Origin of the sequence: Paenibacillus sp. FSL H3-0321, from assembly GCF_038002865.1 — a bacterium.
Classification (GTDB): Bacteria; Bacillota; Bacilli; order Paenibacillales; family Paenibacillaceae; genus Paenibacillus_AQ.
The window spans coordinates 1,845,100-1,902,770 of record NZ_JBBODH010000001.1 but is presented as its reverse complement, the minus strand read 5'-3'; the positions used below and the strand labels follow the sequence as shown (position 1 = coordinate 1,902,770).

Annotated in this window: 54 protein-coding genes and 1 pseudogene (2 of these 55 only partly in view); 38 read left to right on the top strand and 17 right to left on the bottom strand. The window is 46.3% G+C overall.

The window, feature by feature from the left end; genetic code table 11:
• From MHI45_RS08470 to MHI45_RS08415, 12 genes are all read right to left on the bottom strand, one after another.
• Positions 1–169, bottom strand: the beginning of a protein-coding gene (locus MHI45_RS08470) for an SMI1/KNR4 family protein (RefSeq protein WP_076114646.1). The gene continues 521 nt to the left of window position 1, outside the view; the window shows 169 of its 690 coding nt (coding positions 1–169); it begins with the start codon at positions 167–169; the stop codon falls past the left edge of the window.
• Positions 156–878: a hypothetical protein gene (locus tag MHI45_RS08465; protein WP_144024524.1), complete on the bottom strand. Its 723-nt coding sequence runs from the start codon at positions 876–878 to the stop codon at positions 156–158. The genes MHI45_RS08470 and MHI45_RS08465 overlap by 14 nt, the downstream gene beginning before the upstream one ends.
• A gap of 553 nt (positions 879–1,431) precedes the next feature.
• Positions 1,432–1,908 carry an antitoxin YezG family protein gene (locus MHI45_RS08460; RefSeq protein ID WP_341118966.1) on the bottom strand — a complete coding sequence of 159 codons (477 nt, stop codon included), beginning with the start codon at positions 1,906–1,908 and terminating at the stop codon, positions 1,432–1,434.
• A 91-nt stretch (positions 1,909–1,999) separates the two neighbouring features.
• Positions 2,000–2,143 (bottom strand): DNA/RNA non-specific endonuclease, encoded by a 144-nt coding sequence (locus MHI45_RS35110; protein WP_445667498.1) that lies wholly within the window; start codon positions 2,141–2,143, stop codon positions 2,000–2,002.
• Between the two features lie 316 nt (positions 2,144–2,459).
• Positions 2,460–3,035, bottom strand: coding sequence for a pentapeptide repeat-containing protein (locus MHI45_RS08450; RefSeq protein WP_341118965.1), 576 nt, complete (start codon positions 3,033–3,035; stop codon positions 2,460–2,462).
• Between the two features lie 53 nt (positions 3,036–3,088).
• Complete coding sequence (locus MHI45_RS08445; RefSeq protein WP_341118964.1) at positions 3,089–3,865, bottom strand: hypothetical protein; 777 nt, start codon at positions 3,863–3,865, stop codon at positions 3,089–3,091.
• A gap of 35 nt (positions 3,866–3,900) precedes the next feature.
• Positions 3,901–6,996 carry a contractile injection system protein, VgrG/Pvc8 family gene (locus tag MHI45_RS08440; protein WP_341118963.1) on the bottom strand — a complete coding sequence of 1,032 codons (3,096 nt, stop codon included), beginning with the start codon at positions 6,994–6,996 and terminating at the stop codon, positions 3,901–3,903.
• Between the two features lie 24 nt (positions 6,997–7,020).
• Positions 7,021–7,473, bottom strand: coding sequence for a DUF4280 domain-containing protein (locus MHI45_RS08435; protein WP_076113408.1), 453 nt, complete (start codon positions 7,471–7,473; stop codon positions 7,021–7,023).
• Between the two features lie 27 nt (positions 7,474–7,500).
• The gene (locus MHI45_RS08430) at positions 7,501–8,136 is read right to left on the bottom strand and encodes a hypothetical protein (protein ID WP_076113407.1); all 636 of its coding nucleotides are present in this window, start codon (positions 8,134–8,136) and stop codon (positions 7,501–7,503) included.
• Positions 8,133–8,663, bottom strand: a complete 531-nt coding sequence (locus MHI45_RS08425) for a hypothetical protein (RefSeq protein WP_076113406.1) — start codon at positions 8,661–8,663, stop codon at positions 8,133–8,135. Before MHI45_RS08425 ends, MHI45_RS08430 begins: the two co-directional genes overlap by 4 nt.
• 13 nt (positions 8,664–8,676) lie before the next feature.
• Positions 8,677–9,780 (bottom strand): pentapeptide repeat-containing protein, encoded by a 1,104-nt coding sequence (locus MHI45_RS08420; RefSeq protein WP_076113405.1) that lies wholly within the window; start codon positions 9,778–9,780, stop codon positions 8,677–8,679.
• 21 nt (positions 9,781–9,801) lie between these two features.
• Entirely contained in the window at positions 9,802–11,292 is a 1,491-nt protein-coding gene (locus MHI45_RS08415; protein WP_076113404.1) for a hypothetical protein, read from the bottom strand.
• Positions 11,293–11,563: 271 nt separating this feature from the next.
• Between MHI45_RS08415 and MHI45_RS08410 the strand changes: the two genes are divergently transcribed.
• Both MHI45_RS08410 and MHI45_RS08405 read left to right on the top strand, forming a co-directional pair.
• Positions 11,564–11,875, top strand: a complete 312-nt coding sequence (locus MHI45_RS08410; RefSeq protein WP_076113403.1) for a hypothetical protein — start codon at positions 11,564–11,566, stop codon at positions 11,873–11,875.
• 215 nt (positions 11,876–12,090) lie between these two features.
• Positions 12,091–12,522, top strand: coding sequence for a hypothetical protein (locus MHI45_RS08405; RefSeq protein ID WP_076113402.1), 432 nt, complete (start codon positions 12,091–12,093; stop codon positions 12,520–12,522).
• A gap of 135 nt (positions 12,523–12,657) precedes the next feature.
• Here the strand turns inward: MHI45_RS08405 and MHI45_RS08400 are convergent, their stop codons facing one another.
• From MHI45_RS08400 to MHI45_RS08390, 3 genes are all read right to left on the bottom strand, one after another.
• On the bottom strand, positions 12,658–14,235 hold the full coding sequence (locus MHI45_RS08400; RefSeq protein ID WP_076113401.1) for a cellulase family glycosylhydrolase: 1,578 nt from the start codon (positions 14,233–14,235) through the stop codon (positions 12,658–12,660).
• A 183-nt stretch (positions 14,236–14,418) separates the two neighbouring features.
• The gene (locus MHI45_RS08395; protein WP_340897166.1) at positions 14,419–14,856 is read right to left on the bottom strand and encodes a flavodoxin domain-containing protein; all 438 of its coding nucleotides are present in this window, start codon (positions 14,854–14,856) and stop codon (positions 14,419–14,421) included.
• A 182-nt stretch (positions 14,857–15,038) separates the two neighbouring features.
• On the bottom strand, positions 15,039–15,875 hold the full coding sequence (locus MHI45_RS08390; RefSeq protein WP_179091842.1) for an AraC family transcriptional regulator: 837 nt from the start codon (positions 15,873–15,875) through the stop codon (positions 15,039–15,041).
• Between the two features lie 164 nt (positions 15,876–16,039).
• Here MHI45_RS08390 and MHI45_RS08385 point away from each other — a divergent pair, with 164 nt between their 5' ends.
• From MHI45_RS08385 to fabZ, 3 genes are all read left to right on the top strand, one after another.
• On the top strand, positions 16,040–17,881 hold the full coding sequence (locus tag MHI45_RS08385) for a heparinase II/III family protein (protein ID WP_341118962.1): 1,842 nt from the start codon (positions 16,040–16,042) through the stop codon (positions 17,879–17,881).
• A gap of 59 nt (positions 17,882–17,940) precedes the next feature.
• Positions 17,941–19,083 (top strand): glycoside hydrolase family 88 protein, encoded by a 1,143-nt coding sequence (locus MHI45_RS08380; protein WP_341118961.1) that lies wholly within the window; start codon positions 17,941–17,943, stop codon positions 19,081–19,083.
• Between the two features lie 120 nt (positions 19,084–19,203).
• The gene (gene fabZ / locus MHI45_RS08375; RefSeq protein WP_076113398.1) at positions 19,204–19,632 is read left to right on the top strand and encodes a 3-hydroxyacyl-ACP dehydratase FabZ; all 429 of its coding nucleotides are present in this window, start codon (positions 19,204–19,206) and stop codon (positions 19,630–19,632) included.
• A 249-nt stretch (positions 19,633–19,881) separates the two neighbouring features.
• On the opposite strand, the gene MHI45_RS08370 is transcribed toward fabZ, so the two are convergent.
• Both MHI45_RS08370 and MHI45_RS08365 read right to left on the bottom strand, forming a co-directional pair.
• The gene (locus MHI45_RS08370; RefSeq protein WP_341118960.1) at positions 19,882–21,510 is read right to left on the bottom strand and encodes a response regulator transcription factor; all 1,629 of its coding nucleotides are present in this window, start codon (positions 21,508–21,510) and stop codon (positions 19,882–19,884) included.
• The gene (locus tag MHI45_RS08365; protein ID WP_076113416.1) at positions 21,507–23,258 is read right to left on the bottom strand and encodes a sensor histidine kinase; all 1,752 of its coding nucleotides are present in this window, start codon (positions 23,256–23,258) and stop codon (positions 21,507–21,509) included. The genes MHI45_RS08370 and MHI45_RS08365 overlap by 4 nt, the downstream gene beginning before the upstream one ends.
• Positions 23,259–23,575: 317 nt before the next feature.
• On the opposite strand from MHI45_RS08365, the gene MHI45_RS08360 reads away from it, so the two are divergent.
• The 33 genes and pseudogenes from MHI45_RS08360 to MHI45_RS08205 all read left to right on the top strand — a co-directional run.
• Positions 23,576–25,183 (top strand): extracellular solute-binding protein, encoded by a 1,608-nt coding sequence (locus MHI45_RS08360; RefSeq protein WP_076113415.1) that lies wholly within the window; start codon positions 23,576–23,578, stop codon positions 25,181–25,183.
• Between the two features lie 111 nt (positions 25,184–25,294).
• Positions 25,295–25,756, top strand: a complete 462-nt coding sequence (locus MHI45_RS08355) for a LacI family DNA-binding transcriptional regulator (RefSeq protein ID WP_052092232.1) — start codon at positions 25,295–25,297, stop codon at positions 25,754–25,756.
• A gap of 437 nt (positions 25,757–26,193) precedes the next feature.
• Positions 26,194–27,117 (top strand): ABC transporter permease, encoded by a 924-nt coding sequence (locus tag MHI45_RS08350; RefSeq protein WP_083675864.1) that lies wholly within the window; start codon positions 26,194–26,196, stop codon positions 27,115–27,117.
• A gap of 17 nt (positions 27,118–27,134) precedes the next feature.
• The gene (locus MHI45_RS08345) at positions 27,135–28,058 is read left to right on the top strand and encodes a carbohydrate ABC transporter permease (RefSeq protein ID WP_083675863.1); all 924 of its coding nucleotides are present in this window, start codon (positions 27,135–27,137) and stop codon (positions 28,056–28,058) included.
• 13 nt (positions 28,059–28,071) lie between these two features.
• Positions 28,072–28,338 (top strand): annotated as a pseudogene (locus MHI45_RS35105) (hypothetical protein); the annotation flags it as partial.
• Positions 28,339–28,605: 267 nt separating this feature from the next.
• Entirely contained in the window at positions 28,606–29,007 is a 402-nt protein-coding gene (locus MHI45_RS08340; protein WP_076113395.1) for an Rrf2 family transcriptional regulator, read from the top strand.
• A gap of 94 nt (positions 29,008–29,101) precedes the next feature.
• Positions 29,102–29,998 carry a class I SAM-dependent methyltransferase gene (locus MHI45_RS08335; RefSeq protein WP_076113394.1) on the top strand — a complete coding sequence of 299 codons (897 nt, stop codon included), beginning with the start codon at positions 29,102–29,104 and terminating at the stop codon, positions 29,996–29,998.
• A 161-nt stretch (positions 29,999–30,159) separates the two neighbouring features.
• Entirely contained in the window at positions 30,160–30,681 is a 522-nt protein-coding gene (locus MHI45_RS08330) for a hypothetical protein (protein ID WP_076113393.1), read from the top strand.
• 517 nt (positions 30,682–31,198) lie between these two features.
• Positions 31,199–32,062 (top strand): aminodeoxychorismate lyase, encoded by an 864-nt coding sequence (gene pabC, locus MHI45_RS08325; protein WP_340897178.1) that lies wholly within the window; start codon positions 31,199–31,201, stop codon positions 32,060–32,062.
• Positions 32,063–32,121: 59 nt separating this feature from the next.
• The gene (locus tag MHI45_RS08320; RefSeq protein ID WP_076113391.1) at positions 32,122–33,405 is read left to right on the top strand and encodes a coproporphyrinogen-III oxidase family protein; all 1,284 of its coding nucleotides are present in this window, start codon (positions 32,122–32,124) and stop codon (positions 33,403–33,405) included.
• A 23-nt stretch (positions 33,406–33,428) separates the two neighbouring features.
• Entirely contained in the window at positions 33,429–33,674 is a 246-nt protein-coding gene (locus MHI45_RS08315) for an acyl carrier protein (RefSeq protein WP_179091841.1), read from the top strand.
• Between the two features lie 6 nt (positions 33,675–33,680).
• Positions 33,681–34,010, top strand: coding sequence for a PEP-utilizing enzyme (locus tag MHI45_RS08310; protein WP_076113389.1), 330 nt, complete (start codon positions 33,681–33,683; stop codon positions 34,008–34,010).
• A complete protein-coding gene (locus MHI45_RS08305; protein ID WP_076113388.1) occupies positions 34,003–35,010 on the top strand; it encodes a hypothetical protein in 1,008 nt (335 codons plus the stop codon). Before MHI45_RS08310 ends, MHI45_RS08305 begins: the two co-directional genes overlap by 8 nt.
• A gap of 27 nt (positions 35,011–35,037) precedes the next feature.
• Positions 35,038–35,880: a PEP/pyruvate-binding domain-containing protein gene (locus MHI45_RS08300; RefSeq protein WP_076113387.1), complete on the top strand. Its 843-nt coding sequence runs from the start codon at positions 35,038–35,040 to the stop codon at positions 35,878–35,880.
• A 59-nt stretch (positions 35,881–35,939) separates the two neighbouring features.
• Positions 35,940–37,589 (top strand): carbamoyltransferase family protein, encoded by a 1,650-nt coding sequence (locus tag MHI45_RS08295; protein ID WP_076113386.1) that lies wholly within the window; start codon positions 35,940–35,942, stop codon positions 37,587–37,589.
• Positions 37,574–38,581: an aldo/keto reductase family protein gene (locus MHI45_RS08290; protein ID WP_083675860.1), complete on the top strand. Its 1,008-nt coding sequence runs from the start codon at positions 37,574–37,576 to the stop codon at positions 38,579–38,581. Before MHI45_RS08295 ends, MHI45_RS08290 begins: the two co-directional genes overlap by 16 nt.
• Positions 38,582–38,593: 12 nt before the next feature.
• Positions 38,594–39,982 (top strand): class I adenylate-forming enzyme family protein, encoded by a 1,389-nt coding sequence (locus MHI45_RS08285; RefSeq protein ID WP_076113385.1) that lies wholly within the window; start codon positions 38,594–38,596, stop codon positions 39,980–39,982.
• Positions 39,983–40,006: 24 nt separating this feature from the next.
• The gene (locus tag MHI45_RS08280; protein ID WP_341118959.1) at positions 40,007–41,176 is read left to right on the top strand and encodes an aminoacyl--tRNA ligase-related protein; all 1,170 of its coding nucleotides are present in this window, start codon (positions 40,007–40,009) and stop codon (positions 41,174–41,176) included.
• Between the two features lie 35 nt (positions 41,177–41,211).
• Positions 41,212–41,928, top strand: a complete 717-nt coding sequence (locus MHI45_RS08275) for a DUF2461 domain-containing protein (RefSeq protein WP_340897183.1) — start codon at positions 41,212–41,214, stop codon at positions 41,926–41,928.
• Between the two features lie 20 nt (positions 41,929–41,948).
• The gene (locus tag MHI45_RS08270) at positions 41,949–42,821 is read left to right on the top strand and encodes a phosphatase PAP2 family protein (RefSeq protein WP_076113382.1); all 873 of its coding nucleotides are present in this window, start codon (positions 41,949–41,951) and stop codon (positions 42,819–42,821) included.
• On the top strand, positions 42,818–44,215 hold the full coding sequence (gene pabB, locus MHI45_RS08265) for an aminodeoxychorismate synthase component I (protein ID WP_341118958.1): 1,398 nt from the start codon (positions 42,818–42,820) through the stop codon (positions 44,213–44,215). Before MHI45_RS08270 ends, pabB begins: the two co-directional genes overlap by 4 nt.
• A 6-nt stretch (positions 44,216–44,221) precedes the next feature.
• Entirely contained in the window at positions 44,222–44,818 is a 597-nt protein-coding gene (locus MHI45_RS08260; RefSeq protein ID WP_076113380.1) for an anthranilate synthase component II, read from the top strand.
• 13 nt (positions 44,819–44,831) lie between these two features.
• A complete protein-coding gene (locus MHI45_RS08255; protein ID WP_076113379.1) occupies positions 44,832–45,830 on the top strand; it encodes an ABC transporter ATP-binding protein in 999 nt (332 codons plus the stop codon).
• Positions 45,814–46,602 (top strand): ABC transporter permease, encoded by a 789-nt coding sequence (locus MHI45_RS08250; RefSeq protein WP_076113378.1) that lies wholly within the window; start codon positions 45,814–45,816, stop codon positions 46,600–46,602. The genes MHI45_RS08255 and MHI45_RS08250 overlap by 17 nt, the downstream gene beginning before the upstream one ends.
• A 4-nt stretch (positions 46,603–46,606) precedes the next feature.
• On the top strand, positions 46,607–47,449 hold the full coding sequence (locus tag MHI45_RS08245) for an ABC transporter permease (protein ID WP_340897191.1): 843 nt from the start codon (positions 46,607–46,609) through the stop codon (positions 47,447–47,449).
• 35 nt (positions 47,450–47,484) lie between these two features.
• Positions 47,485–49,056 carry a bifunctional metallophosphatase/5'-nucleotidase gene (locus MHI45_RS08240; RefSeq protein WP_076113376.1) on the top strand — a complete coding sequence of 524 codons (1,572 nt, stop codon included), beginning with the start codon at positions 47,485–47,487 and terminating at the stop codon, positions 49,054–49,056.
• A 32-nt stretch (positions 49,057–49,088) separates the two neighbouring features.
• Positions 49,089–50,267 (top strand): nucleotidyltransferase domain-containing protein, encoded by a 1,179-nt coding sequence (locus MHI45_RS08235; RefSeq protein WP_341118956.1) that lies wholly within the window; start codon positions 49,089–49,091, stop codon positions 50,265–50,267.
• A gap of 27 nt (positions 50,268–50,294) precedes the next feature.
• Complete coding sequence (locus MHI45_RS08230; protein WP_341119147.1) at positions 50,295–50,930, top strand: dTMP kinase; 636 nt, start codon at positions 50,295–50,297, stop codon at positions 50,928–50,930.
• A gap of 461 nt (positions 50,931–51,391) precedes the next feature.
• On the top strand, positions 51,392–53,581 hold the full coding sequence (locus MHI45_RS08225) for a hypothetical protein (protein WP_341118955.1): 2,190 nt from the start codon (positions 51,392–51,394) through the stop codon (positions 53,579–53,581).
• The gene (locus MHI45_RS08220; protein WP_076113373.1) at positions 53,566–53,832 is read left to right on the top strand and encodes an acyl carrier protein; all 267 of its coding nucleotides are present in this window, start codon (positions 53,566–53,568) and stop codon (positions 53,830–53,832) included. The genes MHI45_RS08225 and MHI45_RS08220 overlap by 16 nt, the downstream gene beginning before the upstream one ends.
• Positions 53,832–55,583: a carbamoyltransferase family protein gene (locus tag MHI45_RS08215; protein WP_340897194.1), complete on the top strand. Its 1,752-nt coding sequence runs from the start codon at positions 53,832–53,834 to the stop codon at positions 55,581–55,583. The genes MHI45_RS08220 and MHI45_RS08215 overlap by 1 nt, the downstream gene beginning before the upstream one ends.
• A 17-nt stretch (positions 55,584–55,600) precedes the next feature.
• Positions 55,601–57,565, top strand: a complete 1,965-nt coding sequence (locus MHI45_RS08210) for a tetratricopeptide repeat protein (protein ID WP_340897195.1) — start codon at positions 55,601–55,603, stop codon at positions 57,563–57,565.
• Between the two features lie 99 nt (positions 57,566–57,664).
• On the top strand, positions 57,665–57,671 hold the 5' end (the start) of the coding sequence (locus MHI45_RS08205) for a hypothetical protein (RefSeq protein ID WP_340897196.1). It continues 1,010 nt past the right edge of the window; only the first 7 of its 1,017 coding nucleotides appear in the window; its start codon is at positions 57,665–57,667; its stop codon lies beyond the right edge, outside the window.

The following is a 57,671-nucleotide window of genomic DNA, read 5'->3' as shown; positions in this document are numbered from 1 at the left end:
AATTTCCATATTTAAATACAAATATCTTGTAAATCTCTAAAAAATCAATTTCGTATTTTTCCTCAAGTCTTATAAGTTCCTCTTCAGAATAGCTGTCAGCACCACTTGATATACCAAGTTCAATTAAATACTTTTCAATTTCATTAAACGAATCATTAGTCATCGTCATCGGTTGGTGGACCTCCTTTATTTCTCTTTTTTGATGGGTCTTCTGATTTTTCTGGAATGATTTTTTCAGTTTCTATTTCAATTATTTCACTTGCCTTGTTTCTCATATCAGAAGCAGATCCCTTATGTGGTATATTTCCATGTAGTTTGGTCGGGATCATTTCTATTACCGTCTCACTAAGATGGTGGGGAGTCAATCCCACTTGTTTTAATAAGGCTTTAGCTTGCGTCTTGTTTTTAGCTAAACCAAGTTCAGCCATCCGCTTATAAACTTGATCAAAGTCTTGGTCTGTTCCATTTAACACTCCTGGTTTAAACTCTAATTCATAAGCTGACCAAGGTGAAAAGTCTGGTCGTCCATCTTTAAATACGATTGGTTTGCCATTTGTTATTTCAATAACATCAGGATCATCAGAATACCATTTACCGTTACCTGGTTCTCCCTCCCATTTACCACCAGTCCTAGGTAGTCTTCCTTCAGGTTTCTTATTAGTTTTTGGAGGGATTCCTCCCCCACCATCACCCGTCCCCTTAGTTCCCCGGCCCGAGTACTCTCCTGATTCTAACGCATCTTTCTGTCTTTGTCTCTCCGGGGTGAGCGGCGTATCCGGACCTTTGGAGCGGGAAGAGTAGGGCTCCAGATCATGAAATTGCCAACGGCCTGCTGCGGTGGCAGGGTCGGGGGAGAGGAGCTTTACACTGATATTCATTTTTCGGGCAACGCTTTGCATGAAGCCTTTGAGAGAATCCAAATTCTTTGGCAGGCGGAGGGCATGAGTCTTGAGTTTGCCGTCGCCGAGTTTGGCTATCGCATCTTTAATATTTCCGAGCCCTCTGAACAGGGGAGAGCGGACGTGGGCACCAGGCCTGGGTATTTTGGGATCAGGCAGGCCCATTTTACGGGTGACGGAAAGGGGGCTTTTCGAATTCTATGCTGTTCCCAGAGCGGGAGAGAAGTTGTTGGCAATATTCATCTTATAAAGCTGGTGTTAAGACTAGCGGTGTGAAAATATAAAAACAGGTCAATCATGGTAGCTTTTGACCATAATCGACCTGTATTATGTAACGATTTAGTGTTAATTAGGTTATGCTTTTCGAGCATTACTTTGCGTACAAGCAAAGTGAAGAAATTTTGATACGGGTATTACATAGGTTGAATGTGTCATTGGTTATATGATGGGTTCATCCAGCACTGAGTAGTCCCAACTTATGGCTCAAATTCTTCTTATAGTTTGTCATAGTTAAGTTAGCTCGACAGAGCTATTAATCTTGACTATTTAAATAATTCTCTACAAACAGTTTATTCTTTTCATTCTCAGGAAGTAAACCTAAATATCGATATTCAAAAATCATTTGTCTTTGAGTTGGGGTTAGTGTTGAAGCTATTATATCTTCATAATTATAATGAATCTTCAACTTACCAGGATACATCAATCTTAAGGTTAAATTTGTCCACGCATCTTGATCATTGTCTATAAATATTTGTTTTAATTCTTTAAATTTTGTTTGCAACTCTAATAATAATTTGTCGTACTTTTTTTCATTCACACCATATTTTTCAGGAATATCATGGGAGTATATAAAAGCCCCATTCTCAGAAGTATTGAAATAAAAATATACCTCTCTAGATCCATCGAGTATTTCGGCATATAAGTAAATCTCGTTCCAGTTGTCGTCAGGTATCATACTTAAAACATGCTCTGCTATCAAGGGATATAGCTGATCCATCTGTTGCTCCATGATTCTCACAACCTCCAAATTGATTCTCTATTGTAATTTTCTTTGGTCCCACCGCCATCTATCGAATACTCTACTATAAAGCTATCAGGTCTCATTTCCCACCAGCTTCATTTATTTGGGAATTCATTGGAACTAAGTTATCAATGTTCCCAGAACCTTTAAATTGACTATCTATTAAATGAACACCATCATCTCTCTCTAGATAATCACCTCGGATTCTGTCTGTTTCTCCCACATTACTTTGATCTTTTGCCTAGTTGTAAGTCTGCCTCGACACTATCAATACGACCAGATTCATTTGTCTCATAAGTATATCCTTCTCTGGTGTGGTGTACTTTGCATTCGGTTTTAGTGTTTTTTTGTTACCGACTTTATCAATTTGTGTTCCATAAGGAATTCCAACCATTCCAACATCACCCGTCCCCTAAGTTTAATCCTTTATTGTGGAATAAAAAGATGATAGTCGGTTTCACCAACTATCATCTTACTATTCAATCATTATGGTGTTTTATGAGAGCAGACATGTAGTGATATTTGTTCAGCAGGCATATCTAAAGTTTACTTTTGACTATTTCCATGACTCCTTCATCAAATATAGCCCCATCTATTAAAGCCCCAGTCCAAACTACGCCATCAAGCATGGTATTTCTAAAATCTGCTTCTTCGAAATTCCCCTCTGTGAGGGTTGCACCTGTAAGATCTGCATTAGAAAAACTAGCTTGTTGAGCATTTATTCTGGATAAATTCGCGTTTTTAAATGATGAGTTACTAAACGCTGATCCAATTACTTCTCCACCAGAAAAGTCAACTTCATCAAAGCAAGTTCCTCTGCACATACTTATATTAATCTTGGCTCCTTTTAAAATAGCTTTATAAAGGTTCGCTCCATTTAGAACACAATCTCCCATATCTATCTTCTCTAAGTTACTGTTACTGAAATCAGTTTGTTCAAAATCACAATCAAGAAAGGAAGCTCTTATTAATGATGATGCTCTAAGATTTACTCTTACCGCCTGAATACAGTCTCCCATTACCTCAGATAAGTCAGTATAAGCTAAATCTACACCGCTCATCTCTAGTCCATAAATAACTTCCTTGTTTATTTTATAACTATTCAATATTTTCAAGACATTACTTCGATCCTGTTGCCCTGTTATTTCAACCACATCCCATCTGCACTTTATCTATTGAGATAGTTTTGCCAAGCGGCGCTTGGACTAAACGTTGCGCCCATCCGGTTATTGGAAAACTTCGGAACAGCTATTGCACCAGAGGTTTCTAAATACTTCATTACTTGCAACCACTTGTTAAGTAATTCACTAGAATCAGCTTCCCATGGCTTCTCAATTACATCAATACAAATTCCTTCCCAATCAAATTCAGATACATGACCAGGTGAATTTATCAAATACTCTCTTCCAAACAGCTCAAGAACATTATTACTAAAATAAGTTCGAGATCCTACTCCCAAAGGACCGTTCTGCAGAAACTCCACTGGTACTGGTTGTGAACACAAATTCATCCATATTTGATTACGTTCATTTTCAGTATTCCAAGGATATGCTGTTGGCCAAAATATATTAGTAATTCCGTAACGAGGTTTTGCAATATTTGATATTTTGTCAGATATCTCAAAAAACATCGACCAATGTTTTTTAGAAAGGGATTTATGGAAATTAAAATATAAAAATGATCGATTACTGAGATTTACATGAAAATAACCAGAATATTTGATAGACATATCTCGATGAAGATGAATTTCTGATACTCTTCGTTCTGTAACTTTCTCAATAATTTCATTTCGATTATACTCGACCTTAATCCGTTCATCATTTCCCCAATGGGTAGGAACAAGCTTTTCATCTGACTCAAAAACATCTAAAATACGACCTAGCACCTCTTCATTACTAAAAGATACTGTTGGATACATTTCAATTAAAAATAAATTTGGTGTCATTTCTATCCTCCGCTCAAAGAAATCAATCACATGAATCAGGGATCTACCCAGTAACCCCCACCTTGAATGTTTTCATCCACTTTCCAAATGCGAATAATCTTACCACTTTCAGGATCGACATAATAAACCGTGCTCTCTTTTCCCAATGGCGCACTAGGTCTCGGTCTAGCAGGAATTGCATCTAAATTAGGGCTATCACTTGAAATAGTCACAATATGCTTACCATTGCCTGTCTCAAGCATTTCTCTTTCAGCCCGCATTTGACTATCATTATAAACAACTTGATCATCGGAACTGGATTTGTGTTTATGGTCATGGATAAGATCAATTTCACCTTTTTCGTTTCGTGCAATACTATCTGGACGAGTAAGATGTCCTTCACTTGATTCGAAGGTAACAACTTCACCAGTATTATTATCTTCCAATTTTCTACCTAATTGCTCTTCGAGTGCATTTCTACCTTTAATCTCCTGTTCTATTCCATTTGCTCTATTCTTTCTTAATTGTTCAGTTAATGCATCCCACTTTTTACGAGAAACTGGCTTTTCACCCTTGTATAGCTTCTCTTCACAATAACGCTCATACCGAGCATCATCGGCTGCTTTCTGATCTCCTCGTGCGTTTGCTTCATCAATTTTTTGCCGATAATTCTTTTTCCTATCTAGAGGTAGTCCTTCACCGCTAGGTTTACCAGCCCCCCCAGCCCGGCCCGAGTACTCTCCTGATTCTAACGCATCTTTCTGTCTTTGTCTCTCCGGGGTGAGCGGCGTATCCGGACCTTTGGAGCGGGAAGAGTAGGACTCCAGATCATGAAATTGCCAACGGCCTGCGGCGGTGGCAGGGTCGGGGGAGAGCCGCTTTACACTGATATTCATTTTTCGGGCAACACTTTGCATGAAGCCTTTGAGAGAATCCAGATTCTTTGGCAGGCGGAGGGCATGAGTCTTGAGTTTGCCGTCGCCGAGCTTGGCTATCGCATCTTTAATATTTCCGAGCCCTCTGAACAGGGGAGAGCGGACGTGGGCACCAGACCTGGGTAATTTGGGATCAGGCAGGCCCATTTTACGGGTGACGGAAAGGACCTTTTTCGAATTCCGTATTGCTGCCAGACTGGGGACGAAGAAGCTGCTGGCAATATCCATCTCAAAAAGCTCTTGTCCGCCTTGAATTCGTCCGATCTCATAACTTTCTTCTGGAGTGAGCGTCAGCGGGTTATGATACGCATTCGCTTTTTGCTGATTCCGTAAGAATTCTGCACTCCCCTCTTTGAAGCTGTCCTTGGCTTTCTCGAACTCGGCAGATACTGACTTTTCACCGGTAATGAGATCTTCTGTATAATCTACCGTATTTAGAAGCCCGGCGAAGGTGGAATTCCGTTCTTCAAGCGGTGCGACTTCAGTTCCGCCATTGAACATGCTATATACCATTCTGGCTTCCTTATCCCCTTGATAAGCGGAAAATACCATATCTCCGAAATCCACCACGTTATCCCAGAGTCCCTTTGCTGCGTCTTGTAAGCTGTCGAGGTTTCCTTCAGCGTTATTATCTGCAATTAATAGCTGGTGCTGCTTGGTCACCGCTTCGATTCCCAGAGCGCTTACCTGCTGTTCAAAAGCTGACAAAATAGGTTCCGGGTAATATTCATGTATGGAGCCCTTGAGCTCAATCTCGGAACTGACATTGTTCACTTCCTGTGCCAGATCCAGTGTAGTGGTCATTGTATGTAATTGCAGGCTGTTGGTGCCTTGAATCCTAATGTTCGCGGCATCCAGAGTGAGTTGGCTACTGGCCTGAATCCAGATCCGCTGGGTACTGTTCATGTTGACACCCAGATGGTTGTTCATCGAGATGTACAGTGCCCCCTCTTGGGCCGTCATATGCAGCTCCGAGTTGCCCAGAGACACTTCTTTTCCCTGTGGATTGGCAAAGGATTTGATGCCGGGATCAGCCGTTTTGCGGCTGTGTCGTTCGGCTGGAGACTCCATAGATCCATTTTGTCCCGGTGGGGAAAGAAGGGCAGTAGAGGTAGACGGCTTTGTGCGCACCGACTGAATCACTATTGCATCGTCTTCGTCTGCACTGGGGAAATACAACTTCACCTGTGCTCCGCGTTCGGGCATCATATACCAGACCTGGCTGCCTTCGGCAGAGTAGGGAAACCAGCGGGCATCCGCAGCATTTTGCCGGTTATCCATGTCCAAATGCAAGCGTACCTGATTGCGGCTGACCTCGAGAATTTTGCCTTCAATGGCTGCCCCAATAAGGATGCGGTTATAATTTTTTGGAACCTTGATCCCTTGCTGAATCGCACACTCATACGACCAGGTCATGAGCCCGTGAATCATCTGGCCTTCCCGCTTTGTGATGATGAACGTCTCTTGATTGCGTTCGATTTCATCTCCCAATTGAAGCATCTGATCCCATTCAAAGGTGTAACGGGTATAATCACCAATACTGGCAGTATTCCAGCCGTTGGCTTCCTGATCCAGATAAGGTGGGATACTACGCTGCATGGCAAAGGGAACACCTTCTAATTGTATGTATTTCCGTGCTTGCGGAATCCCAATCCAGATCTGTACACGTTGTGCGGTCACGTTAGGAACCAGTAGTGCGCCCACATGTGAAGCCAGGCGCTGCAGGAACGTCCAATCCGTCTCCTGATACTGCATAATGAACTGACCGGTGTTCTTCTTCCCGAAGGCTTCATCCAATTTGTCTGAGCCTTTATAATCTGCCAGCACTGCATCTACAATCTCTACGTATCTCTGATTCACTTGTTGGAAGGAACGGTTCTTGAGCTGTGTGTCCAACTTGAAGCTATGGGAAATGACATCCAGAGTCACTATAACTTCCTGATTCAAATGCTGAACGTCCACGGCATACAATTGTCCCATAAACAAGGGATACTTGCGGGCATTGTCATCCGTGACCCACAGCTCGACTTCGTCGTTACTGCCCGCTCTGGTTATCAGAGTATCGGTCTGGTCAGCTTCCATGCTTCCGGTGATCAGCAATTTGGCATGTGCTCCAAGCTCTTGGGTCAGCTTTATCTGCTGCAAGCGCAGATTGCCGTAGGGCCAGACCACATGCAGCTGATGAGAAGCAAAGCGGTCTTTTACTGCGTTGTTCATCCCATGATCTCCTTGCTGATTGGATTAAAGGTCTTGTCCGTCATCTGTAATCGAAATGATTCCGCCGCCGCCGACAGAGGGGAGTGGGGGGACCTGTGCGCCGATAGCCAAACTGTCTAACCCTGGGCAGCTGCATACTAACCTGGAGTCACTCAGCAGGGCGGGAGCCCCGTCGATCAGTACATCCTCTTTGCCCCCTGTCCATTTCGAAGCCAAGGTTATTACCGGTTCGCAGGGAGCGGCCTTCAATTTGCAGAAGCCAAAGGCATTAACTTTACTGATATTAACTCCGCTAACTGCGTCGTCGATGTTCAGGATGGGTTTGCTTTTAATATAGACCCCATGGCTGAACATTGTATTGAGTACGCCGGGGTCTGTCCCCATACTGCATTTCAGGACAGCCCCCCGGACCACAAAGCTTTGTTCACCCTTTAGCGCACCTTGCACCAAGGCACTTAGTAACATAGGCAGCAGCATATGCATCCCTCCATAGAATATATATAGTCAAGCATCAAGGTTATCCGACCAAACCGCATGATGCAGCATAGCATAGGTTAAAGGCACCCATAACGATGCATCTTCCAGCTTGAACTGGCAGCTCCCGATATAAGCTTTGCCGCGCCAAGAACGGACAAAAGCAACCTGATAAAAGGGTATGGGAGTCAACAGAAAAAGAGATTCATAGCAGCCGATTACGGCACTTTGAATAAGCAGGAATTTGTGGTTGATCAGTTTCATCTTTGAGTGATTGCGGCTCGTATGCTCTATCATCTGTTGCAGGTACGATTCTAACTGCTCTTGCTCCAATTCATGCTTGGTTGGACGCAGCCCCAGCACAATTCCATTAGTCTTGTCTTGAACAACAACACCGCCCAACGAATTGCTGCTTTGTTCTGCCCGAACTTCCGGAATCAGAGAACGGGGAAGCGATAGGGTGAGTTGATCCTCAAAAGCTTGTAGGGTGTGAAAATGCATGACTTGTCCATCCGGCAAGGTCAGCGAACCAATCGACAATCCCTCAATGGTCTCTTCTACAGAGAAGGTCATCCATTCCTGATCCTGCTCCGCCGACTCCAACTCATCTTGCAAGACTTGCTGGTTGTGCAGCTTCAAAAATAATTCATCCCAGTGCACGGTCATAGCCCGGCCCCCTTGCAGAGTTCTGCCATTTGCAGGCGATAACCGCTTAACCCCCGGCGGAGCAAGCTCTCCGCTGCCTCCAGGCTAATGATGTAATAAGGTTCTCTTATCCCTGATAATCGGAAAAAATGATGTCCCTTCACTTTAGCTGCATCCAGTACGAGCTGCTTCAAGGTATGATCGTGCGGATACCACTCGGTCTCTCCTGAAATGCCGTCCAAAGCCGGTACATGGGGAGTCCAATATAAGAACTGCTGTTGATCTTCCCGATTTATGAGATACAGTTGTTTGAACCGAGCATGCGTATTGTACAGTTCCATGATCCGTTTCATGGGATCGGAGAGCAGTGGGTTTACTGCGGCTGACAGAGGCAGCCAGTCTGTGAAATCCTGCTCTGCCGCAGCTTGCACCTCCAGTACTTGAGCCGGGGGCATTTGCGTGAAGGGGGCTTTTAAGAGAGCCATATTCACAGGTGTAAGCTCGCGGGAGATCCGGTTGTCATTCTGCAGAATATAATAGTGGCGCATGACCATGTCCTCCTTATTCGATCCATACAATGGATTGGCGCTGCGTATCACTGAGCTGCCAGTGCTGTTGGAACATTCGCGGAACCCGGGTTCCTAGCATGGAAGCTCCTTCGAAATAGGCATGCTCAAACGCTTGGACAGCCGTGAAATCTGCGGCATCCAGATTGGCATGCTCAAAGTGGATTCCCACTAAACCGGGCAACCGCAGTCCCTTGTTCCGGTAGGCTTCTCCGCTGGCCTGACTGAAGTCCACACCTTTCATATGGGCGTATCGAAAGTCGGCATCTGTAAGTAGACAACCACGGAAACTACCGTCTTCCAGATCCGCTTGCTGCCAGCGGCTCCCCACCAAGTTACAGTTGTGATACCGGCCTCCCTGCAGATGGCTGTGACTGAAATCGTTATACCGCAGGTCCTTGTCCATAAGCTCCAGATGATGAAGTGAGAGGTGCTTCAGATTCTCGTAGATGAAAGGTTCCTCTGTGCTGGCTTGCATCAACTGCTCTCTTATCTCATCCCCCTGTGGGAGGTGCTGGTCGTCGACATAGATATTTTCACTGATATCCATATACTCACCCGTGCGAATAAGCAAGCGTTCCGCTTTCAGAATTGTCTGATATTCGGGCATCCGGACAGCCTCCCCTATGGACAAACGCAGGATTGAGCTCACAAATTGATGGAATAAAGGCATTGACTCCAACAACAGCCGTTCGATGTCTGCCGGATTGAGCACACCCATATATCGCTTGCGCTCCTGCTCCAAGATTGACAGCATGGTACTTATTGGAGCATACGCCCAAGAGGCGTCATAGGTGGACTTGCAGTCCGAGTCATCCTCGTACCACGCCGTATCGTAAGCCTCAGTCATATAATGATAGGTTTGTTCAAGCACTTGGGTACGTAAAAAGGAATAGTGAATATAGCCTACGGGACCTTTCAGCTCCCGCTGCTGTATGCTGTGGATGTGGAGGCATAAGGATCTGAAAGACGCCTTGAAACCGCTGATCAGCTGGCCCTGCTCCCGGTGATATGCCGTTTCCAGCAAGTTCAGTTGTTCATCCAGCAAAGGGTTGAAGTATTGCTCTCTAAAATGCTGCAAAGCTGCTTGTTTGTCCATATTGACTGCCTGTCGCTCCTGTTAGTTCATTTTAATTTCCGTACCGGAAAAAAGTGTTTTGTCATCCAGTGTAATCTTGTTGCCTTTCCCGGACAGCTCGATTTTGGATGCAGACATATAGATGCTGCCCGATTTCATGACCAGGTCAGTGGTGGCGCTAATATTCACATTTTTACTGCTGACAATATCAATTCCGGTCTTATCGTTGATGACGATGGACATGCCGCTGCCGGAAATGACGATTTGATCCGGGGCCAGCATAATTTCTTTTCCGTATTTGGTGCGCAGCGTTTTGATCGCCGGATCTGCCATGCGGTCTGGTGCAGGTGCGGCTGCCGACAGGGACGAAGATGATTTGGCTTCGGAAGATAAAGCAGCAGGAACGGATGCAGCAGAAGTGTGCTCAGTAGGAGGAACTTCTCTTTTCACCGAGCTGATGGCATACCCTTCTTCCTCTTTATAACCGGGGAAATAGATGCGGATATGATCGCCTTCTTCCGGCATACAGTACCAGCCGGTGTTGTCTGCTGATGCGTAGATGGTTGAGTAGGGGAACCAGTAATCGGTATTCGGATCCTGCTGGTCATCCATATCGAGTGAGGCGCGGATTTTGTCTCCGCGAACACTGAGTACCTGTCCCTGAATCGAAGCGCCAATAATAGAACGGTTGTAGTCTTTAATTGGCCGCAGTCCACTGCGCGGCGACAGCTTGCACTTATGGACAAGCACCCCTTCTTGCATTTCCGACACTACCTCGGCCACCAGCAGAAGACGTCCTTGAAATTTGACCTCATATCCTGGCTCAAGCAGTCTATTCGTTACCAATTCATATTGGATAAAGTCCGCATCCCTCACCCCGGGAATATGATTGTCAGTGGCAGTCTGGTAAGCGCCGATCCGCTTGCTCACTTTGAAGTTGGGCGATAGGATCTCTCCCTTGCTCAAGCCCATGGGCAAACCGAAATAGAACTTGGGCACCCCATAACCGACTGCAGGAATGAGAGGGGAGTAAAAGTGAGAAGCCAACCGTTTGAGGAAATTCCAATCCGTCTCATCATATTGCATGATAAAGGTGCCAATCGGCTGCTTGCCGCTGGCAACATCCATGGTCTCGGCATGCGGATAAGCGGACATAATGCTCTCAATAAGGCCGGTGTATGTAAGTTTGGGATTCTGGAAAGAGCGTTTGTGGCGCTTAATATCCAGTTCATAAGTATGGGAGATGGCTTCAACATTCAGGTAATGAACACCATTCACCACCTTTTCTTCAACATTCAGGGCGAGACCCCGAAATAGTGGGTGGCGCTTGCCGTTCTCATCCGTAATAAAGGCTTTGACCTGAGTTTTATCATCCGACGCCCGTACGTACAGTTCCCGATTGTTCTCGGATATGATTCCAGTGCAGATCATGATGGCATGCTCATTGACGGTTTTGGTAATTTTCAGTTTATGAAGACGCACAAAGTCATAGGGCATGATCTCGATCTGACCGTAAGTCACGGTGTGTTCCATGGGCAGCCTCCTTCTGGGCAATATTAATGTAATTGCTTGATTATCCAGCATATGTATTTATCGGTGCAACGAGGATATTTATTTACATAAAGCTCCATAGATTGGGATATTTGTACTTCGAATGATCATTCTATTAATGTTTGTTAACTTAAACATTAGAACTTCTAAACTTCTTGACAATTAGTTCTTTGTGGGTTAGTATGAGGATAAGAAGCTTCTGAATGCTAGAAGAAAAGCAAAATATACGAAGGTAGGAGAGGTGCTGTTCATTATGAAATACGATGGAAGTCAGGCTGGCACAACAGCGGTGTCCAAGATTCAGATGTATCTCACAGGAAAGCCGTTTAACCGGAATGAGGCTACACAGATACTAGAAGGCCTCAAAAGCTACAACAGGAACCGCAAGTATAGGGAAGAACTTACTGGATCATGTGAGGAAATTTTCAGCTATTTTAAATTCAAAACAAAAAACAGATTTACAGACGAGTTAGCATATGACAACTTCTTTAAGAAAAATGGGATTACCGATTATGCAACGCTTGAGATTCAAGCAGAAGACTACTACGAACGCTACAAGCTTTAAGAATTATAATCACTTTATCCCCGGCCTACGTGTGAAAACCTTGAGAAATCAAGGTTTATTTTTTATAGAGAACTATAGAATGTAAGTTTAATCTTTACTTTTTATTGCAACTTCTAAAGTTCAGAAGTTTTTTTGATTGTATGCATACTTTTTTACTTGTATACTTAAGGCGAATATAGGATTGTGCAATTTATAAAGAGTAGGAGTTGATTAGAATGAGTGGAGAACAATTTAGCTCAAACGCTGAGGAAATCAGATATTATATTAAACAACTGCTTCAAGATGGTGCGATACATGGCATTGAAGGAATGCGAAGTTATGTTGAACGGCATTCTTCCAACAGTGCGAAATTTACTACTGGCATGTATACAGGGGCAATACGTGATCTTGTGCGTAATAGCGGGGGGCATTATGCCAATCCGGTTCGGGGCGGCTATCAATTGGTTCAAGAGCCAATCGTGAAGTCGGCAGGCTCCGAGTTGCGTCAAAATGTGCTTACCGTGATCGATAATACATGTGAATCTCTAACAGAAGCATGCACGATTAATATCATTGGACTTTCGCAGGCGGAATTAGCTGTCGCGAATAAGGTAGCTGATCTAATTGCCTATTTGAAATCAGCCGCTGATGAAATTCGGCAGGAATAATAAGTCCTTAATAAGTCTGCAGTCGAACTACAATAGAAAAGCGGCGGTCCTTCGGACCCTGCCCGTCTTACAGGCAAAGGCCGAATGGGCCACCGCTATAGGGTTACTTCGTACCGGGTGATGGAAAGTCACATTTTAAGGCCGAATGCCGGATATGAGGATGCCGTTCTTGTGCAGGGTAACATGATCCCATGGGCTGAAATCCACTTTGCTTGGGTCAAAGGAGTAGTCATTGGCTTCGTTAAAATTGCTCCAGTCGCTTTTATGCAGGCGCAGCTGGATATCTCCGGTCTGTCCCCCGGCAGGAAGACTGCCTGCGTTTGAACCAAAGGTGAGCTCCACATAGGAATCAGCGGAAGTGCCGCTGAAGCTGCCGAATGCGGTAGTGATGTTGGCTGCACCGATTTGCGCCCAATCAATAACGGCATTTAGCGATTGTGTCCCATCCTTGGTGAAGTAATAACGTATTTGTAAGTCACTTAAGCTGACTGCGGAGGGCCCATTGTTCTTGATATTGAAATGGGGTTTGATCTGGTTGTCATTGATGTTCGTATCCGCAGCCCGGTAGTAGAGGGCAAGTCCTGTGGGGGCTGCAGTTGGGGTAGGTGTAGGTGCGACGGTTGCTGTTGGTGACGGCGTTGTTGGGGCTGGAGTTGGGGCTGGAGTTGGAGTGGTTCCATTGTCGGGAACAGGTACGTAACCGGGCGTTGTATAGATTCTGTTCAGAACAGAGGTTGCCTGTGTGCCGTACACACTGTTCACAACGGTATTTCCCCATTCCGAGAGCGTGCCTGCCGGACCGCTGGCCAAGTCCAGATATTCGACACCGCCGCCATTACCGTACCAGGACCAGGCCAGCCAGCCTACTCCTATCTGCTGCGAATAGCTCATGATCGTCGCTTCATCAACATCGCCGCTGGTGTGCTTGTACCCAAATTCTCCAATAATAACCGGCAGACCGAGGGCCAGAACACTGTCGATATTACTTTTGACTGTTGTGGCTGTGCCACCGGCATACTCATACATATGAATGGAGAAAATCGTATTTTTGAGCGGATCGGAGCTAAACACTGCATTGCCGCTGTTGAAAATCGAACCTGGATATTGTCCCCAACCGGCGGAATCCACGACCAGCGTATTTCTGATTCCCGCGGCCCGGAGGGCAGGAATGGCGGATTGATAGCCGCTGGCCCAGGTAGCCGTACTCCAGGAACCAAACCATTCGTTGGCAATGTTGACGATGACCCGGTCTTCCTTGCCGATCAGCGCATCCTTTATGCTAATCCAGTAATTTACGGCAGCGTTCAGATCAGAGATGTTGTCTGAACCAGTGGCATCATGAACTTCAAGCATAGCGGTCAGCTTGTACTCATCGCACAGCGCCAGAATATGCTGGACATCTGCCACACTGTCGAGGGACCATTTGCTGCCGTTCGAAAGCACGATGCGAACGACATTGGAGCCGGTGGCCGCTATGGCCGGAATGGCCGTTTCCAGGTCGTTTTTGTACCAGGTATGTGCATGGTTAATGCCTCTCATTACGAAAGGGCTATTGGTTGCATCGTACAAACTGGAACCGCTTACATAAAATCCTTTGACTGATGTGCCTGCCGCTGCTGCCTGCTTCTGAGGGAGTGAGAGGGAGAGGATGAGGACGCAAGCCAGAGCCACTAGACTAATGCTGCGGAACGAAAATAATTTGCCGGATTTCATTCATAGTTCCTCCTCAAATGGATATTGAACTTGCTTCGGAAGCCAGCACTGCCGAAAGAAATGGAGAATTCAACTGAAGGTTACTCACAGAAGCATAAGTTAGGCTTGCAGCATCGATCACCTCCCATATATATCCAACATAACATAAAAAGGTTTATATGGGAATGTTTATAGATTTGTATTTTAATCTTCTTTGAACTTTTCGGAAAATGCTTTTATTCTATCTACGAAAATTCCTTTCAGCTGATCCGTGCCTTCCTTCGGCGCGGCATAGGCCTTATAACCGCCAAAGGATTCAATGCAGACCGCTGCTTTTTTTAGTTCCTCAGGAAAATTCGCCTCGATGATTTCTTCCGTTTTTTTTGGCTTTTCGTTGCAAATGTAGTAACCCACACGCTTTTTCAGCAGTTCGGTTTGATTTTTTTTGATGAAATCGCGGATCGGTTTATACAGCTTTCCGTCTCTTACTCCAGCTCCAAGAATAACACTATCAAATTCCTCCAGGTTTGGTATCCCGGAATCAATATTGCAAAGCGTACAGTGAGAAAGCTCTTCCGAAAGGATTTTGGCACATTGCTCTGTGGCTCCTGATTTTGTAGCGTATAAAACGACTAATGACATTGTTCCGCACCCTTTCAGAAAAATATGTTGGATAGACGAGAAGGTTATTTGACGATTATCTAGATTATCAAGATATATTAATTCTAAGTATTGATCGAAACTTTGTCAAGCAAGGTGCGAGGTGTATGGTGAAGTGGACTTGCTCCGCTGCTGCAAAGACACAGGCTAGATGGGCCGGTTTCTCAGGTGCTTCTGCTATATTTTCCGGGAGAAACTCCGGCAATATTCTTAAAGGTGCGGATGAAATTGGCATAATCATTAAAACCGGCCAGGTAGCAGGTCTCGGATACTGATTTTCCTCCAGCTAGCAGCTGCTTGGCCAAAGCTATTTTTTTTAGCAGTACATAGCGGTAAAGGGTGCCCCCGGTTTGTTGTTTGAACAGGTGGCTTAAATAGTATTTATCAACGGCCAGCTCACTGGAAACCTGCTCCAGCGAAAGGCCGGTATGCAGATGGTTGTCGATATAATGGATTGCCGATTCGATCAAGGCGGAAATAATGCTGGGAACCGGGGAATGCGACTTGTTGTAGAGACCATTGATGAATACCAGCAACTGCACAAGATAGGTCAGGGCGAGCACATCGCTGCCATACTGCGGGTGGTTTAACGCATCAATCAGCCGGGAAGCCAGCCGCATATATTCATTCAACTGAGGTTCGTCCATATGGGAAATGTTCTGCTTGCCCGGTTGATGGTTTTGGAAACAGGCCAGGAGATTCGTCTCCGCGGTACAGAAGGGATACACCAGCTCTGCTTTGAAATGGATGGTTACCCGTTCATAGGGTCCCGGTGACAAATTGATGATTTTATGGATTTCTTGATTATTGAATACCAGCACAGAGCCTCTTTGCAGCGGATAGCAATACTGGTCCACGAAGCCGTTCACTGTTCCGTTCAGAAAGAGGAAAATTTCATAATGGTCATGAATGTGAAAATCTTTTGTAGGCGATAAGGGTGAATTTCCGATTCCCGCCAACAAGGGCGCGGCAATTTTCTCATAATACTGGGAATGTTTCATAAGTTTAACGGCCTCCACATATAGCAATATTCGCAAGAAATCAAACATTAATCGCAAAGAACTTGCATTACTATAAAGGTAAACTAGGAGGGGAAATAACTCAATACGGCAGACAGTATTCGGTTGGGTGATATGAAGGGATGGACTGATCAGGAGGGTTAATAATGCTCGAAATCAAGGAAATAAAACAAATGCTGCTGCGCACGGAATCGTCCAAGCTGTATCTGGCTGATTATCCGGAGCTGCTGAGGCAGAAGGTGCTCGGTTCGCCGGCCTTGCAGCCCATGCTGGCAGAGATCCGGGCGGAGGCTGAAGCGCTGCTGGCGACAGCGATTCCAGAGCTTTCTTACACATTGTTTCGGATTTATTTCGAAAGAGGCACCCGGATGGAGTATGAGACGGTCTATTTCAACAGGAGAAACCGGCTGAGAACCTTTGGGCTGCTGGCATGGCTGGAGCCGGATAACCTTGTGTTCCGTGATGCGCTGTGCGATACCTTATGGGCAGTCTGCGACGAGTATACCTGGTGCGTTCCGGCACATCTTGCCGGTGAGGCGGAGAATGATCCCGCGCTTCCCGAAGGTTCGATTGCAGCGGGCAAGGAAGTACCGGCAGCCACAATAGATCTATTCTCGGCGGAAACCGCTTTTGCGCTTGCAGAATTACTGCATCTGCACGGGGATAATCTGCCGCAACTTGTACGTAAACGGGTCATCTCCGAGGTTCTTCATCGTGTGCTGACTCCATTCACCGAGCGCAGCTTTTTTTGGGAAGAATCCAAGCATAATTGGGCGGCCGTCTGCGCAGGTTCTGTCGGAGCCGCAGCATTGTATATCCTGGACAATGCCGAGGATACGGCGGTCGTGCTAGCCCGTGTACTTCCTGCGATGGACAGCTTTCTGTCAGGCTATCCTGCTGATGGCGCGTGCACGGAGGGGTATGGTTATTGGCAATACGGATTCGGATTTTATGTTTATTTTGCGGATCTGCTGAAGACCCGGACCGGTGGAGCACTCGATTTGCTGGCAGAACCTAAAATCCGGCAAATTGCCATGTTTCAGCAAAAAGCATTTCTTGATGATTGCCATACCGTGAGCTTCTCCGATACCCGGACAGTAGCAGGCGTGTTTATGGGCTTGTCCCACTATCTGCATGCCCGGTTTGAAGAGGTTGACATACCGTCGCGCAGTTATGAGGCCGCTTACATGGAGGATCATTGCTACCGCTGGGCTTCGTCGTTACGCAATCTGATCTGGCAGCATGGGGAGACGGAGGGACAGCCATGGAGGCCGGCTTCCTACTACCTGCCGGAAGCGCAGTGGTTAATTTCCCGGCATGAATCGCAGGGACGGCGGTTTGTATTTGCCGCCAAGGGCGGGCACAACGATGAGCCGCATAATCATAACGATGTCGGCAATTTCATCCTTTTTGCCGAGGGGACGACACTGTTAGCAGATATGGGGTCCGGGCAATATACCAGCGGATATTTCGGCCCGGAACGCTACAATATTCTGTGTAATGCAAGCTTCGGACACTCTGTTCCAATCATCAACGGAATGGCCCAGTCGCCGGGTGCGCAGCACCGGGCAGCCGATGTTCAGATGGAGAGCGGGGAGCAGACGGAGACCTTCTCGCTAGACCTGGCCCAGGTCTATGCGGATAACAGCTTGCTGCAGCTGAAACGCCGGTTCACATGGACCAAAACAAGTCAGCCTGTACTTATGCTGGAAGACAGCTACCAGTTTACTTCTCCGCCCGAATCTGTTACGGAAAGATTTATTACCCCGCTGAAGCCGCGGATTGAAGAAGATGCAGTCATCCTCTCTTCGGATCAAGCCGGTTTAAGGATTGTCTTTGACAATAAGCTGCTGGCCCCGGAAATCCAGGAATTGCAGCATAAAGCTCATCGTGGACGCCTGGTAACCTTTTATGCTCTTGATTTTGCGGTGCTCCGCACGGAGCAGAACATGAAGCTGTCACTGCGCTTTGAGTTGTCCGGAGGATAACGTCCGCTCTCTTAAGAGCAGTAAGAATACCTACTAAGAAATAGGGAGAGGATCAGAAGATGGAATATCATTTGACAACCGATGACCGGCAATGGCTGGAGGGAATATGGGGGAAGATCCGCAAGAAAATGGCTGTGGAATGTGAGAGAATCGGCACGGAAATCCCATTTGAAGCCGAGAACGGCAAATATATAGATATGGGCAAGCAGGACATTTACTGGTGGACCAACGGTTTCTGGCCGGGAATGTTATGGCAAATGTATCATGCCACCGGAGAAGAGCTTTACCGGACCACTGCGGAAGGCGTGGAGGCCCGGCTGGACGAGGCGCTGGAAGGCTTCGAGGGATTGCATCATGATGTAGGTTTCATGTGGCTTCATTCCGCCGTTGCGAACTACCGGATCACCGGGAATGAAAAGTCGAAAATCCGCGGATTGCACGCCGCGTCGCTGCTGGCTGGCCGTTACAACCCGCTGGGACAATTTATCCGTGCCTGGAATTCTCATTCCGGGAATGATTGTACAGGCTGGATTATTATTGACTGCATGATGAATATTCCACTGCTCTATTGGGCCTCCAAGGAAGTCAATGATCCCAGATTTAAAGCGGTTGCCATCCATCATGCGGACACTGTGCTGAAGACAACAATCCGTGGTGACGGTTCTTCGAATCATATTGTCATGTTGGACCCCGAGAACGGGGAGTTTATCGATAATCCCGGAGGTCAGGGGTTTGACAGCGGTTCTTCGTGGAGCAGAGGCCAGGCATGGGCGGTCTACGGGATGGCTCTGAGCTATAAACACACTGGAAAAACGGAATATCTCGATGCAGCAAAGCAGGTAGCCCATTATTTTATCGCAAATGTTGCTGAGACCGGCTACATCCCGCTCGTGGATTTCCGCGCTCCGGCGGAACCGGTATGTTACGACACTACTGCCGGGGTATGTGCGGCTTGCGGTCTGCTTGAGATTGCCGGGCATGTCAGCGAATACGAGAAACCGCTGTATATCCGCTCCGCCATCAAGATCCTGCAGGCGACCGAGCGTAAATACTGCAATTGGAATCCTGAGGAGGATTCGATTGTCAGTGGCGGTACGGGAGCATATCATAGTGAAATCAAAGAAATTCCGATTATTTACGGAGACTATTTCTTCATTGAAGCTGTGTTGAGATTGCTGGATAAAGATATTTTCATCTGGTAGAACTGGGCTTCAGCCTATAACTTTTATAAAAATGGGAAGCAGTGAGAGTTTAACTCGCTGCTTCCTCTTTTTTATAATGTGGTAAAATGGTAATGATTTATAACCGGAAGGAGTCTTTCTATGTTTGATATAAATAGAATCAAGGAGCTAATCCCGCACCGATATCCATTTTTGTTGGTCGATAGAGTCATCGAGCTTGAAGAAGGAAGACGAGCGGTAGCGATTAAAAATGTGACGATTAATGAGCCGTTCTTCACGGGGCATTTTCCCGAGTACCCGGTTATGCCGGGGGTGCTCATCGTTGAGGCCTTGGCACAGACCAGTGGTATTGCCATGTCCAATTCAGAGGAAGACAGCAATAGAATTGGACTGTTGACGGGCATCGACAATTGCCGTTTCAAACGTCAAGTAAAGCCGGGGGACCAATTGCGGCTCGAATTCGAAGTTACCCGGGTGAAGGGACAGATTGTCAAAGGCAACGGAACCGCCACCGTCGATGGAGAACTGGTCTGCCAGGCGGAGATCATGTTTGCCTTCAGCAGCAAATAATTGTGAGTGATGCAGTCTCGCCAGAATAAGGGGATGTCCCATAAGTAGATTTTCTACGAGCAGAAGTCGATTGACGGCAGCATTACAACACAAACATGTGGTTTTCTGGAGTATCTTCTTCCAGAGAAATCGCTCCTTATTGAAGTGGTTGGGTGGTACCTCCATTTTACTAAAAGGGCGATTTTTTTTGTTTTTTTAAAAAGAAATCAGAAACAATTCCCGCTTAAACAATAGACACCCCCGCTTTGCCTATGCTTTGTAATTATGCAGTGCTGGCGGCGCCTGCTGTTCCTTTTTATATTCGTTGGGTGAGAGGCCGACCTCTTGTTTGAACAGCTTGGAGAAATAGGAGTAGTTGTTGTAACCTGTTTTATTGGCAATAGTATAGACGGACATATGGGTCGTTTCCAGCAGATGCTTGGCGGCTGCGATCCGGACTTGAATGACATAGCTGCCAAGGGAGACGCCGGTCTCTCTCTTGAACAGCCGGGCCAGATAATCCGGATTGAGATAGACGATTTCCGCCAAGTCATTGCGCGTCAGATCATCCCCGTAATGCTTATGGATATACTCCTTGATCTCTTCGGCAATGGAAGTGGGCTGTGCAGCAAAGTCACGGTATTCCATGGCGGTGTTGACCAGATACTTCAGATATTCCTCCATATCCTCAATGGAGCTCAGCGAATGCATCAGCAGCTGATCATTGGTTTTGCCGGTATACAATTTATGCGCCTGTATCCCCTTCAGCTTCAGAAAGGAATACACAAGCTGCACAATATCCAGCCGGAATAAGCCCAGGACAGAGGTGTCGATAGCTTTGTTGCTCAGCATATGGTTCAGATGCGAGATGGATTCTCCAAGAAAATCGGCAAGCTTGTTCTGATTGAGCAGCTCCTCCAGATGTGCCAGATCCGGCGGAAGGTAGAGTGGTTTATTTTGCCGGGAGTACGCTTCCACGGAGAAGGTCTGATTTCGGCATTTGGTCAGCTCCTCATCCATAGTGAGCAGTTGTTTGAGAATTGTCCCGACCTTACTTAGTGTGCCAGGCAGGCCGATATTGCAGCAGACATCGCATTTTAAGTAGGGACTGGCTTTTTGGATAAAAGAGGTACTGAACGCCCTAAGCACCCCGGCGTCCTCCGGCGGGTCGTTCCATTTTAATATGGCGATCCAGTTATAGTCTTTAACTTCCAGGATGCTTTCTATGGAGAAGCCCGGATGGTTCAGCAGTTCGTACAGCACATTCAGCAGCGCAAAATCAAACAGGCCTTTTTCTTCTTTGCCCATGCTTCCATTGTGGGGAAACACGTTGAACAATATGGGCTGCAGGAGATCTTCCATTTGATAGGACAGATTCTGCTCTTCAATTGCATGGGCGATGTCCCCCGGTTTAAGCGGGAAGGATGTGCTGCTGCTGACCAGCTTGCGCCAGAAATGCTCAAGATTTTTCGCTTGATTCTTTTGCCAGAAGTAACCGCCCCGAATCGCCTGCTCGTTGCTTTGCTGCTCCGCTGCCCGCACGACAGCTTTTTGAATGATTAGCATCAGCTTGTCAAATTCGATTGGCTTGAGAAAATACTCAAAGCTTTGCAATTCGATGGCCTTCTGCGCATAATTGAAATCAGCATAATTGGTAAGCAGGATGGCTTGAATACTGTAATTCTGCTCACGAATCCACGCCAGAAGCTCCAGTCCGCTCCCCTGCGGCATTTCGATGTCCGATATCAGAATTTGCACCGAATGCTTCTCCAGAATTTCCTGCGCTTGCGCCACGTTATTGGCCGTATACACAGTTTCGATATTCAGCATTTTCCAGTCTATTTTCTTCTGCAAGGCGGCAATTACGTAATAGTCATCATCCACAAGTAATATATTCATAAGCTTCTCTCCATTCCTGATGATAGATCCGGCTGATCCGGCAGGGTCAAGGTGATAACAGCGCCGCCTTCCGGCAAATTGGAGAAGCTGACGGCCGCTTTTTTAGCATAAAGGTATTCCAGGCGCTTAAGGGTGTTCATGATGCCGATATGTGTGCCTTTCGTCTGATCCAGCGGCAATCCGGAATGAAGTTTCTCCAGAACCTCCGGCGGAAAGCCCGGTCCGGTGTCAGAAATTTGGATAATAGTCAGCTCAGTGTCTTCCTCGTCCGCGCAACGTCCGACGGTAAGCTTAATCTGCACTTCCGAATCTCTGGAAATAGCATATTTAATGGAGTTCTCAATGAAGGTTTGCAGCACGAGCGGAGGAATCATCACGCTGCCAGCCTGTTCAGCCATCTCGATATGATAGACGAAGGCATCCCGGTAACGTTGGCGCTGAATTTCCAGATACATCCGCACATGCTCAAGTTCATTCTCCAGCGGAACAAAATTCTCGCCGTTCTGGAATAAATAGCGGAAATACTTAGAGGTCGACATCGCCATATCCTCGATCTCCTGATACATTTGAATTTGCGCCATGCTGTAAATGCTGGTCAGGCAGTTAAGGAAAAAATGCGGTTTAATCTGCTGCTTCATATAGTCCAGCTGGATTTGCTGTTTCTCCAGTTCCTGCTCGTACATGGCAATTTTAAATGTTTTGATCTGCTCCACCAGGTCTTTGAACTGGTCATTTGCCTGTTCCAGCTCAATAAGCTTGCTGCTCTTCAGATCCGCCGGCTGCCCGTCTTCATTAATGCGTGCCAGATTCTCGGAGAAGCTTTGGATCGGGCCAAGTACCCTCCGTTTGAAAAAGAGCATAACGACACATATCGTTGAGGTGACTATGAAGAACAGCAGCATAATGAGCAGCTGGGCGATCATGATTTTCTCAAAGGCTCCGAATTTAATAACCATCTCAGCGCTAAACGTTGTACTCGTGAATTCACTACTGATCGTGGTACGGGGCTGCAGCCGATTGAAAACGCCATCATTGTTCTGAAGCACTTTGCCGCTGTTGGAGACCGGGCTGGTAAGGCTGATGCCGCTCTCATCCACGAGGGATGCATAACCGTTGGCTCCCAGATTGATCTGGCGCAGCGGGCGGATCAGATGATCCGCCGAGATGAGACCGATGAGATAGCGGTTATAATAGGGAACAATGTTGATCACATAATATTTGCCGTTTACGAGGACAGGCGTCCATTTGGAATAAAACTTCTCGTACAGCTCTTTATCATCTATATAGGAAATGATCTGTTTCTTGAGCTCCCGATAGTCGGTATAGGTCACGCTGATCGGTGCGCAATTCAGAAAGTAGGACTGATTCTTTAAATAGTAGAAGAAGTTATACTCCAGTCCGTAGTTTTTCTGCAGCTCGGTGAACCGTTTATGCAGGTTTTCATTTGATTTTAAGAACTCGATGCTGTTGATCCGGAAAGCGTTCATCGTGTTGAGGCTTTCATCATTGGCCAGTGTCCAGCCCATATAGTGATTAATGTAAGCAAAATCATGATTGATCCGGTTGATATAGAGGTCAGCGGTATCCTGCAAATACCTTGTGGACTGCTGCTTGACGATAAAAATAGAAGCGATGCTGATTGCCAAATCCAGAACAAGCACGGAGAATGAAATCAGAAGCATAACTTTTACATAATGACGAACAGGGTACAGTTTGGTTGCTGCTTTACCTGAAGTTGTATTGGCCATAGTTCCCAAATCCAGTATCCTTTCCTGCGCAGCCATTTCTATGAATGCGTTTTTATAAGTAACAAAATCATTATAAAACCTTTATATGAAAAAAACATAAGAACAAGATGCCGTTTCGGCGCAAAGTCCGGAAAGCGTAAACAAAAGTCTGGAAACTGTTATTAAAAAGAAGCCGCGGATGATTTTGCAGCTTCAATATTTTGTAAGCGGATGCAGAAGTCCGAATAAGAGGTTCAAAGTGTCCGGAATGCTGAGCGGCAAGCAGGTATGATTAGAACTGCAAAGAGGAGGCATATATCGAAATGGGGGATTATGGAATGGGTGAACAGAGCAAGAAATCATCGGTAAAGAAATGGATGACCGGTCTTCTGGCAGCCGTAATGGTCATGGGACTTGCCGGCTGTGGCGGCAACAACAAGGAGAACAATACCGCGGCGACCGAAACGGGCGGGTTCAATAAAGAGGGGCTGCCGATTGTAAGCGAGCCGGTGACCCTGAAGATTCTGACTGTCCGCTGGGGCAGTATGGGCGATACTTTTACCCAGAACCAGTGGCTTAAGGATTTGGAGAAGAACACCAATGTGAAGATTGACTGGCAGGTGATGTCATCCAACGACTGGGCCGAGCAAAAGTCCATTATGTTAGCAAGCGGCACACTTCCGGATGTGGTACTGGGGGATCAGACCTTCTCCGATTCCGACATCGTCAACAACTTAAGCTACTTCCGTCCGCTGGATGATTATATTGATCAGTATATGCCTAATCTGAAAGCGGCAATGGAAGAAACGCCGGATATGAAGAAAATCAGCACTTTCCCCGACGGGAAAATCTACTCTCTGGCCACAAGACTGCCCTCGCGTCCAAAGAGCTCGCGCCAGCCTGTAATCAACAAAACCTGGCTCGACAAACTGGGTCTCGAAGTGCCGGATACCCTTGATGATTTATACAATGTATTGAAAGCATTCAAAGAGCAGGATCCGAACGGAAATGGCAAGGCGGATGAAATTCCTTATATTGAAGTGAGCAATGACCTCATCAGTCCTTTCGGGATCACCGATCTGAATACCAACAACATGCTGGTTAAGGACGGGAAAGCAATATATTACCCTACTTCGGAAGCGTTCAAGGAAGGCCTCAAGTGGGAAAATAAACTCTACAACGAAGGCTTGCTGGATAAAGAGCTGTTTACACAAGACGACACCATGAGATCGGCCAAATTCCAGAGCCCGGATGCTCCGGTTGTAGGCTTCTCGTACCAATGGACTCCCGATGCCGTATTTGGCAAATGGGGAGATCAGTATGAAACCATTCCGCCGATTGCCGGACCGGATGGCAAACGTTATACGATCGGCAATCCAATCGGGATGAATCTGGCCCGCAACGAGCTGCTGATCACCTCTTCCTGCAAAACACCGGAAATCGCTGCCCGCTGGGCCGATCAGTTCTACACCAATGAAGCAAGCATTCAGAATTTCTGGGGAGCTATCGGCACTGTTATCCAGAAGAACGATGATGGTACCTATACGCTCATGGACCCGCCAGCCGGAACCAGCGCGGATGCCTGGTACTGGGATCAATCGCTGCGTGATTTCGGGCCGAAATATGTAAGCCCGTCTTTTGAAAAGAACATCATGCTGAGCAGCGAAAGCGGCGACGGCTTGAAGCTGCAGCTCGATAAGCTGGGCAGCGAATACGTAACAACGCCTTTCCCTAACGTAATGTACACTGCGGAAGAATTCCAGGAGCTGCCTACCTTGACCACCGATATTGATACCTATGTGAACACCATGCGGGCCCAATTTATCAGCAAGGGCGGAATTGATGATGGCTGGGATGCATATGTGAAGAAGCTGAATGACATGGGACTTGAGAAGCTGATCAAGATCCGTACTGAAGCTTACGAACGTTATATGAGCGTAAAATAACTCTTTTTGACTCCACGAATCCGCCCTGCGCAGCTCACTAGCGCGGGGCGCATTATATTCATGGCTCAGCAAACAAGGGATATGAAGTCCACTATCTGCAAGGAGGCAGTTATGACAGTTACACTTAAGAAAGTGGCCCGTAGAGCCGGAGTTTCTCCCTCCACGGTCTCCCGGGTATTGTCGGGCCATCCGAATGTTAAGGAGGAGACCTCCCGCAAGGTCAAGGAGATCATGGAGGAGCTGGGCTATACCCCGAATATCATCGCACAGAACCTGGTCTTAAGGAGTACCAACAGTATCTGTGTTCTGCTGCCGAGGCCGGCCGAGAAGCTGTTCTCCTACCTGTTCTCCATGGAATGCATGAGCGGGATTGTTGCACAGGCCAGCCGTCTGGGCTTCGATATCCTCATTGCTTCAGGAGCAAATGAGCAGGAGGAGCTGGAGGTTGTCTCCCGTCTCCTCAAGGGAGGGCGGGCCGACGGTGTGATTGTGCTCTCTTCCCGCAAAGAGGACGCCGTCATTCAGTTTCTCAAGTCGAATAGCTATCCGTATGTACTGTTCATATCGGAATGAAGGAGTGAGCGGAATCAGGTTGTCTATTCGATTTATGTACGCAATCACAGTGAAGAGGGAACGTTCAAGGCAGTAGAAAAGGATCTGGAACGCATCCGGGATTTAGGCGTGGATATTGCCGCGCCTGTCATACTGGAGCTTGAACAATAAGCAACACTCAACGATCCCGTGGAACGTCCGGCACACTACCCTGTGCCGGACGTTTTTTTGCTGGAATAGTGAAAGTCCGGAAAACAGCAGGGAAAGTCCGAATACCCTATGGCTTCCCGTTCGTCACGGAACTGTTCGGCATTTTGCCGCAGAAACGAACTCTAAAAGTCCGGTTAACGCGCCTTATATGTCCGGTAGGCGCAAAAGCAGAGGCGATATACTGAAAGCAATTAAACAGATAAACAGAATCAGGAAGCGGATGCTTACAAAATTTTAGGGGGGATTTCATGAAATCCGGTCAAGCCAGTCCGGCATGGGCATTCGGACAAATGAAACGAAATTGGGGACTGTACCTGTTACTGCTTCCCGCTGTGGTGCTTACATTATTATTCGCCTACAAACCGATGTATGGGGTGCTCATTGCTTTTAAGGATTATAGTCCGGCGATGGGTATAAGTGACAGTCCATGGGCGGGATTCAAGTATTTCGAGAAGTTTTTTAATTCCTATCAGTTTTCATCGACGATTAAGAATACATTGATCATCAGCTTGTACAGCCTGCTTACGTTTCCAATCCCGATTCTGCTGGCACTGATGGTCAATCAGATGCGGCCAAACCGGTTTAGACGTTTTTTCCAGACCGTGTCCTATATGCCGCATTTTATTTCAACTGTTGTTATGGTTGGGCTGATGATGATACTGCTGTCCCCAAGCACCGGGCTTGTCGGTAATCTGTACAGTTTGTTTGGCAAAGAAGCCCCTGATCTGATGGGCTCCTCCAGCCTGTTCAGCAGTGTCTATGTCTGGTCGGATGTGTGGCAGCATGTGGGCTGGGACAGTATTATCTTTATCGCCGCTCTGTCTGCAGTGGACCCCAGTCTGTACGAGGCCGCTACTGTAGACGGTGCAAGCCGCTGGCATAAAGTCCGCTATATTGATATTCCGATGCTGATGCCGACAGCGGTTACACTGCTGATCCTGCGCGTCGGAGGGCTGTTGGGGGTTGGCTTTGAAAAGGTCTATCTCATGCAGAACGATCTGAATGCCACTTCAAGCGAAATTCTTTCAACGTATGTCTATAAAATTGGTCTGCTCAGCAGCCAATACAGCTTTTCCTCGGCGGTCAACCTGTTCAACACGGTCATTAACTTTATCTTGCTCATTATCGTCAATCAGATATCCAAAAAACTCAGCGAAAACAGCTTGTGGTAGAAAGGAGGAACTTAGACATGGGAGTCTTGGAACCTGTAGTGGAAGAGAACATGGGAAAAATAAAAAACAACCGTTCCTCGGACACGGTTATGGAATATGTAATGTATGCCATTGCGGTGGTCTTTCTGATCATCCTGATGTACCCGCTGTATTTTATCATTATAGCTTCGTTCAGTGATCCTTCTGCGGTGGCGGGCGGACAGGTGTGGCTGTTCCCCAAAGGGTTCACCTTTGATGGTTACAAAGAGCTGCTGCGGCATGAAAACATTTGGATCGGGTACCGGAATACAGTCCTCTACACGGTGGCGGGCACAGCCATTGGGCTTGTGGTCAATATCTCGGCGGCTTATGCACTGTCCCGGAAGGATCTTGCCGGACGAAAGTTTCTGTCGCTCTTCTTCATCTTTACGATGTTTTTTAACGGCGGTCTGATTCCGACCTTTCTGACGATCCGCGATTTTCATATGTACGATACCTTCCTGGTCATGGTGCTGCCTTTTTCAGTAGGCGTTTATAACATTATCGTTGCGCGTACCTTTTTTCAGACCAGCATTCCCGGAGATTTGTGGGAAGCAGCGCAGATCGACGGCTGCGGGAACCTGCGTTACTTTGCCCAAGTGGTACTGCCGCTCTCCAAAGCTATCATTGCGGTGCTGGGATTATGGATTGCTGTGGGCTACTGGAATTCTTATTTTAATGCGCTGATTTATTTGAAAAATCCGAACCTGCATCCGCTGCAGCTGATTCTCCGCAACATTCTGATCACCAATCAGATGCAGTCGGGCATGGGGACAGGCGAAGCTGCCCAAATCGCGCTGCGTTTGGCTAATATGATGCGCTATTCCGTGATCATCGTTGCCACCGTTCCAATTATGTGTGTGTATCCGTTTGTGCAGAAGTACTTTAATCAAGGGGTTATGATCGGCGCCGTGAAGGAATAGCACTTTTGGCACGGAGCTGATAGCCTGTCCGGTCACACAACCGGTAGACAAGCAGACAGGCGTTGCCGAATTCAAGGCTTGGCTGCCGGAAGGGGTCTGGGTGGGTTACTTCAGCGGGAAAGTATATGACAGCGGATGGAGGCTGTTTCATCCTGCCAGCGGTAATACAGCAGTTGTGCCGGAGCGGTTATCCTGGAAGCTGTCCTTTGTCGGCTTCTCTCATAAATGTGCTTCTTTAATCAGGTTGAGCCCTCATCCTATCATAATTGCATCAGCCTGAAATCCGTAGAAGCGGGCAGCGGGCGCGGACAAGCCGCATGAATTTTGCGGGATCACGCAAAGGGGAGGCTGGAAGGCTGCGCCTGATTTGGCATAGCCGAAGTTTTTACAAACACAAATAAGAAACCTATTAGTATTCTCATTAATAATCTCAGCATGTTATAATCTGGAATACTTCGCAAATATGCTACATAACAGTGACAGCAGCTTGCAATTCGCTTAAATAAAGGCTATTATAGACTAATAAAGTCTTTGATTGAGGTGGAAGATGAAATATTCAAAGGCAACAAATTATGCGCTGCATACGATGCTCTTTCTGGTGGCGGCTGCGTCTGACAAGCCGGTAGGCGTACAGCAGTTGGCAGAGCGGCAGGAGGTTTCCCCTACGTATCTGTCCAAGATATTGACCAAGCTGGTGAAAGCTGGACTGATCGAGTCGGCATCGGGTGCGAATGGCGGTTATCGGCTCAAGCGCAAGAAGGAAGACATTTCATTTCTCGACATCATTCATGCCATTGAAGGCACCGCCTCGTTGTTTGATTGCACGCTAAATCATCCCAGCGAGTGTCTGATTCAGCAGGAAATGGTGGAAGCCGAACGGCGGATGGAAGATTATTTGCGGAATAAAAAAATCTCCGAGCTTGCTGCACAGATAACGGTGGCTTTATAACCGCCGTTATTTTGCAATTAAATTATAGATATAATAAGTCTGTTAAGTCTATTAAATGCGGGCTAAATGATATTCAAGAAAGGGATGAGCAAAGATGGCAAAAGATTTATTTGATATTCAATTGTGGGAGCAGGCGTGGAAGGAGGACCCCTCATCCACGGCCAACCAGATGAAGCGTGCTGGCATTGATCCCACGCATGGGTTCGATCATAAGGCCAAGGTGTTTGATGAAGAGGTATTCAGTGAAGGCGGAAGACGCAGAAGCGAGCGGATTATCGGCTGGATGGAAGGGCAGGGAGTGGATTTTGCTGGACTCTCCGTGCTGGATATCGGTGCGGCTTCAGGGGGCTTCAGCGTACCTTTTGCCGAGCGCGGGGCCAAGGTTACCGCTGTTGAGCCCAACGTACCGCTGGCTGATTTATTTGAGGCCAATACAGCCCGTGTCAGCCCCGGAAAAGAAAAGATCACCTTAGTGCGGGAAGCATTCGAGGACCTTGACATAGCTGCAATGGGCTGGGAGAAAGGGTTTGATCTGGTATTCGTCTCCATGTGTCCGGTGATCATTGACTGGGATAGCGTGGAGAGAGTGCTGAGCTGTGCCCGTCAATATTGTTATATCAGTACTTCAGCTGGGAGCAGACAGCATAGTCTTATTAATGAGGTAATGCCGCTGCTGACCGGGAGGGAGATGCACCCGGATTCCTCAGATATGGCGTATTTGAACCATCTTCTTTACTTGAAAGGGTATGCCTATGAGTCCATTGTGACACGAGAAATGAAAAGCACCGGACTTTCCGTAGAGGCGGCAATTGAAGAGGTCTTGCAACTGTTGAAGACGCATCATCTGCCTGCCCACGAAGTTTCCCGGAATATTGTTACGGATTATATACGCAGCACGTATCAGGAGAAGAAGGTAACGGTTCAGCAGGGCGGGCGTTTCGGTAAGGTGCTGATCCGGCTGCAGGATCAGAATATGTACAGTAAATCATAAAACGTAGAATCAACCGCTTCTAAGGTGTATTTTCCTTGTGGAAATACGCCTTTTTTCTTTGCGGCCGCAGCAGAATGCGAAAATTGTCGGCCAACCATTTCTATCAGGAGCTGTAAAATGCTAAGATAGGAGTACATTATTTAACGGGGAGTGAATTTCTTATGAAAAAGATTGCTGCCGGATTTCTTGCCGGGGCAATACTGATGGTTAGTGCGCAGGCGCTTGGGGCTACCTCTAGTCTGGTAGGAAAGAAAATCCAAGCGGAATATACAGTCAACGTGTACGGCAAGAAGCTGGTAGATCCGGCCATAATCATTGATGGGAAAAGCTACGCCCCGGTGCGCGCCATCGGAGAACTGGCTGGCTATAAGGTTTCGATATCCGGCAAGAATATTAACCTGGATGAGAAAGATAGCGGAGCGGGCGCATTGGCCAATGATAAAAATACCAATGCCGTCCTGGGACCGCGGCCGACCTCAACACCGGACCCTTTGCCGGCGGTCACCAAAAATAAAATCAAACAAATTGACGAAAAAATTGATACTGTTGTCGATAACATTCTGGTCACCAGCAGCCTGCTGAAGACAGATGCCAATAATGCTGAATTGAAACTTAAGCTGGAGCAGTATAAATCGGAATACACAGATCTGCTGAAACAGAAGGATCTGGAGCTGCAGAAGTAAGGAAGAGCAGTCGTGCTTTCCCGTTAAGTGATATAAAGACAGGGCGATCCCCATCCTCTCAATGAGAGGATGGGGATCGCCCTGTTTATTAGGCTTTACTGCTACCCGGTCGGCCGGTGTAGCCCGGCTGGTGCTGTAATCCGCTCCGCCCGAACCTTCTTTTTGGTCAAATAAACTGAATCTATTTTAAAGTTAAATCTTTTTAATTTTTCTTAATTGGTAACTAGTAGAGTTAGTGGACTAATAATACAAGGTGTGTAATATATGGAATATTTGTGACATATGTTAGCAGAATATTGTATATATTTCTATTACTTACTATACTATGAATATCCAAAATGAGGGATTATTCTCCATCATTTATGTTTTTCATACATAATTAAGGCGAAAGAAAGTTAAGGTGTGATTGCGAGAGAATGACATAGCTTCTAATAAACTCAGGAGGGGTTATATACCCGGTGTGTTTAAAGTGGGGAAGCATGAAGGCATCCATTATGAAGGTGCGGAAGGTGGATTCTTGAAGAATCATTTGGTGTGGATGGGAAGCAACCCTGGTTGCCAATATGGGCTTATCGCTGAGAGTGAGGCCGTGGTGAATATTGACGATAGGGGATTTCTCTATGGTGATGGACTGTTTGAGACAATCAGATGGAAAGGTGGGATTATTTGCTTTACGTCCCATATGGAGCGTATGCGGCAAGGTCTTCAAATCCTGGGGATTAAACTGGAATGGACGAATGATGATTTCTTGTTGCTCATGCAAATGGTAGCGCGTTCGAATAACGTCCATGACGGTTATATCCGTTTATCTGTGTCCCGGGGATCCGGGCCAAGAGGATTCGATATTCCTGAGGTCTGTAACCCTATGGTGGTTATCCAAGCACGGGAATGGAATTCCATCGGTGGATCGGGGTGGAAGATTGTGAGTTCATCTTGGAGAGTAGCCAGGCCTCCCTTAAGCAGGGTAAAAAGCATGAGTGCACTGGATAAGGTTTTGGCCAAAACGGAAGCGCATGCCGAGCAGGCGCAAGAATCCATCATGCTGGACTCTCTTGGACATGTCGCTGAAGGGACAAGCACCAATATCTTTATGGTTTACGGAAATGAAATCGTAACGCCATCACTTGAATGGGGCGGTCTTCCCGGTGTAGCCAGAAAATCAGTTATGGAATTAGCCCAAAAAGAGGGGGTTTGCGTTTCACTAAGAAATATACCCCATCTTGAATGCTTTGAAGCAGATGAGATTTTTCTGACTAATAGCCTCCACGGTGTCATTCCGGTTAGGCAGTGGGATTCCAAGGAGTGGCCTGAACAAGGCGAAATGACAGAATTCATTCGCACAAGCTATAACAATTGGATTGAGAAGCATATCACTTTCTAGTCATTGCGGGTTTTCAAGGAGTAGCCGGATTTATTACATTGGGGGAGATGATCTGATTTATGGAACTTTCGCTTAAGAGAGAAACCTTTGTTACGAATTATCCGCCATACAGCGTCATGCAAACAAAACATGTTGCTTCGATATGGGAAAGGCGTCCTGTGAATGTCTATGTACATCTGCCTTTCTGCCCTAAACGTTGCCATTACTGCTACTACCGTGTGGAAGAATACAAAGGCAAAGACCCCATCTCCAAGTATGTAGAGCATCTGCTGAAGGAAATAGAACTGCTGGCGGAACGGCCTGAAATTCAAACCTGCAGCATGCAAACCTTGTATTTCGGCGGGGGTACACCTACCATGCTTTCAGCCGAGCAATTCGTTCAGATTGTGGAAGCCCTTGAGAGAGTGTTCCCCAAAACGCAAGACTTTCAGTTTAATGTTGAAGTGAGACCCGGAGCGGAAGCGACACAAGAGAAATTGAATACATTGAAGCAATTGGGTGTGCACCGGATTAGTCTAGGTGTCCAGAGTATGAACGATACGATTCTTACTGCAAACGGGCGTAACCATAAAACCGAAACGTTCTACAAAACCTATGATCGGATACGCAATGCCGGATTTGATTGGGTCAATTGTGATCTGATGTCTGGCATGCTCCATGAGACGGATGACACTTGGAAATACTCACTTGAATTATTAAAAGAATGCAACCCGGAGAATATCACTATATATAAGATGGAAGTATTCTTTAATACAAAGCTGTTCAGCGCGGTTCGGAGAAATCCAGAGATTCTAATCAGCCACGAAACGGAAGCGAAGCATTTCCGCGGGGCCAGAAATTTCCTGGAATCAAACGGTTATTTTATGTGCAATAATGCGACTTTCGCCACTGATCACAAATATATCGACCGGCATCGCCAGAATGTCCAATACGGAGGGGATATGGTGGGAATTGGGTTATCCTCTCATTCTTATTTTCAAGGGAACATGTACCAGAATACCTCTGACATGAAAGAGTACCAAGAAGTGGTGGCAGGGGGCAAGTTGCCGATTTCCAGATCATATAAGTTAAGCCAAAAAGACCAAATCACTCGCCATGTTGTGATGAGCCTCAAAAACTTGAAAGTAAGCCGGTCTCAATTTGTGGATAACTTTGGGTTGGATCTAACCCAAGTATTTCCGGATGAGGTTAGGCGGCTGACCAGCGAGGGGTTTGCTCACTTGGATAATGAACACTTAAGTATTGACCCAGAGTATTACGATTTTGCGGATGATGTTGCCCGTCTGTTTTATCCAATGGAATTACATAACGATATGCTTGCCCATATCAGCCGAAAGGAATGAAGTTAATCATGGAGTTAGTGGATGTGAGAAAAGAATTGAACCTTGTATTGTCGGAAGGAATGTCCTCTATTCAGCTGGAGGAAGAATTATCAGGGGACACATCTTTGCTGCGGGACATCGGACTGGATTCCGTACAGTTAATTGAGCTTGTTGTTGCAGTCGAGAAGCGTTTTAACATAGCGGTATTTGATGATGATCTGTGCCCTGATCTATTTGATAACTATGATCGGCTTTGTGAATATGTCCTGAATAAAATAAAGGCGAGGTAACCCAAAGTGGAGCAAACACAGAAATTACAGGGGATTGTTATCAATCCTGGGGTTTATAAAGGAAAGGCTTATGTTGCCGGGCCGGACAACCCCCGCCCGTTTGAAAAGGGTGAAGTTTTGGTTATTCCGCACAGTAATCCCAAGTATTCATTGATGCTGTTGGATGCAGGCGCGCTTGTTTGCGAATCGGGCGCGGTTATGGCACATATCTGTATCGTAGCAGGTGAGATTGGAATTCCCTGCCTGACACAAGTAGGACTCGCTACCCAAATAATAAAGGATGGAAGCTTGGTTGAAGTTCATGCGGATCAAGGAGAGGTGTTGGTTCTTGGATAACCACGAGTTGCTGGCGGGCTACAAAGAATCGCTTAAAGTTGCATGGGGTTATAACGACTACGAGGATTGGCCTTTGCGAATTTCATCAATCATGCATCTGTTCACAGATACCTTTGCACAAGAGTTTCTCGAAGATGTGGAGGCTCTTTGGACGGACGAGCTTGGTCCTGAGCTTATGAGCCAGATTTTTGTCTACCCGGGACGTTTATTCCGTTTAATCGATGTTGTCATTTTTGGACTTCGCAGAATACGGACCCCCCTCGATCTCCAGAGGAGATTTATCACCCAGATGCTTCGTTCTGCCGAGATCTTGAAATCGGGCGATCTTTTTAACAGAGACGGCCGCAACCTGCTTAAACAAGCCATTCTCCCACATCAAGAAATGTTCTCATCCGGTCACTCCAACCTGATCCACAAACTGCAAGCCGCCCTGTTTATGTATACAGAAGCAATTTTGTTCCGCGGGCATGACGCCGTTAAATCCGTGCATGGTCCTTATAAGACGGATAAAGGTACGCTGATGCTTATTCGTGAGTTTCATAACCTTAGCCCTGATCAACTATGGCCCGGGCATTACTTAATTCCGACCAAAAAAGTGGTGACAATTTGTGAATACGCTGTGAGCGCTGATATCCGAGTGGATTGTTATGACCATCTCTATCATTCCGGGAAGTTGAATGAGTCCTTAATTTCTTGGAATGTTACCGTTGATGATGCAGTGGTTACAGATCCGGAACGGATCATCAGCCTGGTTGATGACGTTATTTCCAGGACGAGAACAGTCAGCAATTTGGTTGATTCTTGGAGCTGGCAGCAAAAAACGGAGAAATATGCTGATATTTTTTGGTTTCGAAAGGCGCCTTTGCGGCTAAGAAGAGGGCTTTCTGCCGAACCGCCGCAAAGTGTATATGACCGGATCAGGCAAGGTCAGCCTAACGAATTGCGCTCCAAATGTTTATCTCCTAGGGAAGTGGCTTTTTTGATTCAGCTTGGTGTCTAATGTCACTTGAATAAGGAGAACAGAAGAATGCCAATATTGATTCCGCTAGATCAGGCGGCTGATTGCTCTTTGCAATCCATCGGGGCAAAAGCATGGAGGTTGGGAGTGGCCGGCAGAGAGGGGCTGGCAGTCCCGGATTTAATGGTTATTCCACATGAATGTATGGAGGCGCACCGGAGTGATCTGCAGGTTTATTTAAGTGAAGAACTTCACAAGCATTTTGATTTGGATCATACGGTATTTGCAGTAAGATCCAGCTCCAATGCGGAGGATTTATCTTACGCAAGCGCTGCAGGCATTTTCGAAAGTGTGCTGGGTGTTCGTGGGATGGAGGAAATAATCTCCGCTGTCGAGGAATGTAACAGGGCACTCCATTCAGAAACAGCTAGGAAATACATGCAACGATTGGAAAATGACTGCCTGCAGATGAACATCATTATTCAAGAGCTTATTACGCCCCGCCGAGCAGGTGTATTAATAACGGGCAGACCGGGTTCCGACCAATTTATTGCGGAAGGTGCCTGGGGGCTTGCGGTTGATATTGTCTCCGGAATGACGAATCCTGATTTTTTAACTGCTTCGTTGCAGGAGGGAAGGAATTATACGGTTAGAAAAGGCGGCCAAATGACGGTTTGTCTCCCTACTGTAGACGGCAAGGGGATTTATTATCGGGAGAAAAGTCGGATTGAACTGGATTCGGAGATATTTGATGAAGCGTTCATTATTCAACTGGCCGCTGTCGCAGATCGGGTGAGGACTATTTTTGGCGGAGACCAAGAGGTTGAATGGGCTGAGGATAATAACGGGAAGTTGTGGCTCATCCAGTCCAGGCCTTTTGCCAACAAAAATTCACTTCGGGCTCCCGGATAATTAACAATTCAAGTTATTGAAGAGTAATGTATACATTCCGAATAATGGTGGTGGCGGTATTGAGAATTCTAGGTGTTTCTGCTCCATATCATGATGGTTCAGCTTGCTTGATCGAGGATGGCGAATTGGTGTGCGCGGTTGAAGAAGAACGATTGATCCGAAGCAAAAGAGCATGGAACAAGTTTCCGGTCCAAGCGGCTAAATGGTGTTTGGAAAGCCGGGGACTCCAGTTATCGGATATCGATCGGATTGCGTATCCATGGGAACGCAACGCAATTCAGGATCAATCTCTTTCCAAGTATAATGTCAGTCCCCGCGCACTTTTTCCAACGGAACTGTTTGGTTCATCTCCCCGTTCCGATCAAATTATCGATGTGAACCATCATCTGTCCCATGCAGCTTCTACGTTCCGATTTTCCGGCTTTCCGTCGGCGGCTATTATGGTCATTGATGGGACCGGTGAAGATGTTGGAACTTCCATTTACCACGGCCAAGCGGACGGCCAAATCAAATTGCTCCGTTCCTGGAAAAATAATTGGTCACTGGGACATTTCTATGAAGGGGCTACCCAGTATGTGGGCTTCTCAAAGCTGGAAGCAGGTAAATTGATGGGGCTGGCTCCTTATGGCGAGGGTGAACTATTGCCTTACATCCGTTTGACAGATGACGGAATTGAAATGGATGTTCCATCCTTGCCAACGCATGAGCATGTGACCCAGTATTGGGTCCAGCAATTTATGAAGGATTTTGGTCCTGCGAATAAACGTATCTACCATTACGATATTCCATCCTGCTATGCCATGGAGAACACTCCTTTTGACGAGCGGATTAAAAATTTCGCTGCCAGTGTTCAATTAACCCTGGATCATGCCATTATACATTTGGCTAAGCTGGCCAAGGAGTGGACCGGCGAGGAATATTTATGTCTTGCCGGTGGCGTGGCATTGAACTGTACAACAAATGGTAAAATATTGCGTCAAAAACTTTACAGCGATATATTTGTCCCCGGACCGGCCAATGATACCGGGGGTTCAATAGGGGCTGCTGCGGAGCTATGGTTTCAGGAAACCGGACGCTCTTTGAAGCCTATGGATGATTTGGGTCTTGGTCCGAAATTCACTCCGGATCAAGTTGGAAGCTTGTTGAAAAAGCTGGGTGTTCGTTACACATCGGTGAATAGTATTGAACGCGCAGCCAGACTGATCGGGGAAGGCAAAATTGGTGCCTGGTTCTCCGGCGGGATTGAAATCGGTCCCCGGGCATTGGGGCACCGCAGTATTATTGCCAACCCGGCAATAGGCTCCCACAAGGATCGTCTGAATATTGAAGTCAAGAAAAGGGAGACTTGGAGACCTTACGGTCCCAGTATGCTTCAGGAATATGCAGAACCGGTATTCGGGGAAGCCCTGAAGCTGCCTTATATGCTTTTTACTTTGCCGGTCGTAGGCGATAAGGATAATCTTCCGGCTGTTACTCACGTTGATGGAACAACCAGAGTGCAAACCGTCGTAAACCGGCCAGATGACCCGTATGCGTATTTGTTGACCAATGTCAGGGACAATTTAGGTTTTCCCGCAGTTGTCAATACTTCATTTAACATCGGAGGAGAACCGGTAGTATGCCGGCCAGAAGAAGCGGTGCGATCATTCTTTTCTTCCCCTTTGGACTTCCTGTACATTGAGGGGCACTTGCTATGGAAAGAAAATTAATATACGAAAAACAAATGTCCGAAGCGATTGACAGCCGGCGGCTAGGAGATTCAGGACTTAAGATTTCGGTTCTGGGTCTGGGAACTTGGCTGAATTTCTCCACCTATGAGGATAATCTGCCGATGGTTGCCGCAGCTCTGGAGCGGGGTATTTGCCATTTTGATACGGCTGACATGTACGGTGCATTGCCTGGTTGGTCTGAAACTCTCCTTGGCAATACGCTAAAAGGCTATACGAGATCTGCTTACGTTCTTTCAACTAAAGTACATGCCCGGGTGGGAAAGTGGCCGAATGATGCAGGACTCTCCCGCAAGCATATCACGGAAAGTTGCCACAAGAGCTTGACGCGGCTTCAGACAGATTACATTGATATTTATTATTGCCACCGATTTGACCCGGATACTCCCTTATACGAAACCGTTGATGCCCTTGCCACTCTGAAGAATCAGGGCAAAATCTTATACGCCGGGATCAGCATGTGGCCCGCTGACCAGATTAAGGAATTTACCCGGTTGGCCAAACAAGCCAACTTGCAAGTTGTGGCCAACCAGGTTCTATACAATACGATTCAACGTCCATCCCGGGAGGAGATACAGGTTTGCCGAGAGGAAGGCATCGGATTAGTCGCTTACTCCCCACTGGCGCAAGGGTTGCTCAGCGGCAAATACAAGGGAGAATCGGCTGAAGGTGCACGCGGAAAAATTCCTTCCCGCAACAAATGGATCAAAAGAATTACGGACAATCCAGACAAGGTAAAAGCGTTGAAGGAGTATTTTCAATTATGTGATGCCTATGAAGTCCCTTATGTTCAAGCGGCAATGGGGTGGGTGCTGGCGCAGGACCTTGTTTCATGTGCTCTATCCGGTTTTCGCAATATGGATCAACTGCAGGACGCATTGTCAGCCTATCCCTACACGTTACCTCCGGAGTTGATCCAAGGTATTAACCTGTTGGAGGAAATTTGGTTGGACGCCGAGACTGCCAGTATCTAAAGGAGATAAGAGATGTTACCGATCATAACGGATCTTTTAAAGCTGCTCGACCGCCAGGATGAACTATTGGCCTCCAGCTCGGAAAAGTGGTTCCAGGGAAATGAAATCGCAGCTCTTGCAGGGGATGTGGAGGGGTGTATTCAGGAATCCCCCTACGGTGCCGTTGGAATTTCAAGTTCATCTGGGCCGCATTTTCTTGCAGTCTTATTAACCGCGATGAAAGCAGAGCGCCCCCAAATCCTATTTGGAAGTAAATGGCCCATGCATGAATTGCAGTCAGCTTTGTTGAGTAGCCCGTGCTCCATACTCATATCCGACCAAGACAGGGTGAAGGATCTGGTAGTTGAGGATTGGGATATGAGGCGGGCCGGTCATTTCTATGTATGGACAAAAAAAGGCCGGCTCCAGCCTATTTGTCCTGATGGCGAATGGCTTGGCCAGTTTACTTCCGGGACAACCGGCAGGAGCCGTCTAGTTATCCGGAGCTGGGATGCGATTGCAGATGAAATTCATGCTCTTGAAGAAGCAGTGGAATTGCCGGAGGGAGGCACTTTTTTTAACATGGCGCCCTTTCATCATTCCTACGGGTTCTGCGGAGGGTTTATCTGGCCTTTGCTCAGAGGCTCGAAAGTGTATACCGTCAGCGACTTTTTTCCATCCGCATGCCGTAAAAGATGGGTTCAGCTCCAACCGGTTGTCGTTTACGGATTGCCTTTTCAGTATGAGTTTATCTCCACCTCTCCGGGTGAAGATGTGCCTGTACCCATTCGCGCCTTTTCGGCAGGTGGTCCGCTTACCGGTGACCTAAGGGAGAAAGCCTACGCAAATCTTGGGATTTTGATAAGCAATAATTATGGATGTACGGAAGCCGGAACCCTATGTATCTATCCGGAGATGCCGCCGGAGGAAAACTCGTCCAGTGTCGGATGGCCTTTGCCCAACAGGCGGTTCCAAATTATCGAAGGAAATCAACTATCGGTAACAGGTAAATGTTTAATGGACCGGTACTTTGACTCTCCACCGGTCTCTATACCCTACCGTACTGGAGATTTAGGTGCCATCCGGGAGGATGGTTGCGTTCAGGTATCGGGAAGACTCCGACATGTCATACAAGTGGGAGGCGTGAAGGTCAGCCCGGAGAAGGTTGAGGATGCTTTGAAGTCGCATCCTGCTGTCGCCGAAGCGGTTGTGATGGGCAAACCCTCTCCCGGATTCCATGAACAGGTTCATGCCTTTATTGAGCTCGTCAATCCTGGTTCAGTACGGGAAGAAGAACTAAGAGAATACTGCAAATTATGTCTTCTACCTGTGGAGGTACCTAAGAGAATCTTTATTTTGGACCAGATTCCCAAATCGGATACAGGTAAAGTTCAGGGCAAGTATTTGATTGAAGTCCAATAATCATACGGGAAGGGCGGTAGTACAATGCGGGTGATTGAGTTGCGGCTACAGAATAATGATGAGAATTATGTCAAAATGCTGCGTTACAAGCTTGCTTATATTTCTAAGGATATTGTGAATATATCAGAGGAAGGCGCTTCTTTGCATGTACATATTGAAGGCGATAAGTTTGAAGAGATAGAAGCGGCTCTAAAACGGCTGGTAGACGAATTGGATGACAGCTATACAGGAATTACTTCCGATATCTTGTACGAGAAGCAATCCCAAAATACGTTTCCGGACTATGATATTTATCAAGCTCTTGTGGATCAGAAGTGGATTGTTCCTTACGAGAGCGGCCTGATTGGTTTCGGAAGAGAATTTTTGGAGCTGTTCAAATTGCTGGATCAAATGTTTGTAAACTGGGGGAAACGTTTCGGAGCAGTAGAATACGTATATCCGGATTTGATCGGCATTGAAACCTTAAATCAATACCATTATATCGAACAGTTCCCTAACCACTTAATGTTTGCCTCTCATCTAAGAGAGGATCTGGATTTGATTCAGTCTTTTTCAGAGAAGGTGTCCGCGGGTTGTGACTGTTACGACAACACTTATATTGACAAACCGCAATTAATGAATAAATTGGCCATTTGCCCGCATGTTTACAAGCAATATGAGAATCAAACTATAGATTTGGATGAAATGCTGGTCGTGACATCCGTCGGAAAATGCAAACGGTATGAATCAATCAATATGACAAAAGTCGAAAGACTGCTTGATTTTACTATGAGGGAAATTGTACTGGTCGGATCTTATGAACATGTTATCAAAGCCAGGGAGGAATGTATCAGACTGGCTATCAATTTTATTGACCAGCTGGGTCTTGAGGCAAATATCAAATCCGCCAATGACCCGTTTTTCACAACCAAATACAGTCCAAAGGCTATGCTGCAGCAAAAGCTGAAGCTCAAGTATGAGTTGAATCTTCTCTTGCCCTACAATAACAAAGAACTGTCCGTGGGTTCGTTTAACTATCACGGCACCTATTTTACAGAGGCGTTTAATATCAACTCATCAAGCGGAGCCAATGTTCATACGGGATGCATCGCATTTGGACTGGAACGATTTGCTTATGCAATACTGAGCCAATTAGGTGTGGACGGGGCTAAGTTTTGGATGGAACGGCAAGCTGAAACATTATTGTTTTCATAGCAGCCCGAAATTAGGTTTTATACAAGGAGGTTTCCATGACCACTCAATTATTTGAAGGTTTCAGTCAGGAGGCTTTGGATTTCCTGGTTCAAGTCCGATTGAACAATAGCAGGGAATGGTACGAGAAGAACAAGCCTCTATACAAGCAATACCTGATCAAACCGTTCCAAGGGTTGGTGAGTGACCTTAGCCATATCGTCCTTGAGATAGACCCGTTATTTGAGATTGCACCTTCGGTAAATAAAACCCTATCCCGACTGAACAGAGACACCAGGTTTTCCAAGGACAAGTCTCTTTACCGCTCCGCTATGTGGCTGACCTTCAAGAGGCCAAAATCCGAATGGACGGGTGCCCCTGCATTCTTTTTTGAGATCTCGCCGGAGTCATTCCGGTACGGGATGGGCTACTATAGTGCGACAAGAGAATCCATGGACACGTTCAGGAAGATGATGGATGAGGATTTGGCAAGGTTCGATAGAGCCTTCGATTTTCTTAACAGACAGGAGATCTTTGCAGTTGAAGGGGAGATGTATAAGAGAACGCTTGCTCCCAGCCTGCCGGATACGCTAAGACAGTGGTACGACCGCAAAAACATTTATTTGGTACATAATAGCAGCCAAGTGGAACGGCTCTTTTCCCCGGCGATTGCAGACGATTTGGCAGAAGGGTTCCGGATGCTGGAGCCGATCTACCAGTATTTATTGAAGGTTGAGGCGAGAAAAGAATCGGATGCGGCTTCCGCAAAATATTAAGCAAGAAAGGAGGACGGGGTATGGAACTGATTAAGTTTATCCAGTCTTTCGCATCTCCCTTTTGGGATTCATTTTTTATCCAGGTAACCTGGTTAGGCGAGGGACATTTTTTCATGATTCTTTTTGCCTTATGCCTTTGGTGCGTCAATAAAGAATTCGGATACAGAATGGGTTTTGCTTTTTTTTCGAACGATATCTGGAATTCAGTCCTGAAAAATACGTTTCAAGTCCCGCGGCATTTTGGACAAATGGGTATTCGCACTCTTAATGAGGTACCGATTGGCGGATTTTCGTTTCCAAGCGGGCATGTACAAAATACGTCATCTTACGTCACCTCCCTTATGCTTCACTTCAAGTCCCGGTGGGTCTATTTGGGAGGGTTCTTATTGGTCTTGGTGGTCTCCATATCCCGGCTTTATGTTGGCGCCCATACACCAACAGATGTGATCGGGGCAATTCTTGCCGGTGCTGGTTGGGTTGTGTTGTCAGAATGGGTATTTGGATCGTTCGCGGGCAAATGGCTGGAGCTACGATTATTGTCTGCCGCTGCCGTTCTTTTTCTGGGAATGAGCATTGCAGCGGACTCTTGGTACTATTCGGGTGCCGGCTCTGTTATATGTATATTGGCATCCTATTATTTGGATCTAAAAGTGCTGCGGTTTGAGATTCCGAAAAGACTATGGGCAAAAGCGGGCTTGTTCATTGTCGGATACATATTGTTCATCCAGTTGGACCGGCTCGTGCAGCCCCTCTATTCATTGTCTCCGCTCGGGAATTTTATCAAAGGTTTTCTAACCGTATTTTGGATCACGATGTTCGTTCCGCTTTTGTATACAGGAGTTCAATGCATTCTGGTTAAATGGAGCGGAGAAAGGGGCAGGCAATTACAATGAGTTTATTGCATGTAGTGGAGGTTAAGACCTCCCTTTCCTCATTTGAGATTTACAAGCTTTTTTTTTCGGGGAAGTACAGTTTTTTTCTCGATAGCGGAAAAGATCCTGAGCGATTGGGAAGATATTCTTTTATCGGGGCCGATCCTTTCATCATATTGAAGTCCAAAGGCCGGCAGATTGAGATCACGGAACTCGGGGAGAAACGCGAAGTAGCGGGCAACCCGTTCGAGGTCTTGAAGGAACTCTTGGCGCGTTTCAAAATCCGGAATGATACGGAGCTTCCGTTTGTGGGGGGAGCCGTAGGCTACTTTGCCTATGATCTTGTTCATCATCTTGAGAAAATGGCGGTAACCGCCATTGATGACCTAAATCTTCCGGATATGATAGTTGGTTTGTATGATGGCATAGTCGTTATTGATCATCTGAAGAACCAGGTACATGCAGTGTCGGCAGGATTGGTCGGAAGCAGCCCTGATGCCGCGAAGCAAAAGGCCAACTTGCTTAAAGATACCATTGAGAAAGGCATGCTGCCGGACTATACGGTTCTAAACGAACCATATCAGCAGAATCTGGTCGATTTAACTTCCAACTTCACCTTCGAGGGGTATTGTGAAGCGATTGAGAGGGCAAGGGAATATATTCGGATCGGCGACATTTATCAAATGAATATGACTCAGCGATTCAGTACCCTACTGGACCAGCATCCGCTCCACTTGTATGAGAAGCTGCGCAGCATGAACCCGGCACCGTTTGCATCTTATCTTGAATTTGAGGATGTCCAAGTGGTCAGCAGCTCTCCAGAGCGGTTTATTCAGCTGCGGAATGGCGAGATTGAAACGAGGCCGATTAAAGGAACTATACCTAGAGGGCAGACGCCAGAGGAAGATGAAGCGAACCGGAATGCACTTGCACAAAGCACCAAAGATCAAGCGGAGAATTTGATGATCGTAGATTTGATGCGGAATGATATCGGCCGTGTATGTAAGTTTGGAACCGTGGAAGTACCCGAATTATTCGTCGTGGAAGAATACGCAAGTGTATTTCACCTGGTTTCGACGGTTACTGGGGAACTTGAGGAAGGACTCGATGCGGTAGATTGTATAATGGCGACCTTTCCGGGGGGCTCCATAACGGGAGCACCCAAAATCCGGTCGATGGAAATCATTGACGAGCTGGAACCAACCTGCCGGCAGCTGTATACAGGTTCCATCGGATACCTCGGGTTTGATGGAGATATGGATATTAACATTGTGATTCGGACCATTCTTGTAAAGGGCCAACAGGCTTATTATCAAGTTGGCGGGGGAATTATATGGGATTCAGTTCCAGAGAATGAGTACCAAGAAACGCTTGATAAAGGTGCCGCTTTAAAAAAAGCTCTGCAATCGAGGTGAGTCAATTTGGTCTTGTTAATCGATAATTATGATTCATTCACGTATAACCTGTACCAATACATTGGTGAGCTGACCCGGGACATCCGTGTATTCCGAAATGATCAAATCACTTTGAATGATGTGTACCAAATGAAGCCGGACTGCATTATCATTTCTCCAGGGCCGGGCCGTCCGGAAGATTCCCGGATGAGTCTGGAGATCATTCAGCGGTTCAATGGAGTCATTCCTATATTTGGAATTTGTTTAGGCCACCAAGCCATTGGATACATGATGGGAGCTACTATAGACTTAGCTTCCCATGTGGTACATGGAAAACGTTCCCTCATCACCAATGATAACCGGGGGATTTTTGCTTCCACACCGGAACAGTTTCTGGTAGTTCGCTACCACTCATTATGCATACGCGAGGATACTCTGCCGGAATGTTTGGAGGTTCAGGCTTATGCGGAGGATGGTACGATTATGGCAGTCCGCCATAAGGAGTTTTGTACCGTTGGCGTTCAGTTTCACCCGGAATCCATCCTTTCTGAGTACGGAAAGGTACTTATCCGGAATTTTCTTGCGTTAGCGAACGAATATGGGGCCCGGTCGACATTAATGTGAAGGTGGTTGGAAAATGCTTATTCAAGTCGATCAGCTTGTTAAGGATTACCAGACGAATAAGAATCAGAAAGGCTTTTTTCACGGAATAAAGGCCTTATTAATGCCGGAATATGAGACGAAGAGGGCTGTGAACGGCATTAGCTTCTCGATATCGGCAGGTGAAATGGTCGGATTTATCGGCCCCAATGGTGCCGGTAAATCCACAACCGTCAAGATGTTGTCCGGAATTCTTGTGCCAAGCTCCGGCAAAGTGACAGTTAAGGGCATGGACCCCTTCAAAGACAGAAAGAAATATGTATCGCAAATCGGGGTGGTTTTCGGGCAGAGAACTCAATTGTGGTGGGACCTGCCAGCGGTGGACACGTTCGACTTGTTGAAGGAAGTTTATAAAATTCCAGATAAAGTATACAAGGCTAACATGGAAGAGTTCCGTGAGCTTCTGGGCTTGGATGAATTTCTGCACCGCCCTGCTCGGCAGCTAAGCCTGGGCCAGCGGATGAGAGCCGATATTGCAGCGGCAATGCTCCATGAACCGGATATTTTATTTTTTGATGAACCTACTATCGGGCTGGATATTATCGCGAAGGAACGAATCAGAGAATTCATTAAGAGAATGAACAAGGAAAAAGGAATTACCATGCTGTTCACAACCCATGATATGCAGGACATTGAGAAAATTTGTGAGCGGATCATGGTCATTGATCATGGGAAGATCGTATGCGACAGCCAGGTGAGCGACGTACGGCAGCTATATGGAACGGAAAGAAAGCTTAGTGTTCAATTCAGCCAAAGCTACGATCAAATTGATATTCCCCGGGTTCAAACCGTCCATGAAGGCGGAAACCAAAAGAGCTTTATATTCAAGAACAATGAAATCAAGGTATCTGAATTAATAACCCAGCTAACGAATAATTATGACGTCCAAGATTTGACCGTTCAGGAACCGGAGATTGAAACGATCATTAAGAAAATTTACGAAGAAGGTGCTCATGATTATGAGAGCGTATCTTGAGATCACCAAAAAATCCTTCCTGAATAACCTGGTGTTTCGAGTGGAATATTTTGCCGGACTGGCGAATTCCATCGTAACCATATTTGTAAACATTGCTATATGGAGAGCAGTTTATGACGAGGAAGGGACCATGGATCAGCTACAATTCAGCATGATCGTTACTTATGTCATCCTGGCCATGGCGCTGTTCCACGTGTTTTCTATGGATGAATACATCATTGAGAAGAAGATCAAAACGGGGCTGATCGCTTCCGACTTGCTACGGCCGCTAAGTTTTCGTTTACAGATCTTCTCGTATCATCTGGGGGCGCTAATATACAAACTTATTCTGCTTTTTGTCCCTACCCTGCTTTTCTACTCGGCCATTTACCACATACTGCCCCCATTTTCGACTGAAATGTTTTTTTGCTTTTTATTTAGCATCGTTTTAGGCTATCTCGTAATGTATCACCTGAATTTTCTGATATGGATCAGTGCTTTCTGGCTCTATAAAACTTTTAGTCTGGTAACGATAAAAGATACGATGGTCATGGTCTTGTCCGGTGCTGTCATTCCCTTGTGGTATATGCCCGCCTGGCTTGTGAGTTATATCAAATTAACACCGTTTGATACGATATTTTATGTCCCCATCTCCATTTATTTAGGACAACTTCCAGAACATGAGATCCTTACAAGCATATTGAGACAAGCTGGTTGGGTTTTGGCGTTGACTTTAGCTTGCCACTTGTTGTGGAAGCGGGCCTCCAAAAGAATAGTGGTTCAAGGAGGGTAGAACGATGGGTTCCCATAACGCTCGGCAGTCCGCGCTTCATTCATTCCGGTTGTTTATAAAGTATTTTCAATTAACGCTTAAGGTTACCCTTCAATACAAGTTTGACCGGACGATGATCGCAGCCGCAGTCCTGATCCGGGAGATGGCCGGCGTGATCATCCTGATTCTAATGCTAAACCGTTTTGTAACCATAAAGGGATGGGATATTAATCAAATTTTGTTTCTTTACAGCTTTTTATTTCTTTCCTACAGCCTGTTCGTCTTTTTCTTTACTGGAATCCGGGATTTCGAGGATTTGGTTTATACGGGAGAGTTTGACCGGATATTGGTACGGCCTGTTGGTATTCTGTTTCAAGTCGTGGCATCTAAGGTGGATTACACGGCGGCTCTCGGACATGGGGTTCTGGGTGTCTTTCTGTTGACGAAAACCGCTTCAGGGATCGGCTTGGAGTGGAGCATTCCGAATATCCTTTTCTATCTCCTCATGGTCATAGGGGGGGCCATTATCCAAGCCTCCATATTCATGTTGACGTCAAGTTTGTGTTTTTGGACGGTCAGGGTTACAAATTTGCGGAATATTCTTTTTTTCAATTCCCGTAAAATTGCGGCATATCCGCTAAGCTTCTATCCGGGGATCATACAAAAAATGTTAATATTTGTTATTCCGTTCGGATTTGTTAACTATTTCCCATCGCAGTTTTTTCTCCAGAAGCCCGAAATGGAGGAATATTGGCAGGGATTGCTGTACCTCAATCCACTGATTGCCGCAGCACTTTTCAGCTTGGTTTATTGGGTGTGGAGACGCGGGCTTAGACGGTATTCGAGTACAGGGAATGCTCTTAATTAGTAGTGTAATTGTGAATATGAAAGTGGGGATTTGAGTTGAAAAAATATATAAACCTACTAATTCTAGGCATACTGCTGATATCGTTCGGCTCGTACTATTTTCTAAGGAATGTGTCCTGGGACGATGTATTGCTGAAATTAGGGCAGTACGATCAAAAAATAACGATTATGAACACGGCTGATGTCCACGGCCATATTATGTTTGAGGATAATGCCTGGGGACAGTATACCTCGGAAAACATATATGGGGTCATGGGGCTCCCGTTGGTGAAATATCTTTTTGAATTGGAAAAGAAGGAGAATCCCAATACGATCCTGGTGGATACGGGGGATATGTTTCACGGTACGAATGAGGCGAATGTAGACAAAGGGGAAGGCATTCTCAAAATAGCCAATTTAATGGGTTACACCGCCATGATACCGGGAAGTAATGATTTCAATTTCGGCTACAAACGTTTTATGGAGCTCAGTTCCTCTCTTAATACATCTATGGTATCAGCTAACCTGTACCGGGACGGGGAAAGGCTGTTCGAGCCGTACAGGATCGTCGAAACGGGCGGGAAGAAAATCGCTCTTATGGGATTGTTAACTACAAATGCACTGCGGAGTATGTCTGCGGATGAAATAAAGGGAGTGACGGTCGAGGACCCGGTGCAGGAAGCAACCAAAGTGGTAGCAGAGCTGAAAGACAAAGCAGATGTGATCGTCTTATTGTCCCATTTGGGTGACGACACGGACGTAGAATTGGCTAAAAAAGTTGACGGCATTGATCTTATATTAAGCGGACGCAGGCATAATTTGTACACTGATGCAGTAAAGGTTGGAAATACATACATTGTAGAGGCGGGGGCTTGGACAACCCATGTTGGTTATGCCAATTTGTATTTCAAAGGGGGAAAGCTGAAGGATATTGACTGGAAAGTAAGATCGAGTAAAAACGAAAGTAAATCTGACGCCCAAATGACCCAAATTGCCGAACAATATCATGCAGTTGCCCTTGAGCAAACCAAGGAGGTCGTGGGGAAATCCGAGGTTGAACTAAATGGAATGCGGACAGAATTACGTACAAAAGAGACCAACTTCGCCAACTTGCTAACGGATGCCATGAAGGAAAAGGCAGGTGCGGATATCGCCTTGTTAAATGGAGGGGGGATTCGGGAAAGTATCAAACAAGGAGACATCAACTTGTATCAGTTGAATAAATCGCTTCCCTTTGCCAACTCAATGATGGTCGTCAACTTGAAGGGCGATAATATTTATCGGGCGATCGAACGAGGCTTGAGGGCATATCCGAACGGTACGAATGGAGCGTTCTTGCAGGTTTCCGGAATTGAATATACGTTTGACGCATCCAAATCGGCGGACAAAAGGCTGGTTCAGGTGCTGTATCAGGGGAAACCTCTCGACAAGAACCAGATATTCAAAGTTGCGATCAGTGATTATCTGTACAATGGCGGCGATAACTACGATGAATTCAAGGACGCTGAGGTCTTGCAAACCGATAGTCTGCTGATGACGGTTCTTGCCGATCACATAAAAAAACATAAAGTTGTAAGCCCTAAAGAAGACGGTCGAATTATGGTCACGAAAAAACGGTACAAATCTTAATATTTTGCATTCCGATCCGGGGAGGAATAAAGATGAAGGCAGCTTTTGATGTTTTGTCTAAAGAAAGACAATTAGTTATTTTGTGTTCGCGCGGGGTATGGAACGGGGAACATGAAGCGAAGGCTCGTGAATTGTTGAGTCACCATCTGGACTGGAAGGATATTTTGTACCAAGGGCTTACACATCGGGTGCTGAATCTGATGTTTTACCATCTAAAAAGGTTGGAACTCGTGCATGTCGTAGAAGAAGAAGTTGTCAAAGTAATGAAGAGCCAAAGTAAGGTATATGCCTTGCGAAATCAGTTCTACTTTGAGGAACTAGGCTCCATCTACCGGAAAATCAACGAAAAAGGTTTGCGTGCGGTCATATTAAAAGGAAACTACTTGGCCGCTCATGTGTATCCTTCCATAGAAACCCGTACGTTCAATGATTTAGACTTGCTGATCTCGTTAAGCGACGGGGAACAGTTCGTTCAAATTCTGGAGAGTCTTGGGTACATTCAAGGGGAATACAACCGTAGCACAGATGAAATCATCCCCGGGACCCGTAAGCAAAAAATCATGCACCAAATGGCCACCCACGAACTTCAGGAGTGCCTTAAGAAGACAGAACATCCTTTTGTTAGTCTGCTTCAGGTGGATCTAAACCACGATGTGTTATGGAAAGGAAACTGCCCGTATAAGATCTCTACTGAAGAGTTGCTATCGCGGGCTAGGGAAACCGAGGTCTTAGGTCATAAGTGTCATGTTCTGGACTATGAGGACTTCTTAATTCAATTAGCCTGCCACTTGTACAAGGAAGCGGTAATGTTGAACTGGATTGCGGATCTTAGAGATCTTAAGTTGTACAAGTATGCGGATATGTTAATGTACATTGAACATTACCAGGACAAGCTGGATTGGGACAAGTTAATCTCCTTCTGCCAGGAACACAGCTGTGAGAAGGTCGTGTATTATGCTTTCTTTTATGTAAATTACATTTACGGAAATGTAATCCCGGAACATGTAATGAAGGCTTTGGAACCGGAGGATAAAGCTTATTTAGACGAGTATGGAATAGAAAATACCGTAACGGCAAAGTGGGAAGTGGATTTTTTCACCCGCATATTCGATACGTCCCGAATTCTGCAGGTCAGTGAAGAGATGCTGACAGCCAAAAATCGGTTCTGGAGTACAAGAAACGAGCATGCCGGTGCACGAGGTGAGAAGTAATTGGGTTCCAGAAGGCGATTAATTGTGATGGAAGGGATCAGTGGGAGTGGGAAAAGTCATGCCATTCATCAGATAGTATCACACCTCCAAGCCCATAATTGCAGCATATATGTTTACGAATGGAATTCCAATCACACCCTGAGGGCGTTAGTCCGCTTTCTAGACAGTAAGAAATTTCTATCCGCCAATATGTACAGCGTCCTACAATGGGTAGGATTTTTGTACGACTATTTCTTTCGAATTATTCCCCGGCTGTTAAGAGGATCTATTGTGATATGTGATCGGTACATTTATACAGGGTTAGTTAGGGATTTGGCCAACCAGGCCAATCCCCGTTTGGGGAAAATAGTGTCCGCTTTGGTGAAAAAACCCGATGTGGTGTTTTTTTTCAATCTGAGTCCCGAAATTTGTCACAGCAGAATGAATGCCAGGGGCAAAAAACTCTTTCATACCAATAAATCTATTTTGAACAGCAATGGAATTAAAGATAAGGAACTGTTCTATTTAAGAAGATGCAGAAGAATTTATTACCGTATCTTACACCATTTGAGTGAACAGGGTATGCTCGATGTCCGGACGTTGAAAGAAGGCAATGAAGATATTTTGTTAGGTGTGGACGCTTATTTTGGACATCATCCAATCTTCAATCAAAAAGCGAGGTGAGAACGGTGCACAAACTTGCCGATCAACTGAAGCATTTGGTTTCCTTGTGCAATTACCCGCTGACCTTTTCCGGAGATTCGCCTAACTTCTTGACAAGGTGGCTGGTTCGAAGCAATGTGCTCTATCAGGCAGATTCCATGGAACTGTCCTCACGCATTATGTTGGAGCACGAATTATCCTTTGCTTCAGAAGAAGAAAAAGAAAACAGCTGGCGGTATTATGTTTCCGCAAATATGAGGGATATTCTGTTAGAGTCAATGTTTCAAACGGAAGAGGACAAGGCGATATATGGGCTATGTTCTGTTTACTGCACGTCCGACCAAGAAGTATTTCTATTTACCCGAGCCTCCCTGCCTTTAAAGGTTTGGGTAAATGGATGTTTGGTAAACGCAAGTACCTTTGAATATCATGTAAAACCATTTCAAGTGATATGCAACTTGAAGCAGGGTGTAAATACGATTTTGATTGAAAAAAGAATTAGTTCAAAGTTCCGCTCGTTACCAGAGGATGAGCGGGCCTTTACGATTTCCATCAAGCCTGTCCGGCAGTTGCTTGAGACGGACCGGGAACAGGTGGTCTTCACGGCTGCCAAAGTAGAGCAAATGAAGCAGCTATACTATGTATTGCCGGACAAGGCCTTCTGCGTGGAAAAACAGGTAACCTGTCTTGTACTTCCCTATTATTCGGGAGAGGGGGTGCCGGAACCCCTTCTACTTGAGGTGATTAACGGTAGCGGCTCTCTACTGCTTTCACGTGAAGTAAGTACTTACTGTCCGGCCGATCTTGATCTGCGGCATGTCAACAGCGGTGTTCTGGAACTTCGTGTCCGCCGCTCCAGCGAAGGATCTGCTTTATCTAACGCCTATATCTTCTGCGGAGATTATGAAGGAAAGAGGCAGAGGCTTCTGCAGGAGCTTCAGGAAAGAGGGATGGATTCGGATTTCTTGGAGCTGCAACAGTATCTTACGGAATTGGCGCTTGGGGATAAGGGTGTCAATCATGGGAAAGTTGAACTGCACTATGACCGGATCTATTATCACTTGCTCCGGGAATTTAACTATTTAAGCATACAGCTGGAGCAGCCGGAGCGCCGTGTCAGCGAAGAAGGTGAAAGAAAGATACATACCCGCCTTCGCAAAAGCCCGATTGATGGGGCTAAATTGGCTTACACCGTTTTTCTGCCCCGTGATTATACAGCAGGTGATGATTCTTACCCATTAATATTTTGCATGCCTTTTGGCACTATGGTTAATACGATTCCAGAAGGTACAGATCTAATGTACCGAAACCAGTTTGACGATGTCATCATCGCTTGTATGTACGCACGGGGAGGCTATAACAAGGATTATATCAATGAAATGGACATTATAGGATTTATTGATGAGATCATCAGGGATTGGCGGGTGGATCGGGACCGGGTGTATTTAATGGGGGTCTGCTCTGGCGCTTTGCGGATATTTGGACTTGCCACCAGATTTCCCGGAACTTTTGCGGCAATGGCCAATATAGCGGGAACGTTTCGTGCAGATATTAACCAGCCGGATTATTCTATGCTGCAAAATTTAGGAGTAATGCCGGTATATCAACTGCTTAATATCGAAGATGACGTCCTGAATACGACAAGAGTTCTGGATTCTGCCAACCATATGCCCAATGTGACGAATTGGTGTTTTCCCTTCTATTCACACAAAGAATCCGTTGAGTTATTCCAGTCGCCTGAACTTTTTAAGCGGTTATTGCAGCATAAAAGGGACAAAAATCCCCGTGAAATCCTGTTTCATATGAAGGAACCAATTTATAATTCTTCATCATGGCTTACGGTAGAGCAGGTACAGGATCTTTGCCGGCAGACGTTTGTACATGTCTGTGTATCAGACAGCAGCGAGATACGCATACATACGGATCAAGGGAAAACGTTAAGCTTGCTTTTGGATCGGCATGGGCTTGATCTGAAGGAGCGGATTCTACTTACTGTTAATTCCTGCAGTGAACAAATTTCCATTCCCCCATATTCACAGGTGCGAATAAGACTGGAACCGTTACAGATGGTTGTTTCAGTCCTGGAGGTAAGTAAGAATACGTATGAGTCTTACAGGAACCGGCTATCCCCCGCTGTCGAAGCTATGGGAATCAAAGCACTGTACAGAGACTCCTGCCTTATAATCTCCCCGTCTGCGTATCCTCCGGAGAAAAGACGGTATTACCGTACGCTGACCCAGACGCTTCAACAGCCGCTTAGGGAACGGGCGAGGAATTACAAATATCAGTCGGTTTTGTCTTCGGAAGCGGATCAGGAACAGCTGGCCGCCTCGAACTTTGTTTATCTGCATCCCGTTTCAGAGGAGGAACCCGTCCCCCCCCGAATGTTATTGGAAGCTTTGGGAATTAGCCTGGGGAAAGACGTATTAGTGTACGCAGGAGATACATTCCAAGGCGAATATTTTGCGGTAGTCAAATCACAGAACCCGTTCAATGAGCATAAATTTATGCTTCTGATCCTTGTTAACGGCACAACAGCGGAAAAGAAGCTTCTCGAATGCTGGAACGAATTTGACTCAAGCGGCCTGTTTTACAGCGAGGCAATCATATGGGGGAACGACCGGTATTTCTATTATACAAGAGAGGGTGTTTTAGAATGTCCATTGCAATGACTATGGAGGAGATCCAAAAAGGGGTTGTCGAGATTGTCAGCCGGAATTCTCTGCATAATCCGGAGAAGGTGAATCTACACTCCAATATCAAAAATGATCACGGGATTGATTCTCTGAAAATCGTTAATTTATTGTTTGACCTGGAAGATGAATTCGGAATAATCGTCGATCAAAATTCTATGGTGTTCGATAATTTTGCAACCGCAGAAAAAATTTCATCTTACGTTTATCAGAAACTTGGGAACCCCTAATGAGTCTGACAGTTATTGGAATATCGATACATTCCCATGAATCAGCCTGTTGTCTCCTGCATGACGGGGTTCTGCTATCCGCTGCCCAAGAGGAACGGTTTACGCGGAAAAAGAGTGGAGGGGGTATTCCAGGACATGCATTCAAGTGGTGTCTGCAACATGCGGGCCTATCCATCTGCGATATCGACGTTCTTGCGTATTACGAAGATCCAGCTATGAAACGGGGGCAGCAACAATATTCTGCTTCCGGCGGGAACAGCAAGGGGGCTCCGGATGGCCAAACAAACCGGCTAGAAGGAGAGATCAGAAAGCTTCTGGGTTACACCGGTCCGATTGAAGTCTACGGATATCCTCTGTCGCAAGCGGCCAGCGCGTTTTATTATTCCGGTTTTGATGAGGCGGCAATTATGACCCATGAGGGAGTGGGGGAGTGGGGTACCGCCACCTATTCCTATGGAAGAAATTTGGGAATACAAGTAAAGGAAAAGATTCGTTTCCCCCACTCAATAGGGTTAATGTACAGTACGGTTGCAGCTTATTTGGGGTATCAGGCCATTGGGCAGGAGAATCTTCTCATGGATGTTGCTCCTTATGGTAAACCTAAGTATGTCGAGGAACTTAGAAGATTAGTGAAAAGAACCGGCGGGGACCGATACGAAGCTGAACAGAAATATTTCTATTTCACACAGGGGCAAACGATGTTCTCAGAAGAACTCATTCAATTGTTCGGACGAAAGGAAGGCGGACATCCCGCAACGGAGGTAACCCCGTTCCATCTAGATATGGCAAACAGTCTACAAGTAGTGCTGGAGGAAATGTTGCTTGAGAATGTCTCATACCTGCACAACATTGCACCAAGCCGGAATCTTTGTTTGGCCGGCAGTCTTGCATTAAATGCTGCTGCCAACCGGAGGCTGATTCAAGACGGGCCGTTTGAATGTGTATTCATTCCCCCTTCAACTGATAATTCCGGCGCAGCTCTTGGTGCGGCAGCCTTGGCGTATGTACGACGGGCAGGGACAGCCATTGCTCCCTTGGAGAATGCAAGCCTGGGACCAGAATATCCCGATATGGAGATCTGCCGAATGCTGGAGGCCGCCTCATTGGTATACGAAGACTTCAGGAACAACCGTGAGCAATTGCTGCATACAACAGCCAGACTGCTCGAATCGGACAAGATCGTGGGCTGGTTCCAAGGCCGGATGGAATTCGGTTCCATGGCATTAGGTAATCGGTCGATCCTGGCTGATCCAAGAAAGCCGCATGTCAGGGAAAGAATAATCAGGGATGTGAAGAAAAGTGAATTCCCTTTTCCGTCCACAATCTCCATTCTGGAGGACAAAACCGGGGGCTACGTGGATTCGGCACGCCCTTCCCCGTTCATGCTGTTGACGGCAAATGTGACATCCGACATGATATTGCCGGGTGTCTCTCATTTGGACCGTTCGGCGCGCGTACAGACGGTCTGTGAGGCTGCGAATCCTCTTTTCGCCGGGTTGATCAGAGAATTTGAACGGAGGACTAGTTGTCCGCTGCTTCTGAACACCTCATTTAACCGGGAGGGTGAACCGTTCGTGGAGAGTCCTGTAGATGCTTTGTGTTGTTTCATTTCCACGGATATGGATGCACTGGTAATCGGCAGTTTTATCGTTCATCGGGAAAAGAATCAGCTTGATTTCATGAGAAATGTATTGCTGGACCTGGAAGTACCGGCGAAAAGATTCCCAGCCAATAGGTACCCGATTGTTTGACAAGGGAGAGTCGATTTATGCAAGGATCTGTTGATAGGCTTATCAGTGAATCAGCCGTTTCTGAAAAAGTGGCTATCTGGAAAGCACAGTTGGAAGAGGGCGGGAAGGCGTTCTACCGGGATGATCAAAACCGAAATGAATTCTGTCATTGGGCCAACGTGGACCGGATTCCCCCTAAAGGAAGCAGAAAACGTATTGTATATACCGGAGAATCGGGTGCAAGAGGATTTTTGCTAGATCCGTTTTACCGGCCAGCAACCTGTCTTGAGGATATATTGAACAGCTCGTTGGACCCGGAGGGGGTTGAGATTATTGATCTGGCAAGGGTTAGTATCCGGATTAATGAGCTGCTTGATGTATGTCTTTCCAGCAAGCTTTTAGAACCGGATGCGGTAGTTGTTTATGCCGGAGATAATTGGAGAAAAGCATTATGGGCTTTTCAAGAGGATGAGGTTGAAGAGATTATAAGTGTAATGGATGGCCCGGAACGGTTCGGGTCAATCCGAAAGGTCTTTGAACGGAAGAGCGGAATGATGGTCCGGTCCTTTATGAAAAGCCTGTACGAAACCTTTGCAACTAACGGTATACCTGTGATTTTCGTCATCCCGGAGTTTAATTTAAGGGGGTGGCAAAGTAACGAATCCGATAAAATATTGTCTTGGCCTATGGGGGAGACCGAAGAATGGAAACAGATCAGACTGCAATCCGAACAGCTTCTTTCTTCCGGCCGCTTAGAGGATTTACTGCCTGTTGCAAGCCAATTAATCGGGTTAAACGAATCTAACCCGTTAGGATATGAGATGCTGGCTGCCGCTTATGACCGCCTGGGGAAACATGAGGAAGCACGGGCCTATTATGAGGCTGGAAGGGACACAAATATTTTCCGATTGGGTCCACCGCCCGCATGCACTTCCTTTATCCGGCGGCAAATCCTTGCTTGCAGCAGTGAATTTCACATCCAAACGGCAGATTTGCCAAGTCTATTCAAGGATGATCTGAAGGGAGGGATTCCGGGATTTGATTTATTCCTGGATTATTGTCACCTTAATCCCAAAGGAATACAAATCGCCATGCGGCATATCGCCCGGATATTGTTGCCTATGCTTCAGGATCGCCCGACCCCTGTAGTGAATCCAACCTTTGAAGCTCCCTCAGCGGAAGTAATGGCAAAGTCGCATTTCTATTCAGCCATGCACAGTGCTCACATTGGTGACCAGCCTTTTAAGGTGTTGTACCAACATTGTAAAACAGCGATTCAGCTTTGGCCGGGGATCGAGGAAATGTTCCGAGCTTTTGTTGACTTGACCTCAAGAAAAACCCCATGGGTTATTAATAGGAAGTATGAGTCCGTTTCCACGAAGCAATATGTTATTTTTCGTAAATTCCGCGATTGCCAGATAATGGACATTGAATTAACGAATGCCATCGTCCGGTGTTTGAAGGAAGAGGGCATTGATATCGAAGATGAAGTACGGGCGGTTCGGATATCAGAGCATCAGCCAGCCCCAGGCAGAGCCGTGAATTTATTGGAAAGCTATTACCGTGAAAATAACTATTTCAATGTTTTTGCAGGCTCAAAATCTGTTGACTATAACGATAGAAATCAGGTGTTCTACAGTGCCCGGGACGGTCAATCCAGCTTTTATATGATCGCAGACGGCAAAAGAACGCTTAAGGCCAAGTTAACGCTTCGCAGACCGGTTTTATTCCCCGGCCAAGATATGATGTCTATAGCTGTTAACAATAAACTGCTGCGTTACGTTAAGCTGCAAGAAGACTGGCAGGATATCTTCTTTGATATTTCTCCGGAGTATTTATCGGAGGACGGTGTGAATATGATTCAAATAAGCTGGCCGGGTATCGATGCTATTATGGATCGAATCCGTGCTGAATACTCCGAAGAATACTCCGGTTTTGAACGGATTATTAAACGTGCCAGACCCGTGTATGGAGAGATATTCCGCTTTGACATTGAGATTTGACAAATTTGGAACAATCCGGAGTAAATTCATTCACTGATGAATTATTATGGTATATTATTACTGGTAAAATTGGAAAAAAATTGAGAAAGAGGTGCGCTGATGACCA

Bases quoted from the DNA above. Each gene is read 5' to 3' on its own strand.
- MHI45_RS08220 (WP_076113373.1), top strand. From the start codon at position 53,566: ATGTCCATTGCAATGACTATGGAGGAGATCCAAAAAGGGGTTGTCGAG.
- MHI45_RS08445 (WP_341118964.1), bottom strand. From the start codon at position 3,865: ATGACACCAAATTTATTTTTAATTGAAATGTATCCAACAGTATCTTTT.
- MHI45_RS08285 (WP_076113385.1), top strand. From the start codon at position 38,594: ATGTTACCGATCATAACGGATCTTTTAAAGCTGCTCGACCGCCAGGAT.
- MHI45_RS08400 (WP_076113401.1), bottom strand. From the start codon at position 14,235: ATGAAATCCGGCAAATTATTTTCGTTCCGCAGCATTAGTCTAGTGGCT.
- MHI45_RS08355 (WP_052092232.1), top strand. From the start codon at position 25,295: ATGACAGTTACACTTAAGAAAGTGGCCCGTAGAGCCGGAGTTTCTCCC.
- MHI45_RS08460 (WP_341118966.1), bottom strand. From the start codon at position 1,908: ATGGAGCAACAGATGGATCAGCTATATCCCTTGATAGCAGAGCATGTT.
- MHI45_RS08405 (WP_076113402.1), top strand. From the start codon at position 12,091: ATGAGTGGAGAACAATTTAGCTCAAACGCTGAGGAAATCAGATATTAT.
- MHI45_RS08440 (WP_341118963.1), bottom strand. From the start codon at position 6,996: ATGAACAACGCAGTAAAAGACCGCTTTGCTTCTCATCAGCTGCATGTG.
- MHI45_RS08415 (WP_076113404.1), bottom strand. From the start codon at position 11,292: ATGGAACACACCGTGACTTACGGTCAGATCGAGATCATGCCCTATGAC.
- MHI45_RS08300 (WP_076113387.1), top strand. From the start codon at position 35,038: ATGCCAATATTGATTCCGCTAGATCAGGCGGCTGATTGCTCTTTGCAA.
- MHI45_RS08330 (WP_076113393.1), top strand. From the start codon at position 30,160: ATGAAAAAGATTGCTGCCGGATTTCTTGCCGGGGCAATACTGATGGTT.
- MHI45_RS08345 (WP_083675863.1), top strand. From the start codon at position 27,135: ATGGGAGTCTTGGAACCTGTAGTGGAAGAGAACATGGGAAAAATAAAA.
- MHI45_RS08380 (WP_341118961.1), top strand. From the start codon at position 17,941: ATGGAATATCATTTGACAACCGATGACCGGCAATGGCTGGAGGGAATA.
- MHI45_RS08320 (WP_076113391.1), top strand. From the start codon at position 32,122: ATGGAACTTTCGCTTAAGAGAGAAACCTTTGTTACGAATTATCCGCCA.
- MHI45_RS08435 (WP_076113408.1), bottom strand. From the start codon at position 7,473: ATGCTGCTGCCTATGTTACTAAGTGCCTTGGTGCAAGGTGCGCTAAAG.
- MHI45_RS08425 (WP_076113406.1), bottom strand. From the start codon at position 8,663: ATGCGCCACTATTATATTCTGCAGAATGACAACCGGATCTCCCGCGAG.
- fabZ (WP_076113398.1), top strand. From the start codon at position 19,204: ATGTTTGATATAAATAGAATCAAGGAGCTAATCCCGCACCGATATCCA.
- MHI45_RS08280 (WP_341118959.1), top strand. From the start codon at position 40,007: ATGCGGGTGATTGAGTTGCGGCTACAGAATAATGATGAGAATTATGTC.
- MHI45_RS08390 (WP_179091842.1), bottom strand. From the start codon at position 15,875: ATGAAACATTCCCAGTATTATGAGAAAATTGCCGCGCCCTTGTTGGCG.
- MHI45_RS08210 (WP_340897195.1), top strand. From the start codon at position 55,601: ATGCAAGGATCTGTTGATAGGCTTATCAGTGAATCAGCCGTTTCTGAA.
- MHI45_RS08465 (WP_144024524.1), bottom strand. From the start codon at position 878: ATGAATATCAGTGTAAAGCTCCTCTCCCCCGACCCTGCCACCGCAGCA.
- MHI45_RS08230 (WP_341119147.1), top strand. From the start codon at position 50,295: ATGGAAGGGATCAGTGGGAGTGGGAAAAGTCATGCCATTCATCAGATA.
- MHI45_RS08350 (WP_083675864.1), top strand. From the start codon at position 26,194: ATGAAATCCGGTCAAGCCAGTCCGGCATGGGCATTCGGACAAATGAAA.
- MHI45_RS08245 (WP_340897191.1), top strand. From the start codon at position 46,607: ATGGGTTCCCATAACGCTCGGCAGTCCGCGCTTCATTCATTCCGGTTG.
- MHI45_RS08395 (WP_340897166.1), bottom strand. From the start codon at position 14,856: ATGTCATTAGTCGTTTTATACGCTACAAAATCAGGAGCCACAGAGCAA.
- MHI45_RS08335 (WP_076113394.1), top strand. From the start codon at position 29,102: ATGGCAAAAGATTTATTTGATATTCAATTGTGGGAGCAGGCGTGGAAG.
- MHI45_RS08340 (WP_076113395.1), top strand. From the start codon at position 28,606: ATGAAATATTCAAAGGCAACAAATTATGCGCTGCATACGATGCTCTTT.
- MHI45_RS08290 (WP_083675860.1), top strand. From the start codon at position 37,574: ATGGAAAGAAAATTAATATACGAAAAACAAATGTCCGAAGCGATTGAC.
- MHI45_RS08420 (WP_076113405.1), bottom strand. From the start codon at position 9,780: ATGGACAAACAAGCAGCTTTGCAGCATTTTAGAGAGCAATACTTCAAC.
- MHI45_RS08430 (WP_076113407.1), bottom strand. From the start codon at position 8,136: ATGACCGTGCACTGGGATGAATTATTTTTGAAGCTGCACAACCAGCAA.
- MHI45_RS08215 (WP_340897194.1), top strand. From the start codon at position 53,832: ATGAGTCTGACAGTTATTGGAATATCGATACATTCCCATGAATCAGCC.
- MHI45_RS08360 (WP_076113415.1), top strand. From the start codon at position 23,576: ATGGGTGAACAGAGCAAGAAATCATCGGTAAAGAAATGGATGACCGGT.
- MHI45_RS08255 (WP_076113379.1), top strand. From the start codon at position 44,832: ATGCTTATTCAAGTCGATCAGCTTGTTAAGGATTACCAGACGAATAAG.
- MHI45_RS08370 (WP_341118960.1), bottom strand. From the start codon at position 21,510: ATGAATATATTACTTGTGGATGATGACTATTACGTAATTGCCGCCTTG.
- MHI45_RS08385 (WP_341118962.1), top strand. From the start codon at position 16,040: ATGCTCGAAATCAAGGAAATAAAACAAATGCTGCTGCGCACGGAATCG.
- MHI45_RS08250 (WP_076113378.1), top strand. From the start codon at position 45,814: ATGAGAGCGTATCTTGAGATCACCAAAAAATCCTTCCTGAATAACCTG.
- MHI45_RS08235 (WP_341118956.1), top strand. From the start codon at position 49,089: ATGAAGGCAGCTTTTGATGTTTTGTCTAAAGAAAGACAATTAGTTATT.
- pabB (WP_341118958.1), top strand. From the start codon at position 42,818: ATGAGTTTATTGCATGTAGTGGAGGTTAAGACCTCCCTTTCCTCATTT.
- MHI45_RS08410 (WP_076113403.1), top strand. From the start codon at position 11,564: ATGAAATACGATGGAAGTCAGGCTGGCACAACAGCGGTGTCCAAGATT.
- MHI45_RS08270 (WP_076113382.1), top strand. From the start codon at position 41,949: ATGGAACTGATTAAGTTTATCCAGTCTTTCGCATCTCCCTTTTGGGAT.
- MHI45_RS08275 (WP_340897183.1), top strand. From the start codon at position 41,212: ATGACCACTCAATTATTTGAAGGTTTCAGTCAGGAGGCTTTGGATTTC.
- MHI45_RS08365 (WP_076113416.1), bottom strand. From the start codon at position 23,258: ATGGCCAATACAACTTCAGGTAAAGCAGCAACCAAACTGTACCCTGTT.